The sequence below is a fragment of the Psychrosphaera haliotis genome (assembly GCF_009728465.1).
In the GTDB taxonomy this organism is placed as follows: domain Bacteria; phylum Pseudomonadota; class Gammaproteobacteria; order Enterobacterales; family Alteromonadaceae; genus Psychrosphaera; species Psychrosphaera haliotis.
The window spans coordinates 1-57,671 of sequence record NZ_WOCD01000002.1 but is presented as its reverse complement, the minus strand read 5'-3'; the positions used below and the strand labels follow the sequence as shown (position 1 = coordinate 57,671).

The following is a 57,671-nucleotide window of genomic DNA, read 5'->3' as shown; positions in this document are numbered from 1 at the left end:
CTTCTGGATCAATTCCAACCGAGCGAAGTACATTTGGGTGGACCATGCCACAACCAAGTACTTCCAACCATTTACCATTTTTACCCATTACATCAACTTCAGCTGACGGTTCAGTAAATGGAAAATAAGATGGGCGGAATCTAATTTGTAAATCTTCTTCAAAGAATTGGTGAAGGAAGTCATGCAGTATGCCTTTTAGCTCAGCAAAACTTACATTCTTGTCAACCATTAGACCTTCAACTTGGTGGAACATTGGCGTATGAGTTTGGTCATAATCGTTACGGTAAACACGGCCTGGAGATATGATTCTCAACGGTGGCTTCTCTGTTTCCATAGTACGAATTTGAACACCAGAGGTTTGCGTTCGTAAAACCGTATCTGCGGTAAAGTAGAACGTATCGTGATCGGCACGAGCTGGGTGATGTTCTGGTATATTTAGCGCATCAAAGTTATGAAAACCGTCTTCTACTTCTGGACCCTGTTTTACTTCAAAGCCTAAATCGCCAAAGAATTGCTGAATTCGTTCGATAGTTCTATTTACCGGGTGTATATTTCCAGGCTCTATACCACGACCAGACTTAGTAACGTCAATAGTTTCAGCCGCCAGCTTCGCGTTTAATGCTTCAGCTTGCAGTGCTTCACGGCGTACCGTTAATGCCTTTTGTACGTCACCTTTTGCAACATTGATAGCCTGACCGGCTTCCTTACGTTGCTCGTGGTCCATTTTTCCTAAGCCTTTAAGTAACTCAGTGATCTTACCTTTTTTGCCTAGAAATTCGACTCGAACTTCTTCTAGCGATGCAATATCGTTAGCGTTGTTGATGGCTTCTTTTGCTAAGCCAACTGTTTCTTCTAAATTCATGGAAAACTCTTTTCGGTCATTGACGATCTTGTGAGATTCGGATTTCTATTTTCAGCCGTAAATATTAACGTAAAACCAGTCGAGATTTTAGTTCTATTTGGCTAATTTTGAGGGATTTTTTTACTTTTTTTTAAATGTTTGCTTTTAGGGCAAAGAGAGCTGGTTGATTTCTGAACGTTTTTTGTTTTTTAAACGTCAAATTCCCAATACTTCTTTCACAAACGGAACCGTAACAACTCGTTTCATGGCAACGCTCTGTCTTGCCATCGTATCGAGTGCCTGCATTAAAAAAATCATATTTCTAGGTAATCTATTAATAATAAATTTCGCAACTTCTTCCGTAACTTCAAATTCCATTAAATGGGCATGTTGAATAAGCGCCTCAATTTTTAATGCTTCAGTTAACTCTGGCAGTTGGTATAACGTACACCATTGTAGTCTTGAACCTAGGTCAGGTAACGTTAAGTTTAGATTGATGGGAATGTCATGCCCAGCAAATATCACGGTTGCTTTGTTCTGCAACAAGGCATTAAATAGATTAAAGAGTGCCGTTTGCCACGCGTCGTTTTCCGACACTAAGTGTATATTGTCAATACAAACCACGTCGACTGAGTCTAACCCGTCTATTAAACCGGGTTCTGCCGCTAGCACTTGCTCTAAAGGCAATAGAATACTCGTTTTGCCAATCTCATCTGCAAAATGACATGCTGCATTTAAAAGGTGGGTACATCCAACACCATGCTGCCCTGCTAAATAATGTGCTGTGAACTCTTCACTTTCAATAGCATTTCTTAATTCTTTAACAACCAAGCCTGCAAGGCCTTCACTTTCAACGAATGAGCTAAAGGTTTGAGTGCTGTTATAAGTAACCGGTAATAATAGTTGCATCAGCGGTTTAACCATTGGTAATTCAAAACGCTAATTTGTTTTGTATCTAAATTTGTTCCGTCTGCTTCTGCATCAGAGTTGGTATATTCTTTTGTTAACAAGTCTAGTTGTTGCTCCACTGATAACTTTGGCGCTTTTGAAACAGACTGAGTTTCTAACCGTTCGAAGTTAGGTAATAGAGAAAGGGCCCTTATCACATCCAAACCTTGACCAGATAGCCATAAGGTAAAGCGAGCTTGGTCGGCATTAACTTCATGAAGATATACTTTTTTTATTGGCGGTAAGTTGGTTAAATGTTTTTCAACTAACTTTAAATCTAACATGGATTTTAGATTGCTAATGGTGAACTCTATGTTCTGTTGTTTTATTTGCTGGTTACTCACGGAGTATTGGCTAGCGAAGTAATCGCCTAATGAGTTAACTAACTCTTTTAATACGTAAAACTGGTCACCATTAGAGGTTCCTTTGGTAAGAAACCTTCTGTCCTTAAATATACTGAAATCTAACAACCAACCTGACTGGTACTCTGGTTCTTTAAAGTTATCAACCGCTCGAAGTCTTGCCATTACAAAATATTCTGCTTCATACCTTTGGCTAGCTTTACTAACAACACCATCAAACTTAGCCCATACATCAGAGGAGTATACTGTTTCGCTGTCTTGCTCATCCATCAAAGGTAACGTTAGAGGCAGCCCTCTGTTCTCACTACTTTGATTAATAACTTCTGCTATCTGCTGGAATTCCTGTTCATTGACAATAGTTCTATTAAGCCCCTCTTCTAAAACTAACCATAGAACAGCTTTAGGTCTTCTTTGCCCCCATATAGAAGCACCCACCTTTCTAACCAAAGCATCAATCTTTGTTTGATCAAATTGATCCACCAAAAAGACTCGGTTTTGACTGTCAGTATCAAAAGTGAATGACTTAATATAATTCGCGGTTTTTACTCTAATTTCATATTGAACGGTTTTATTATTTAATATTTCTCGTGAACCAGTGACTTTAGTTAAAACTTGCTCTATCGCCCATTTATGAGCTTTAACCCTAGTTTTTTGGGATTTATCAGTAACGAGTATTTTCCCTGTATATAAGCCTTTAACTTCTACTGCATAAGAGAATGAGATTGAAGCCAAAAAAAGCACAGCAATAATAAAGCGATAAATCAATGTTACTTTTGCATTCACGATATGAGGATTTCCTTTGGATTAGAGCCTAATCATACCCAATTAACTAAAACAAAAAAACACTATCACAAATAAATCTTCTTTTATTCAATACTAATCTTGCACATCATTCACTAGATCAGTAAAGTTTTTGTTTAAATTCTTCTTTTTAAGGCCCTTTGACGTGACTGAAGCCACAATTTTCGACAAGATAATTAACCGTGAGATACCCGCAACTGTCATTTATGAAGATGACGATGTTTTAGCGTTTAATGACATTAACCCCCAGGCCCCAATTCATTTTTTAGTTATTCCAAAAGTTCAAATACGGACCGCTAATGACATTAACAATGATAATGCTGAATTAGTTGGTAAGCTGTACGTTGCAGCGGCTAAAATTGCAGACGAAATGGGATTTGCTGACAATGGCTTTCGATGCGTAATGAACTGCAATCCCGATGGTGGCCAAACGGTTTATCATATCCATTTACATGTTTTAGCTGGCAAAGCGCTAGGTTGGCCTCCTTATCAAGAAACTCTTAAAAAATAATGAGTAAACGAAAAACCTGTTCACACTGTATGTACCCAGAAACACGTTGTTTGTGCAGTTTTCTTACTCCTATAAAACACAAAACAAAAATTACAATTATTCAGTGTGACAAGGAAGGGAGTAACGCTAAAAACACAGCAAAGTTACTGCCTTTTTTATCTAAAAACATTTCGATTGTCACAGAGCAAGATATTGCTGATAGTAAATTACTAAATGAACTTTCGTTACAGTCAAAAGAAACAGCAATTCTCTTCCCTTCACAAGTTGCTAAACCTATATCTACTTGCGTGAATGACAGTTTCTGTTTTGATCATTTAATTGTGATTGATGGCACCTGGAAAAAAGCTAAAAAACTGTTTTATACACACCCTTGGTTAAATGGCCTAAGTCATGTAGCTTTATCAGAAGTTTATATGAGTCAATATGCCATTCGTAAAACCATGATTAAAAATGGATTATCTACGCTAGAAGCCGTTGCTTATGCTATTAGTGAAAATGAAGGTGTCAATAATGTAGATATTTCTCCGTTTTTTAAGTTACTAGATGGAATTAACAAAACTTTCATAGAGCATATGCCAAAGGACGTTAAGTCTAGATACAAATAAATGGTACCAGTGCGCGAATACAGAAAAGGAGAATAAGTTGAAACATTTTGATTTTATTATTGTCGGCGGAGGCTCTGCAGGTTGTGTATTGGCAGCTCGCCTTTCAGAATGTGCAAACTTTTCTGTTCTTTTATTAGAAGCCGGTGGAGAAGATACTAGTCCGTTAATAAAAATGCCCGCAGGCGCTGTTTCTATGGTGCCAACCCATTACAATAATTGGGCATTTGATACCGCTCCACAACAAGCAATGGCAAATCGTATTGGGTACCAACCTCGAGGGAAAGTGTTAGGTGGTAGTAGCGCTATTAATGCGATGATCTATATTCGAGGTCATCAACAAGACTATCAAGATTGGGCACACCTAGGTTGGGGTTGGGATGACGTATTGCCCTATTTTATTAAGTCGGAAAATAACCAAAACGTTTATAACGACTCCAATAGTAAAGATCTCCACGGGCACAACGGGCCATTATATGTTTCTAACTCCTATTCAAACCACCCTATTGCCGATGCTTTTGTAGATGCAGCTGTGGCACTTGGTTACCCACATATTGACGATTTTAATGGTTTTGAACAAGAAGGCATGGGACGTTACCAAGTAACACAATATAAAGGACAACGTTTTAGTGCATCTAGGTCTTATCTAGAGCCAATTCGCTATCGTAAGAATCTTACTGTCATTACTAATACTGAAGTGGCTAAAGTTATCTTAGAAGATAAAGTCTGCAAAGGTATTGAAACTCTAGATGGCGAAACATATACCGCAGAAAAAGAGGTTTTGTTATCAGCAGGCGCTATAAAATCACCACAAATATTGCTTCTGTCGGGTGTCGGTCCTAAAGAACAGTTAGCGAAAAATAATATTAAGCTACAGCATGAATTAGATGGTGTAGGCCAGAAACCTTCAAGACCACCCAGATTATGTTAGCTGTTTTGAATCAAATCGAACTGATTTGTATGGCCTATCGGCCTCAGCAATACCTAAAATGATAAAGCAGGCCTATCAATACTTTAAAAATGGACAAGGTATATTAACGAGTAACTTTGCGGAGACCGGTGGCTTTTTAAAAACGGATAAAGCACTACAACGACCGGATATTCAATTTCACTTTGTTGTTGCCACAGTTAAAGATCATGCTCGAGATTGGCGCACTAGTTTAAAACATGGCTTTAGCAATCATACCTGTGTTTTAAGACCTAAAAGTGTTGGCAGCGTCACACTAAAAAGTAACAACCCAACTGATTGCCCTATTATTGATCCCAACTTTCTAGCTCACGAAGACGATGTGAATACTATGCTGGCGGGCGTTAAAATGGCGAATCAAATACTGCAACACGATCTAATTAAACGATATCAAGTATGCTCGATAAACCAAGACCAGAATTTAGAAGATAATGAGCTTATCGATAAAATTAAAACCTTAACCGACTCAGTTTATCACCCAATTGGTACTTGCAAAATGGGATTACTTGATGACCCATCTGCCGTTGTAAATAATCAACTTGAAGTAATTGGAATTGAAAATCTAAGAGTGGTTGATGCTTCTGTATTTCCGAATCTAATTGGGGGAAATACTAACGCCCCTACTATTATGGTAGCTGAACGATGTGCTGACATGATTAAAGAGAAATGGCTTAACAATTAACAAGCCATTATCTTAGACTAATAGCCTAGAGTCTTATCAACCACGTTTATAAGTTCTGTTCCGTCTAGAACATTGTTGTAGTTTTCAATAACCTGTTCAACCGCTGTACTAACATTTGTTACTGCTGATACATGTGGTGTAATGTGCAGATTGGGCGTTCGCCAGTACGGATGGCTTTCTGGTAATGGCTCTATATCAAACACATCTAAATATGCAGCTGCTATCTCTTTATTATAAAGGGCAGCAATTACACTATCTTCATTAACATGGCCGCCGCGCGCCACATTGATGAGCACCGCGTCGGTTTTCATTTTACTGAAAACCTCATCGTCAATAATACCTTTTGTATCGGTAGTTAGCGGCAATAAGCAAACTAGATAGTCTACGTTTTGAATCAAGGAATCAAAGCCAACAGTACCACTCATACAGTCAATTGTTGGGTGACTCTTCTCTGTTCTGCTCCAACCTTTTACACGATAGCCGTTTTTTATTAAAACCTCCCCAACATGCATTCCTAGCTTTCCTAAGCCTAAAATGCCAACATCCCTTCCCTTACGATTACTTCGAGGTTTCCATAGCGCTAAAGATTGCTGTGTTTGATATGTTGGTAGTCGAAGTCTGTATTGATTTACGATAGTTAAAACATACTGCGCCATATTCTCAGATAAGTCGGCATCCACTATTCGAGTTACCGGCACATTTGGTAATTGTGAGTCCGCGAATATCGAGTCAACACCTGCACCAAAAGAAGATACAGCTTTTAAGTTCTTAAACGGGACTAAACTGCCAGGCTCATGTTGCCATACTAAAGCGAGTTCAACGTCATCTGGCTTTGCAACATCAGGCCATACTTCAATATTTTCACTGCCAATACGTTCGGCTAATTTCGCAACTAATTTATCAGTATTTCTATCGGGGATATTAATTAACAAGCTCATTGACTATCCTTTTTATTCAAACGCTCCATTTTACTAATGTGCTTAGTTATGGCTTTTGACGCAGCAAAAAATCCAAACGTGCCCGTTACCATTGTTGCTGCACCAAATCCCATATTGCAATCTAGTCGCATACTACCTTCTGCTGATACCTTAGCCGCACAAACGGAGCCATCGGCTTGAGGGTATTGCAACTGTTCCGTACTGTATACACAGTCCACTGAGAACTTACGTTTAGGGTTTTTACTAAAGTTAAAATCTCGACGTAGCTGGTTTCTAACTCTAGACAACAATGGATCGTGTGTGGTTTTTGCCAAATCGCCAAACTGTATTTGGCTAGGATCTGTTTGTCCGCCAGCACCACCTGTCACAACTAAATTGATTTTGTTTCTATGGCAATGTGCAATTAACGCTGTTTTTGCTGCAATGCTATCAATTGCATCGATTACAACGTCAAAATTTGACGCATGGCGAGTACCAAATATCTCAATTAAATTGTCAGTGGTTACAAAATCTTCAATGCAATTAACTTCACAGTCAGGGTTTATTTTTTTAATTCGCTCAGCCATCACGTCTACTTTAGACTTACCTACAGTTGAAGACATAGCATGAATTTGACGATTAGTATTTGTAGTACAAACATCATCTAAATCTATTAGTGTGATTGTGCCAATTCCTGAACGCGCTAATGCTTCTGCCGCCCATGTACCAACGCCACCAATACCAACTACACAAAAGTGAGCTTGCTTTAACCAAAGGTGAGGCTCTACACCATAAAGTCGAGTTATTCCCCCAAATCGGTTCTCATAATCACTCATATTTTATACTCTTTATTACTAACTTTTGCTGGCCAAGGTAAATCATTGGCTTCTTCTAAAACCGCATTAATTAAATCAAGTTGTGATACAAACTCATCGCCTTCACCTGGCATTGATTGAACTGAAATCAAGTCTTCGCCATACTGAAAATCTAATTTAGCGCTATGCAGGTAAACGCGATCACTACTTTGACCACCATAAAGCTCATCGCCTAAAATAGGCGCTGACAAGCTTTTTAAGGCGACTCTTAGCTGATGAGTTTTACCACTTTCTGGTTTAAGTAAATAAAGTCTAAAGCCGGCTTTATCTGGATTTGTATAACTAAAAAAGCGAGTAACTGCAGGATTTTGTTTGGTTTTTAAAAGCTTCCATTGAGAACGACGGGCCTTTTCCATATCGCCAATAATGGCACCCTGCTTTTTTTTAGGTTTCATATTCGATAGAGCTAGATAAAACTTGGTGATTTCTCTGGCGCTAAAAGCGTCTTGAAAACGAGCCGCCGCATGGCTGTTTCTCGCTAATATCAATAAACCTGAAGTGACTTTATCAAGACGATGAACTGGAAATAACTCTTCCTTAAAGTAACTCTCACAAGTATTAAAAAACCTTGGCCAATATCGCCTTCATCATGAAAGTTTATATTGGCTGGCTTATTAACAATGTAAAAGTCATTGTGTTCTAAAACAACATTTATGCTCAACTCGGATTCCATTTATTGTTGTTTTAAACTCGCCACTAATCTTCGAACCTGCTCGAGGTCTTCTGGAGTATCTACACCTGCCGGCGGTGGCTCAATCGCTAAATCAACATGAATATTTTTGCCTTGCCATAAGACTCTTAACTGCTCTAACGATTCAATTTGCTCCAACTGTGAAGTTGGCCAACTGATATAATCTTTAATGAATCCGGCCGTATAAGCATAAATGCCGATATGTCTTTGATATGGAAAATCGAGGTTTATGTCCGCTGCTTGTTTAGTGAACTGGTCTCTGTCATACGGTAAAGCTGAACGGGAAAAAGTTAGCGCCAAACCATCTTTGTTGGTCACAACTTTAACAACATTAGGGTTTATTAATTCATTATAAGAGCAAATGCTCTCTGACAAGGTTGCCATTCCAACGTTCTGATCTTTTAAATTGATTAAATTAGCAGCAAGTTGCTGAATGTTAACCGACGGGATCATAGGCTCATCGCCTTGAACATTGACCACAATGGTATCATCTTCGAAGCCATAAATATTCAATACTTCGGCCAGGCGCTCAGTGCCTGATTCATGACTTTTTGCAGTCATACAAACTTCGCCGCCAAAGCCTTTAACTGCATCAAGAACACGTTGATCATCCGTAGCTACAATTACTTTTGAAGCGCCAGAAGCAACTCCACGTTCGTATACCCACTGCACCATAGGTTTGTCGTCTATGATTGCTAATGGTTTACCCGGTAGTCTTGTTGAGTCATAACGAGCTGGAATAACAACTATAAAGTCATGTGTTTTTTGATTTGTCATTGAATACTCTTTTTTATTTGTACTGTTCAATTTCTTCTGAAGATAACTGCCGCGCTTCGCCTTCTAACATAACTGGAATGTCTTCATTAATTGCATAAGCAATTCTGTCAACTTTACAAATTAGTTCATTTGAATCCTTCGCGTAATGCAGTTTTGATTTACATATAGGGCACGCGATTATATTTAATAATTTTGTATCAAAAGCCATGTTCTATTCCGTTATTTTTAATTTTTAATTTTTTAATTTTATCTGTGAGATTGCGCTCAAGCGAATCTGATATTACTGCGTCAACTGGCAGCGCATACCAATTAGGCTGGGCAAACTTCATACATTTAACTGCGTCTTTTTCGGTCATTACAATAATGTCGTTATCTTGCAACTCAATCGATTAAAATCTGCTTCAGTAAAGTTATGGTGATCGGGAAACCAATGTTCAGATACTACTTTAAGGCCCGACTTTGAGCGGTTGTTTTAAATCGCTCTGGATTTCCTATTCCAGATATCAAGTGCACATTTCTGGTCTCTTCTTTCAAAAGAGACACGGTTTTACCCTTAAGCTTTATTAGTGAGGTAGCACCGAGTTGATAATCTATAAACTTATTTTCATCTGACTGTAAGCTTGCCTTACTTTTACTTAAAAAGCCTGAATTGACCACGGTAAGTCTACCGATTTTAACCTACTTATAGGTTCTCTTAATGGTCCCATCGGCAACAAATAACCATTTCCAAAGTAACGAGCGCCATCTACTAGTACCACTTCTATGTCTCTGGCCATCTTATAATGCTGCAAGCCATCATCTGAAACAACAATGTTTACTCCATTTATTTGAGATGCATATTTCACAGCTTTTGTTCTGTCTGAATCAATTACCACTGGCACGCCCGTGCGCAAAGCCAATAAGTTTGGCTCATCACCCGTTAAGCTAGGGTCGCTAATCGCATTAACTAAACGTGGAAAGCTTGGGCCAATTTTAGTGTTTGCACCATAACCACGACTTACAATAGCCGGTGTATAACCAAGTCCTTGAAGCAACTTAACAAGATAGATAACAAATGGCGTTTTCCCAGTCCCGCCTACGGTTATATTACCCACAACGATTACTGGAACGTTTGCTTTTATCTGTTTTTTTACACCGAGTTTAAACAAGCCTCGTCTTAAGTTGCTAACCAACCAAAATAAAACAGTTAATGGTAACAGTAACCACACCCAACGTTTGTTGGAATACCATGCGCCTTCTAAACCGCTCATTTAATCGTCACCAAACTGTAGTTGATGCAATGCCGCATAAGCACCACTTTGTGCTATCAAATCTGAGTGCGTGCCTTGCTCTATAATTCGGCCTTTATCCATAACAACAATCTTATCTGCATTTTCGATTGTCGATAAACGGTGTGCGATAACAATACTGGTTCTGTTAGTCATTAGGTGCTGCATTGCGTCTTGAATTGCACGTTTCCGACTCAGTATCTAATGCCGATGTTGCTTCATCTAAAATTAAAATAGGTGAGTCTCTTAAAATCGCTCGAGCAATTGCAATACGTTGGCGTTGGCCGCCAGAAAGCAAAGCTCCGTTCTCACCAACCTCGGTGTCTAAGCCATTTTCTAGCTGATCTGTAAACTCAAGTACATGGGCTAGTTTAGCGGCATTCTCTACCTCCGCCCTGGTAACGCGTGACATTCCGTAAGCGATATTATTGGCAATTGAATCGTTAAATAAAACCACTTGTTGAGAAACCATCGCGATATGAGATCGTAAATTCGTTAGTTCAAATTCATTAATATCATCGCCATCAATAGTGATATTTCCTTCGTTCGGGAAATAGTAACGCGGTACGAAATTTGAAATTGTTGTCTTACCGCTACCACTTCTACCAACCAGTGCTACGGTAGTGCCAGGTTTAATATTTAAGCTGAAGTTTGTAATGACATTTTTATTAGTACCCGCATAAGCAAAATTAACATTATTGAAACTTAAATGCCCTTTTACGGTTTCTTTGGTAATCGTTCCATTGTTAACTTCTGACTCTACATCCAATACTTCAAATACACTTTTTGCAGCCGTTAAGCCTCTTTGAAATTCGCTATTAACTGTGGTTAACATTTTAAGTGGTCGTAGCAACATCATCATAGATGAAAGAACAACAGAGAAAGTACCTGGTGATAACGTGCCCAACATTTCAGGCTGTGCAGAGATGTACAACACCGCCGCTAATGCAAAGGAAGCAATAACCTGAATCGACGATACGCTCAGTGTTTTGGTTACTACCATTTTCATGCGTTGCTGACGATTGTGATTGTTCGTATCAAAAAAAGATTCAGTTTCTTTTTTCTGACCGCCAAACGCTAGAATAACTTTATGTCCCGACAACATCTGTTCTGATTGTCTGGTGACATTTCCCATTGCTGATTGAATGCGCTTAGAAATAACTCTAAATCGCTTAGTAACATAAGTCACTATTAAAGCAACAATAGGCACTAGTACTATGATGGCAACAGACAGTTTCCAACTGTGATAAAACATAACAGCGAGAAGTCCTACTACCATAGCGCCCTCACGAACGAGTGTCATTAACGCTTTGCTACATGCATTTTCAATTTGTTCAGTATCAAAAGTAATTTTTGAGATAAGGCTGCCGTTTGATTCAGCATCATGATAAGTCACAGGCAGTGTCAGCATTTTCTCGTATAATTCTTGGCGCATTTTCATTACGATATTAGAGCCGACCCAGCCTAATCCGTATGTCGCCATGTAATTAAATACACCGCGAAGAAAAAATACGGCAATAACAAACAGTGGCGCAGCCGCTAATACTTCGCTATTTTTTTCAGTTATACCATCGTCTATAAAAGTTTGGATTTCTGAGATAAAAAGCACATCGATACCGGCGTAACCTAACATGCCGATAAGTGCGATAACAAATCCTAAAAAGTACGGTTTAATATAGGCAGCGAGCCTTTTAAACGTTGTTGAGTAGTTTTCTTCCAAGAGTCTATCCAAAGCTAAACGAAACTAATAATTAGGTTAATTCTACCGTATTTGTCCATGAAAGCTAAAAGGATTTTGTTTTTTCCAAAATGGTGACCACTTATTGAGCGTTGTTCGAATTTCAATTTGCTGACCGTTTGGGTTTAAGAGTAAATCAATCTGCCCCAATTCTGCTGTATTGTATTGGCTAATTTGATAACGTTCATACCTGTTTTTAACCTCTTGGGATGGCATGCCAAATCGATTATTTACACCGCTACTAAACACCACAATACTAGGCGAAGCGGCGTAAATAAAAGGCTTAAAAGAACTATGTTTACTACCATGATGAGACGCAATCAGTACATCCGCTTTTAAGTTGATATTACTTTGGTGATGAGCATCCACTAAAATCTGCTCCACTTTATGGGTTATATCGCCTGATACTAATAGCTTTAAACCCGATGCTAAATCTTCTATTAATATGACACAGCTTTTATTATTTCGAGAATAGTTAGGCCAAAGCTCTACAAGTTCTGGCCATATAGAAATGTTTGGCCAAATAAGGGTCAAGGCGACACGTTCTGTTCCTACCAATTGTGGCAATTTGGTTAAATCATCACAATTTTGCGGAATTAGGTTTTCAAATTGGGTTCCATTTACTGCTAAAACATCACCAATATGATCAGTATCTAGATGGGTAACAATAACCTGTGTTAAGTCATGAATGCCGCGTTTCTGCAATGTTGGCTCAATGACCGCCTGAGTCGCATTAGCGCCACTTGGAAATATTGGACCTAAGTCTATCAACATTGAGAAATTGCCAGTCCTATACTGACTAGTCCTATCTTGTTGTGAAACTAGTAAACTGCTTCCTTGACCAACATCAAAAACTGAAATCAAGGTTCTTAGCTCATTGCTCTTTTTAAACAATGCCGTCCTGTTAGAAGCAGCTTCTGTTGGCACAGATGACTTTATGGGCTTAACCGTATACCAAAGTCTCCATGTATCTCTATAAATATTCGGAATCTTGTATCCAAAGAATAGGAGAATGATTAAAGAGAGCAGCCTAAAAACGGTCAAATTTAAACGGCAAAAGTATTTAGAGATAAAAGGCAAGGTGCTTATCAGAACAATAAATAGAAAAACCAAGGAAAATGCAGTAGTGCTAGACAGGTAAAACCAGCCACTTTCTAGTTTTAACCATATAAACAGATCCCAAAACCAAGTCAGTATTTCATCAGCAATGGAAAACATAAAAAGAGATAATGGCGCGTTTAGGTCTAGAGTAAGAGTGCCAATAACAATACTAGGCATGATTATAAATGAGAAGATCGGCGCTAGCATAAGATTTGTGGCTATAGAAGAAAGTGAAATGCCACCAAAAATAGTCATAGTCATTGGTGACATCCAAGCCACCATAAATACTTGAAAAGCGATAGCAACAAACACAACTTTTTTTGTGTTCTCCACTATCGACGCCCCTTCACTCCAAGTTCTATTAGCGAATAAACGAAAGAAGATTATGATGCCAACCACGGCATAAAAGCTTAGCCACCAAGATACGTTTAAATAAGACCATGGCGACCAAATGATACTGCACGTTGCGACAGCTAACAGTATGGTAAAGCTCCCTAATCTTACACGTAACATTTTGAACAACACCCAACATGATATTGCTAAAGCTGCTCTAACCGCAGATGATGGTGTTCCTATCATAAAGACATAAAACCATATAAAGCTGAGTGACAATAAATTGGGCACTAACATAGGGATTAAGCTCTGACTTAATTTAGACCCGAAACCTTTTTTATTAATAACCTTGTTTATTAAACTATTTATTCCCGTTATAAATTTGATTAATAGCTTTAGAGTCAGAGTAAGCAGTAGATAGATTAGGCCAACATGCAGTCCAGAGATTGCCAAAAAATGGCCAATCCCTAACTTATTAATCGTGTCCTTTTTTGCATAATCTATGAGCTGTTTGTCACCAGTGGTTAATGCTAAAAGAATATCTTGGTGGCGCCATTTTGAATCCGATTCTGAGACTGACAGGTTAATCATTCGCAACAATTTATCGGTAATTAACTGACGTTGAGCTGGTCGGTTTACATTTAAATGTTCAGTTGAAACAGTTGTCATGTCTTGGTTGTTCGAGTTCACAGAAAAAACAAGATCTTTTATAATGCTACCTGTTGCTTTGTAACCACCTGCTGTCAAATAGGTTTGACGGTTAAAGCCGTATTCATTCTCATAACCAACTACGGATTTTAATTTTACATGTGCCGTAACTTCGTTGCCCATTTTTAGTTCTAAATTGGAATCTGTTTTTGCCTCAAACCAATTGAGTCGAACTAAAAGCGCTGGTTGTAACCAGTCAACCTCTCTCTTTTCAACATGAGTCACTAACAGGTCAACAATCAGTGATTTAGGCGTGCAATTCGTGTTTGTTTTACTACATGATTTTGCAATGTGTACGTTATTAACCATTCCCGTTAGTGTTACGATTCTATTTGAATCTAAGTAAGCGGTTAAAGGGTTATATTGCGTTAGCCAGGAACTGACTAAATTTTGATAACTGATACCCACTAAAATGGATATAAAAATAGATAATGCTAAGCTTGTTGTTAGATGGGTGTTTGTTTTTTAACTTTTACCGCAGTCAATAAAGCAATAGTGGCGGTGAAGAGGCTTATTAATTCAACTAAAGTTAGCAAGCGTGGGCTGAACAAAAAAAGGCCACAACCGATTAAAAATCCTGCGAACCATTTGTTCAATCAAATTTCCTTAACTAATGTATTAATTCTCTAATTACAAAGACGAATTTTTAATGTAACTTAGCGTCACTTTTTGACAAGTACAGAAATCTTGATCCGAGCTCAAATTATGCCAAAAAAATTCATACAACGATTTTTGCCAGACCACCAAAAAATCAAACAAAACAAAGCCGTCAATATGTTTGGTGATGTATTACACGACGCAAACTTATGGCACCTAAATCGACGCTCAGCTCGAGGCGCATTTGCAATTGGTTTGTTTAATGCTTTTATTCCCGTTCCCTTTCAAATGTGGCTTTCAGCGTTTGGTGCCATTGTATTTAAAGTCAACTTGCCATTATCTGTAGCCCTTGTATGGGTCAGTAACCCTCTAACTATGCCACCACTATTCTATGGATGTTATTTGTTGGGCGAATGGGTTTTAGGTGGTGAGAAACAACCATTTAAATTTCAGTTGAGTTGGGATTGGTTAATGACCAGTTTATCAACCATAGGTCCTGCATTTATAACCGGCTGTTTAATTGCGGCCTCGGTTGCCGCCATTATCGGTTTTTTTGGAATAGACTTAATGTGGCGTTATTCAGTAAAAAAATCTTGGCAACAGCGCAAGCAACTTAGAATTAACCGCGAACTAGACAAGTAGTAACATTAATTCGTTAGTTATCTTTATCAGCATATGGAGCATTTATGACACAAATTACTATTCAAACGCCTGACGATTGGCACTTGCACTTCCGAGACGGTGATATGCTTAAGGAAACTGTCGCAGCAACGGCTCGTTGTTTTAATCGCGCGATTGTAATGCCGAACCTAGTGCCTCCAGTGACTAATGCTCAAATGATCAATGCTTACCGCTCGCGCATAGAACAAGCTCGACCAGATGGCAGTCAGTTTGAACCGCTAATGGTGTTGTACCTTACAAACGATACTACAGAGCAGGATATTATCGACGCAAAAGCCGCAGGTACAGTCGCAGCAAAGCTTTATCCAGCGGGCGCAACTACTAATTCAGACGCTGCTGTTAGCGCGTTAGATAGCCTTTTCCCAATATTCGAAGTCATGGCAAGAGAAAACATGTTACTTCTAGTGCACGGAGAAGTAACGGATCACCACATCGACATTTTTGATCGAGAGAAAGAGTTTATCCACCGTAACTTATCTAGAATTGTTGATGGTTTTCCAAATCTTAAAATAGTCTTCGAGCACATTACCACTAAAGATGCAGTCGACTTTGTACTTAATGCGCCAGAAAACGTAGCCGCGACAATTACGCCTCAGCATTTATTGCTAAACAGGAATGATTTACTCGTTGGTGGCATTAGACCGCATAATTACTGCTTGCCTGTATTAAAGCGTAACATCCACCAGCAAGCTCTTCGCGCCGTTGTTGCAACTGGTAACAGTAAGTTTTTCCTAGGTACTGATTCAGCTCCACATGAAAAGTCGAAAAAAGAAAACTCTTGTGGATGTGCGGGTTGTTATAGCGCTTGGTCTGCACTTGAATTATATGCTCATGTATTTGAAGAGCTTGATGCTTTAGATAAGCTAGAAGGTTTTGCTTCACATCATGGCGCTGACTTTTACGGACTACCGCGCAATAGCGGCACGGTTACATTAGTAAAAGAGGACTGGACCATTCCAGAAATGATTACACTCCCAAATGGAGATCCTATCGTTCCATTTTTTGCCGGTGAAACTTGTCATTGGAAACTGAAGGCTTAAAATTTTAAAACCTCCAGTTTATGGCTTACCTCAATAATTCTATTGGGGTAAGTTTAGCGGCTTTACGGGATGGATATAGACTAGCTAATAATGCGATAAACAAAGCAGTGCTTGTAATGATTATAACCTGCGTAAATTGGAGCTCGCTTGGTAAGTACTCTATAAAATAGACATCGCCGTCTAGCACTTTAAAATTCAACAAACTCTCTAGAACCGCAAATATATTTGGCAAAAACTTCGCTAGAACACATCCAATTAATGTTCCCCAAACTATTCCTCTTACTGCAGTCAGTAAACCCATAATGACAAATGTTAATTTAACAGTGCTAGGCGTTAGCCCTAAGGTTTTAAGTATTCCAATATCGCTATACTTCTCTTGTACCGCCATAGAAAGTGAAGAAACAATATTAAAACTGGCCACTGACATAACAAGGACCATTACTAAATACATAATATCTTTTACTAGCACGATATCGTTGTATACATGGCCTTGGCTCCTGAACCAGTCAATAATATAAACGTAGTCCGTTATTTCACTGCCAATTTCAGAAGCAACCTTGTTAGCCTCAAATGGGTCAATGAGTGATACCTTTACTCCTTGTGCTTCATACTCACTGTAACCTTGGCTTTGTTGCATAACATCCAGTGGCACATAAACCTGACCGTGATCCATTTGACCACCTATTTGATAAATACCGCTCACTACAAAGTTTAAGTATTTAGGCGATGACAAACGGCCAGTATCAGAAACAACGGGGATTAATAACTCAAGTCTATCGCCTACTGTTAATTCTAGTTTTTTTGCGAGGCCAACTCCTATAACCGCCGGTGGCAAAGTACCTGACTCTACTTTGGTTATCCAAGTACCCTCAATAATAAACTCCGACGTGACATTAACGGTGCGTTCCAACTCTTGATGTACCGCTTTTAGTAATACCGCTTCCATATTATTTTTCTTTTGAATCATCGCGTTTAATTCAATAAATGGAGCAACGGAGAGCACCTTTGGGTGTTGTTGAACTTGCTTAGCCGTTTTTGTCCAATCCGGCAATGAACCAGCCACCGATTTAAATTCTATATCCGGTATCACAGACAGAAGCGTATTGCGAAGTTCTCTTTCAAAGCCATTCATTACTGATAAGCCAATAATTAGCGCGGCGACGCCAATTGCAAAGCCTATGCGAGACGCTCTATTGATGAACCGTATATAAGGACTTTGTACGCCAGTTTTATAATACCGGCCTGCTAATTGCCAAGCTAAGGTAATATTTTGTTTTGAATTAGTGCTCATTCCACTACAAGTCCATCATCTAGCTTTATAACTCTGTCAAAGCGCTCTGCTAGTGCTTGATCATGTGTTACAACCACTAAGGTTGTCCCTAACTCTTGATTCACCTTTAAAAATAAATCAAACACCTGTTGAGCGTTTTGTTTGTCAAGGTTACCGGTAGGCTCATCAGCTAAAACCAACTTAGGTTTATTAACGAGTGCTCTTGCAATCGCTACGCGCTGGCGCTCCCCTCCTGACATTTGCGAAGGTAAGTGATCTAAACGATGTGAGAGGCCAACTAAATCAAGCAGGCTCTTAGCTTGGCTTTCTGCTTCTTGTTTATCCGTTCCGTTGATAAGTAAAGGCATAGATACATTTTCTAAGGCACTGAATTCCATCAACAAGTGATGAAATTGATAGATAAACCCTAAATTTTTATTTCTAAAGAGTGCAGCTTCACTGTCTGACAAGTCGGTATTGCGCTTGCCTAAAATCTCAATAACTCCAGACGTCGGTTGATCAAGCATTCCAATTAAATGCAACAAAGTACTTTTTCCAGAGCCTGATTGACCTAAGATAGCCACTTGCTCACCAGCTTTTATCTCTAAATTTAGTCCTTTTAAAATATCAGTATCCACAACACCGCTATATGATTTTTTCAAATCGCTACACTGAATTACATTCACAACCATTTCCTTAAATTACTCATAACGCAGCACATCGGCCGGCGCTAACTTTGCCGCTCTGATGGCAGGATAAATACTGGCCAAAAACGACAATCCAATTGCCAACATAGCAATCAAGCCGACCTTTTCCACACTAAATACAACAGGTAAACCTATGCCTGGAACGCCCAATAAGTTAATACCTGTTATTAACATAAACTTGTTTATTCCAAGGGTAATTACTGATCCTAATATGCTTCCTAAAATCGCACCAATAACGCCGTTATAACTACCTTGAATAGTAAACACTTTTGCAATGTCTATGGGCTGCATGCCAAGGGTTTTTAAAATAGCTACTTCGCCTTGTTTTTGTGTGACCATCATGACAAGCGCAGAAACTATATTAAAAGCCGCAACCGCAACAATAAGGCTCAACATTATCCACATCATGTTTTTTTCCATTTTAACGGCGTCAAATAGTTTTCCGTGGGTTTTATACCAACTTGATATGTCAAACTGCCCTTTGTCGAGCGTGTTCAATAATGATTTTTCAATTGACTTGGCTGCAAAAGGATCACTCAAAACAAGCTGTATTGCCTGCATACTGTTAGCTTTTTGCTTTAGTAACTTGTTTAAATCTTGTTTCCTAGTAAATACCAAATGTTGATCCAACTCACTATCGGTGGAATAAAGTCCAACAATTTTAAAGTTACGTTGGGCGGGCAAGCGACCTAACGGAGTATAATGAGAAGCACCACTTACAATAATACGTACCTTGTCACCTATGCTTAGCCCGTTGTCGTAGGCCATAAACCGGCTTATAACGATGCCATAGCGACTACTATTTAACGATTCCCATGTTGGGCTATTAGCTGCGGCTTTTAAACCCAAAGGAATTTCAGATTCAAGTGATAAACCTTGCACCACTATGCCTTTAAAATCTTGAGGCAATTGTAGAATCGCCGTAGAGCTAACTAGTGGTAGTTGTTGTAAGATGATTGGTTGATCATTTTCTGGAAGTTGTTTAAGCCACTCTTTGTTTTGCAACTCTTCCAACAGGCCATTATCTTTAGCAGTAACCACTACATGCGGCACACTACCTAAAATCCGTTCTTTTAATAAACCTTCAAAACCATCCATTACTGATATAACAACTATCAGAGATAATACACCTAAGGTAATACCCGCTTTTGAAAATAATGATATCAGCCCCACGAACTTACCTGCTTTGGAAGCTTTTGCGTATCGCCGAGCTATGACTAAACTTATTGGTAAATTCATGTAAGGTTTTGAATCTTTTTAATTTAAATGGTGAAGGAATGCATAAGGTTCGATAATATGTGTTTCATATACAAAGTACAAGCTATGCAGGCTCCGTAATCACATAAGGTCAGCGTTAATGAATGAACAAGATTCCGCTCAGTTTTCTGAGTATTTTCAGTTAAATCACGCCATTGAAGTCAACATAAGTAAAGGCGATGTATTGTCTAATACTCCTACCGATGATGAGTTTGACACGTTAATCCCCTTGCCTTATAAGTTAGCGTCTGAGATGAAAGGCGTTGAACAAAATATGCTTCGACCGCTTAGGCAGCTAGGCGATGTTATTGAGCCGCTTGCTGATTACTTAAAAGCACAAAGCAGAAAAATTGATTTAATGATGCACTATATTCTGCAAGCTCAAGATGAAAATGATGATCGTCATCTTACGGTTTCATTTGGTGGTGGTGGTTTTATTTTCTCGTCACCGGATAGTTATAGCAAAGAAGATTATTTAGTTTGTAAATTGTTTTTTAATGATGAGGCTTCAGCAATATATTGTTTAGGCCGAGTAATTGAACAAAGTGATAATGACAAACAAGGCGATGAAGGCGATGAAGGCGATGAAAGAGAAACGCTATATACCGTGTTATTCCATAAAATTAGAGATGAAGATCGTGAAACTGTAGTTAGAGCTTCACTACATCAACAATCGAAACAACTATTGAAGAAAACCCAAAAAAGAGACAGTGAGAATAGTTAATGTCATATACTTTGCCACCAGAGTGGGAAACACAGTCTGCCGTTTTATTAACATGGCCGCACGACAAAACAGACTGGGCACCTATCTTAACGGACATCGAGAATGTATATATACAGTTGGCCTGTCACATAGCGGAACGTCAGCTATTGGTTGTTGCTTGTCACTCTAGCGACATACAGAGCCATGTAGCGTCATTGTTAGAAAGCTATAATGTGAACATAGGTAACGTACGTTTATTTATAGCGCCTTGTAACGACACTTGGGCTAGAGATCATGGACCAATCACTTTACTGTCTGAAAAGCGAGAGCCTAAACTGCTCGACTTCACGTTTAATGCCTGGGGTGCAAAGTATCACGCAAACCTTGATAACGAGATCAATGGTCATCTTTTTAAGCAACCTTTTTTTGATGCGGCATTAACACAAAAGAATGATTTAATATTAGAGGGTGGCAGTATTGAAAGCGATGGTGCGGGTACCCTAATGACCACATCCATTTGTTTGCTGAATGAAAACCGCAATGCACACCTTTCAAAACAAGAAATAGAAGAGCAGTTATTAACATCATTGGGCATGAAACAAGTGCTGTGGATTGATCATGGACACCTAGCAGGCGATGACACTGATGCGCACGTAGACACTTTAGCTCGTTTTGCACCTGAAGGCATTGTCTATGTTCAGTGTAATGATAAAACTGAATCTCACTATGCCGAGCTAAGCAACATGGAAAAGCAATTAGAAAGCTTTGAGAATACTAGCGGTGAACGCTACCGTCTATTTCCATTGCCTATGCCTAACCCTATATCAAATGAAGATGGTGAATTGTTACCAGCCACCTACGCAAACTACCTCATTATTAATGGAGCGGTACTGGTACCTACCTACAATGATGACAAAGATGCGGCCGCGTTAAACGTAATCCAAAAGGCCCATCCAAATCATGACATTATCGGAGTTGACTGTAATGCGGTTATCCAGCAGTTCGGTAGTTTACATTGTTTAACCATGCAGATACCTGCAGGCGTGATTGTTTAACCTATAATGACGTATGCAAATTTAACAAAATTTAGAGCTTAACTATGAACAATAAAGACCTAAACGTCGCCTTAGTACAACATAGCAATACAGGTGATGTTCAACACAATCTAAATAAAACCATTCAAGGCATTAAAGAAGCCGCCTCTGAAGGTGCGAAGCTAATTGTTTTACAAGAGTTACATTGCTCTTTGTACTTCTGCCAAACGGAAGATACAGACTGTTTTGATTTAGCTGAAACTATACCGGGGCCTTCAACTAATACCTTTGGCGAATTAGCGAAAGAGTTAAAGGTTGTCATTGTATTATCGTTATTTGAAAAGCGAGCTGTTGGGATTTACCACAATACAGCAGTAGTCATGGACAGTGATGGCTCTATTGCAGGTAAATATCGTAAAATGCACATACCTGATGACCCTGGTTTTTATGAAAAGTTTTACTTTACACCGGGCGATATAGGTTTTGAGCCTATTCAAACCTCGGTAGGTAAACTTGGTGTTTTAGTCTGTTGGGATCAATGGTTTCCTGAAGCTGCCAGATTAATGGCGATGGCGGGAGCAGACGTGCTTATATACCCAACTGCAATTGGCTGGGACAAAAGAGATGACGCAGAAGAACAAAAGCGTCAACTTGATGCGTGGGTAATATCACAAAGAGCCCACGCTGTGGCGAACGGTTTACCCGTTATCTCTTGTAATAGAGTGGGGTTAGAATTAGACCCTAGTGGCCAGAGTGAAGGTATTTCGTTTTGGGGCAATAGTTTTATCGCAGGGCCACAAGGAGAAATATTAGCTCATGCAGGCGACTGTGATGATCAAATTCTCACGGCAAACGTATCGTTAAGTCGAAGTGAGTCTGTTAGACGAATTTGGCCGTTTATGCGTGACCGTCGGATAGACCATTATAGTGACTTATTAAAGATTTATCGCGATTAAAAGAGCTAATTACCGCGACTTGAAATTGAATTTAAAGGGATTGTTGTGCTTCCACAATTATTAAAACTGCCTTTGCCGAAGGTTAAATCGGCGTCAGACAAAAAAGCAGATAAGATAACTTGGTCAAGATTAGCGGGAAGCAGCAAAGCCCTAGCTATTGCAGAGGCTGCCTTCCATTCGGATCATGTAACCGTTGTGGTAACGGAAAACACGCCTGCGGCTCATAGACTTGAAACCGAATTAACCACCCTTTTGCCTGCAGACAGCCACCCTGTATTTACATTCCCTGATTGGGAAATTCTGCCATACGATACATTCTCGCCGCACCAAGACATTATTTCACAACGACTTTTAACCCTGTATCAATTACCAAGTATGCAGCGCGGTGTCGTTATCGTTCCTGTTAGTACGCTAATGCATTTTATTGCCCCTAAAAGCTATATTATGGGCAATAGCTTTGTATTTTCAGCGGGCGATGTAAAAGATATACAAGCATTAGCCTTGCAACTGCAAGAAAATGGCTACCGGAATGTAGAGCAAGTCATTGAACACGGTGAATATTCGGTACGTGGTTCCATACTCGATATTTACCCTATGGGTAGCGACCAACCTTTTAGAATTGATTTTTTTGATGACGAAATAGACTCTATTCGTGTCTTTGATACTGAATCGCAGCGCAGTAAAAACAAGGTCGATAAAATCAACTTATTGCCGGCTCACGAATTTCCTTTAGATAAAGAAGGGATAGAGGCATTTAGACAAAATTATCGTGAGCAATTTACTGTTAGAAATGAAAAAGGCAGCCTATACAAACAAGTATCTGAAGGCAGTTTCCCTGCAGGGATTGAGTATTACCTACCGCTATTTTTCGAAAAAACAGACTCGCTTTTTGATTACTTCCCGCAAAACTGTCACTTAGTTTTGGTCGGTGATATACAGGCACAAGCTGAGTTATATCTGCGCGAAACGCAAAAGCGTCACGATAATCTAAATGTTGATCCTTTAAGACCTTTATTAGAACCGGCTAAATTATTTTTGGCGCTTAATGAGCTATTTGGTGAGATGAACCAATGGCCACAAATTAGCATTCAAAATAGCGTGACAAAAGGCGCTGGTAAATTTAACGCCAATACGCAAATTATTGACGATATTTCAATAGACTCGCAGCTAAAACAACCATTTACTAAAGTACTTGCCCATATTGTTTCTCAAAAAGAACAACGCGGTAAAGTTTTGTTTAGTGTGGAGTCAGCAGGTCGACGAGAAACATTACTAGAGCTTTTAAGACAAGCTCATATAAAACCAAACCAATTTAAAACGGTAAAAGACTTTGTCGATTCAGATAGTGACATTGGTATCGTTATAACAAGTCTAGAAAACAGCTTTAGTTTAATCACTAGCCACAATAATGAATCACTCCCAATTTCGTTTGTCACTGAAACAGAATTACTGGGCGGTCGCGTTACTCAGCGAAAACGAAATAAACGTGAAAAGTCTATTTCTACTGATGCGCTAGTAAGAAACCTTGCAGAGCTAAAAGTAGATCAAGCAATTGTGCATATTGAACATGGTGTAGGTCGTTATAAAGGGTTAGAAACAATTGACGCTGGTGGACTTACTAGCGAGTTTGTAACGATTGAATACGCAAACGAAGCAAAACTTTATGTTCCAGTTGGGAACTTACATTTACTTTCGCGTTATACCGGCGGCGAAACTGAATCTGCACCGCTAAATAAATTAGGCTCTGATGCGTGGGAAAAAGCTCGCAAAAAAGCCGCTGAAAAGATTAAAGACGTGGCTGCTGAATTGCTTGATATTTATGCGCAACGTGAAGCAAAGCCTGGATATAAATACGAATTAGAACGAGATGGTTGGCGACAGTTTTCTGCGTCATTTCCCTTTGAAGAAACTGAAGATCAGCAACTAGCTATTAACGCCGTTGTTAATGACATGAAGTCTCCACAAGCTATGGACAGACTGGTATGCGGCGATGTTGGTTTTGGTAAAACCGAAGTCGCTATGCGCGCGGCTTACATCGCAGTAAACGATGGCAAGCAGGTTGCGGTTTTAGTGCCAACGACTCTTTTAGCGCAACAACACTACGAAAACTTTGTTGATAGATTTGCGGATTGGCCCGTTAAAGTAGAAGTCCTATCAAGATTTAAAACCGGAAAACAACAAACCGCCGTTCTAGAGCAACTAGAAAATGGTCAAGTTGACATTGTGGTAGGTACACACAAGCTAATCCAAGAAAACATTAAATTTAAAGACTTAGGCTTACTCATAATCGATGAGGAGCACAGGTTTGGTGTTAAACAAAAAGAAGCCATCAAAAAGCTAAGGGCTAATGTCGATATTCTAACGCTTACGGCTACGCCAATTCCAAGAACATTAAACATGGCGATGAGTGGCATGCGCGACCTTTCAATTATCGCCACGCCTCCAGCAAAACGCTTAGCTATCAAAACCTTTGTTCGCCAAATTAATGATGATCTGATCAAAGAAGCCATCATGAGGGAAACAAACCGTGGTGGCCAAGTGTATTTTTTACATAACAACGTAGAAACTATTGAGCAAAGAGCAAAGGCAATTGAGGCGCTGATGCCTGAGTGTCGAGTTGTGGTTGCACATGGCCAAATGCGTGAAAAAGAGCTTGAGCGCGTCATGGGTGATTTTTATCACCAAAGATACAATGTATTAGTATGTACCACTATTATTGAAACCGGCATAGATGTGCCTACTGCCAATACTATTATCATGGAGCGTGCTGACAAACTTGGTTTGGCGCAACTACACCAACTTAGAGGCCGTGTAGGTCGTTCTCACCACCAAGCCTATGCTTATTTGTTAACACCACCACCCAAAGCCATCAGCAAGGACGCGGTTAAGCGCTTAGAAGCCATTGAGTCGCTAGAAGATCTTGGGGCTGGTTTTGCGTTAGCTACTCATGATTTAGAAATACGTGGCGCAGGTGAACTGCTTGGTGATGATCAAACAGGTCAAATACAAACCATTGGCTTTACGCTTTACATGGAAATGCTAGACCAAGCAGTGGAAGCCTTAAAACAAGGTAAAGAGTTAAGCTTAGATTTAATCACATCTAAACAAACTGAAGTAGAACTTCGAATTCCGTCTTTATTACCTGACAGCTATATTCACGACGTTAACATGAGGTTGAGCCTTTATAAACGAATAGCAACGGCTGCCGATACGGATGACTTGGACGATATAAAGATTGAGCTTATTGATAGGTTTGGGCTATTGCCTGATGCTACTAAGAATTTATTTAAAATTAGTGAGTTTAGACAGCGCGCTCAGGCTCTTGGTATTACAAAAATAGAAGCTGGACCTAAAGGCGGTAAATTTGAGTTTTCTCAAGAAACAAAAGTAGACCCGTTATTCTTGATTAGCTTAATTCAATCAAAACCACAGCATTATAAACTTGATGGTGGGCAAACCTTAAAATTCATCATTGATAATAAAGATACCGAAGATAGGTTGAAGTTTGTTAACGCTATGCTAAATGATTTTGAGCATAAGCAAAAAACCTAGAAGATTAAATTGCCCTAACGTACACTGGGAAACTAGATTACATGTTTCCCAGATTTTCTCTGTTAAAAGGAATAGAAGTTGTTGAGTCGTCAAATCATTGCAAATTCAAACTGGCTTAAAAAGCTGAGTCCGTTGTTTCTTGTACTTACCGCGACATCTGGTTTTGCGGCCACAGATTCAAGTTCACGTAGCCTTGCTATACCCGATGAGTTGACGAGTCTATTAACAGAGCCTAAAAACCCATTTGAGCTCAGCCCTACAGCGCCTAGAAAAGAAAATGAGGAGCTGGTGGAGGGAATTAAGTCAGCTGATGGTCGTTGGTTTGATGTTGAAATTATCATTTTTGAACGCACTCTTAAAAAAACGACACGAGAAAATTTTGATCAACATATAAAAAATGTAAAACCTCGTCGATATTGGGATATACAAGCTAGTCAGTTTTCTCCCGACATAGCGCCACTGTTATCCAACTTACCTAGGTGTCATGAGCATTTAGATCCATTTTATATTAATGAACAGCGTGACAAACAAGGATTACCGCTGCTGTCAGATTCAGAGTTTTTTGAATACTACGTAAATTACCAAACAATAATTTCACAAAGCTGGAAGATTTCGGAAAACTTGTGCTTGTTACCAAGTGAGTCTCTAAACGATTATTGGCAAGTTTCTGAAGACATCAATTTCCTGAACCACAAAACAAACTCTAATGAAACTATAAACCTTTTTACAAAAGTTAAATGGGACAAAGCACCGAGGGAGATGTCTGGCTATGACTATGACGACTACAGAGGTGTTTATTTATTGGATAAACAAAACCTAGCACTGACAGAGCAAGCTGAGAAATTAGATACCCATTGGGGAACAAAAACCTTATTACATATCGGTTGGCGTCAACCAGGTTTATCGGCTTCGAGCGCTGTTTCTGTTTATTTAAAAGCGGGTACCAACTATACTGATGATTTTACCTATGACGGTCATCAAATTAAAAGAAGCTCGACTCCGCCTTTAGCAAATAATTTGCAATCGATGGACCTTCAGCAATCTAGCAATCAAGTTATGCTAAGTTTCGGTTCAAAGCAATGTAGATAAGTTTTTAAACAAACTTGAGTCTGGGGCCGCCGTTGATCCAATAACCAATCAATTAGTGATGCCCAAAAAACAGAACTTCCCAAAGGAAACGTGGCAACTTGATGGCTCCTTTAAAGTTCACTTAGATCATTACCTTTACTTAGACGCCAATTTAAACTTTCGTCAAAAAATGACAAAGATGGTGGATATAGACGAGGTTTTGGCTAAAGAATCATCATTAGATGCGTCATTACTTCAAAATGACTTGACCAATGATGTACAAAACGTATTAATATCAGCTGCAAACAAAGACAAAGCAGTCTCCGAGTTTAACGAATTTAATGAGCAGGGTCCGTCTCTTACGAACGATAGCTCATTATTGGAAATACAATACCTACAAAATTTCCCATTCAAACAACTAAGACGTACCTACTCAGGTGATCTACACTATTTAGACCACCCTAAGTATGGCGTGCTTTTCCAGATCAGAAAATATAGACATTAACGGGATAATTACGTGAAAGATTTTGAAATCAGTGCTCAATTTATAGAACAACAATTAAATGGTTTTAAACCTGAAGTGGCTATCGTATTAGGTAGCGGCTTAGCTGACCTTGCCGACCAGATAACAGACCCTATCAGTATTCCTTATGCTGATATTCCAGAGTTCCCACAAAGTACAGTTGTAGGCCATACAGGCCGATTAGTAGCCGGTACATTAGGTGGTAAAAACGTAATCTGTATGCAAGGTCGTTTTCACTATTACGAAGGCCACTCATTTGAAAAAATTGCAATTCCACTACGAAGCTTTAAAGCTTTAGGCTGTGAATCTGTTATTTTAACTAATGCCGCAGGCTCTCTTAAAGAAGACATGGGTCCTGGCAGTATTATGTTGATCACAGACCATATTAACTTCTCTGGCTTTAATCCATTGATTGGTCCTAATGATGATGAAATTGGTCCACGCTTCTTAGACTTGACTCAGACTTACGATCGTCAAATTGGCGAGCGTGTTGAAAAAGCAGCATTAAAGTCTGGCTTAACACTTTATCGTGGTACTTATATTTGGGTATCAGGCCCTACTTTTGAAACGCCAGCAGAAATTCGTGCTCAGCGCACTTTAGGTGCTGATGCGGTTGGTATGTCAACGGTTTCCTGAAGCAATCGTAGCTAGACATTGTGGTTTAAAAGTTTGTGCTATATCCACCATTACAAACTTGGCAGCTGGTCTATCGGCTACTAACCTAAGTCACGACGAAACGTTAGAGCAAGGCCAATTGGCTGCTAAACGACTGACTACACTATTAAAAGATCTATTGGCAGACGCATAATGAAAAATCATCAAGCCTATGCCCATCAAGCGTTAGGCTTGATGGACTTAACATCATTAAACGACAACGACACAGACCAAACCATTATCGACCTTTGCCAAAATGCAATTACAGATCATGGCCATGTAGCGGCGGTTTGTGTATTTCCAAAGTTTGTAGCAATAGCTAAAAAAACACTACTTGAATTAGGTTTAAATTCAGTAAAAGTAGCTACTGTCACCAACTTTCCGAATGGCACTGATAATATTGACCAGGTTATTGCGTTAACTGAGCAGGCCATAGCCGACGGTGCCGATGAAATTGATGTTGTATTGCCTTATAGGCAGTTTGTTAACGGTGAACTGCAGCACTGTGAAGAAATATTAGTACAAAGCAAACAAGCCTGTGCAGATCACAACGTACTAAAGGTAATTATTGAGTCTGGCGAACTAGGCGATTTAAATACAATAAAAGCAGCCAGTGAGTTTGCCATAGATTGCGGTGCAGATTTTATAAAAACATCTACTGGAAAAGTGACAGTCAATGCAACATTAGAAGCCGCGGATGTCATGTTAAATGTGATAAAAGAAAATGGTAGCAAAGTTGGCTTTAAAGCAGCTGGCGGTATTCGAACTACTCAAGACGCTCAGAATTATTTAATTCAAGCTGAACAAATAATGGGCGTAGAGTGGATAACGGCCTCTAACTACCGCTTTGGTGCAAGTGGCCTTTTAAATAGCCTAAAAGATACACTGTCAGGCAATGAAAGTAATAACTCAGACAGCTCGTCAGGTTATTAAATTTTAATTAAACGAAAGTTTAAATTACGTACAATAAATAGTGCAGATGAACCTTAACCAATATGGGATCTAAAATGGAAGAAAGTTTACCTATCGTAGTTAAAACATCTGCCCTGTTTGATGCGAACGATGATAAATCATCATTTTTAATAGAAAAGCTTCAGGCGTGGATAAATTTTGTTGCGCTTTCAGCTCAATGGTTTGCAGATGAATCTAAAGTGATAAACATTCATCTTACACTCATGCCAGAAAAACCATATATGGCGCTACCTCAACAGAGTTCTGATGGTTGGATAAAAATCACAGAAGCAGGATTAACCGGCTTAAAAAAGTGTGAAACAGGAAACACCTATTTTGAAGCAATTATTGCTATTAATAATCAAGACCTAAAAGAAATGATGGAAGATGGCACCACTGTAGAACCCCAACTTCAAAGCCTGCTGCTCAGTGCATGTAATTATCTTACTGCTCACCTTTCATTGCAGAAGCTTTTATAAACTTTTCACAATCCCAATGGCTACATAGGTAATTACGATTGCAATAATTGGTAACTTGGCATACCTAACAGCCCAAAAGCCAACCAACGCAGTTACAACATCCCAATGATTATGTATAGCACTAATTAAAACTGGCTTATAAAACGCTGACATTAGAAGCCCAACTACTGCGGCGTTAATTGCTACCATTGCACCTGCAACTCTTGGAAACTTAGCCAGGCCTTTCCAGCTATCCTTGAATGCAACAATCAGTAAAAACCCTGGTAAGAATACAGCCAGTGTCGCTAAAAATGCACCTATAAATACCGAATTTACAAGTAACTCGCCACCTAGGTAAGTCGCGAATGTAAACATCGGACCAGGTATAGCCTGTGCAGCAGCATAACCTAACAAAAATGTATCATTATCAATGCTCGTCGTTACTTCCTGTAACATAGGCAGAACCACGTGCCCTCCGCCAAATACTAAGCTACCAACATAATAGAAATCTGAAAATAAAGAAATCTCTTTACTAACGTTAGCTAACAAAGGCAACCCGAATAACAAAATCACAAATATAGAAAACGAAAAGACCTTCATGTTTTTAAGTTCAGTCCGAATATTCGAATGAGTAATTGCCGGCGCACTGTCTAAAAAACCTTGCTGAATTTTAGCTTGGTTAATGGCACCAAATATCAAAGCCGCAAGTAACAACAATACTTGAAGAAACAAACCAGATACTAAGATGGAGGTTACTGCACTAATAAAAGCAATAGAGATTGTTATGTTGTTTTTGCAGAAGTTTGTAAACATACTTAATACCGCATCAGCAACAACTACTACCGCTAGTATTTTTAGCATGGAAATAACGTTAACAAAAATAGGCTGACTTAATTGTTCTTCACTACCTAAGTTTGCTAGAAAATACATTATGAGGAAAGATGGTAAAGTAAAGCCAATAAAAGCAGCGATACCTCCGAAAGCCCCTGCTCTTTCATGACCAATGGCAAAACCTACTTGGCTAGATCCTGGACCTGGTAAAAATTGACTTAAACCAATAAGCCCAGCATAGGTTTGAGGCTCAACCCATTTCAATTTTTCGACAAACGTTTTTTGAAAATAGGCAATATGTGCCACAGGTCCACCAAAACTTATTAAGCCCAGATAAAAAAACTGTACAAATATTTCAGAATACTTTTTCAATGCAAAATCCTTGCACACTCAATTTTAATACTTTTGTGACCAACACCTCTTCTTCACCATTAAAAATATGAATAACGAAGAGCGAGAAAACAATTAGACATAAACAATTACAATACATGCAAATAGCTAATCGCTTGTATATTAACACCATAAAAAATCTTTTGAATAAATGCTTGCTAATTTACTTGCAGGTTCTGCAGTTTAGCGACTAAGTTTAATCTAACTCAGTAATAAAGGTAGTAAACATGATAGATAATGATGATGCCCCGCTTTTTTCTATTGAAGAATTTATCGAGAAAAAACTTGATGTGAAAGGCTGGCAAATACTCATAGTTGATGATGAACCAAGTATACATACCGTAACAAAACTTGCTTTAAATAGTTTTACCTTTGCTGACAAACCGCTTAATTTTTTTAATGCATACTCAGGCGCCGAGGCAAAAGAGCTCTTACTAAAGGAATCTAACATCGCCGTTATTCTACTCGATGTAGTTATGGAAACAGATTCCGCAGGTTTAGATTTAGTAGATTTCATCAGAAATGAAATGGTTAACCACGATGTTAGAATTATTTTACGGACTGGACAACCTGGCCAAGCACCAGAATATGAAGTAATCCAAAAATACGACATAAACGATTACAAAGAAAAAACAGAACTCACTAATCAGAAACTTAATACAGTTATCTATTCTGCATTACGTTCTTACCGTGACATAACCGCTATTAACCGAACGAGAATAGGTTTAGAAAGAATTATTGAAGCGACCTCATCCTTATTGCAGGAAAATTCATTAAGAAAATTTGCCGAAGGTGCTTTGCAACAACTAGCGGCAATGATGCATATAGATGCAGAAGTCGTTTTAGCACAAAGCACTACAGCTTTTGCTGCAAAGTCGAATGAACAAGTTAAGCTACTTGCTTGCATAGATCATGGTACTTCCAATACTAAAAATGAACTTCTAAGAATAAAAATCGCTAACTTATTAGAATCAAAAACGATACCTAGAGATAGGATGGTTTTAGAGCAAAATCAGACCTTTTATATTAGTACCGTAGGAAAACATGAATTAGTTCTATTTCTTGAAATTTCTAAAGACATTGTAGAGTTCGATTCGAATATACTAGAAGTTTTTTGTCGCAATATATCAGTCGCCATTGAGAACATTAGATTAAACGATGAGCTCAAGCAGACACAGGAGGAAATTGTTTACTCCATTTGCGAAGTAGCCGAAACAAGATCAAAGGAAACTGGTAATCACGTTCGAAGAGTGGCCCTTTATTCTAAACTAATTGCGCAAAAGGTAGGACTTAGTTCAGAAGAAGCCGAGCAGATATTTTTAGCTGCGCCCCTGCATGACGTTGGAAAAATTGGTATTCCTGATAAAATATTGAACAAACCTGGCAAGCTAGACGCAGATGAATGGGAGATTATGAAAACCCACTCTGATATTGGTGAGGCTGTTTTGTTGTCATCTAATTTGCCTATAATGAAAGCTGCGTCAACCATAGCGGCCCAACATCATGAAAACTGGGATGGAACTGGTTACCCTAGAGGACTTAAAGGTAACGATATACACGTTTATGGCCGAATTGTTGCTTTAGCTGACGTTTATGATGCACTTATGACAAGCCGATGTTACAAACCAGCTTGGGATATAGACAAGGTGAATCAACTCATTCTCGAAGAATCTGGCAAAAAGTTTGACCCCAACTTGGTTTCACTATTTATAGACAATAAAGATACGTTTTTAAAAATACATCAAAAATATACAGACTAAACTTTACCCCATGGCGAAGTCGACTGTAAGTCTTCAGTTTGCAAAAACGTAGAAATATAAAGGTTTTCAACTTCATCTCTAGCCCACTGGGTCTTTCTTAAAAACTTTAAAGAAGACTTAATGGAGGGATCTGATTTAAAACAATTAATATTAATGTTATCGGCGAGTACCGGCCAACCAAAATGATCCACCAAATCTGTGACGATGGTTTCTAGCTTAATTCCGTGTAATGGGTTATTCGGTTGATTGTTCATATTATTATTCCATAAATTAAAAAGCCCAACGCAAATAATACATTGGGCTTTATGTCTAAACTAAAAAGCTACTGATTAATAAGAAGCTGTGTAACGTACACCAAATTCGCTAGCGTCGTTGCTCTTTATAACTAACAAGTAGTCGCCAGTGTTTAGTCTCGCGTCATCATAACGTTTGTCAAATACGTTACGTCCGTACAATGAAACTTTCCAGTCTGCGCCTGCAGGTGCATATGAAACATCAAAATTTACAAGTGAACGAGAATCAACCGTTGTCATTCGACCTTCGTCTGAACTTGGTTCACCGTACATTTCATCGCGGAAAGAGTAATCAATTCGCGTTGTAATGGTTGAACCGTCTTCTAAGTCAAATGCATAGCTAGGACTTACAGAAGCCGTAAACTTAGGTGTTAAAGGAGCAACAGGTTTAACTTCATCTTTCTCATCAACATCTACGTCTATATAACCAGCACTTGTGTGTAAAGAAAGTGCATCTGTTACGTACCATGTGCTTTCCCACTCAATACCACGAGAAGTTTGAGATACAACTAAATTAGCAGTATCAAAACCAGCTTCAGAAGTCGTATTTACTTGGTATGGTAAGTCGTCATAGTTAGTGTTGAACAACGCTATACTCATGTTGAAGTCGCTATTCACTTCGCCTTTAAGGCCAATTTCATAGTTAACCGCAGTAATGTTATCAGAGGCTACAAAACAAGTTGGGTCACCAAACAAGCAATAAGGTCTTGCTGGGAACTGACCACCTTGGTAACCACTTTGAATGCTTGAGTAGATGTTTAAACCATTGTCCATTGTGTAGTTCGCTGATAAATCATAACTAACTTCACTCCAATCATCTTCCGCAAAAGTAGGTCCTGTGCCAACATTAGCTGTTGCTTCTTTCTCATCTTGTGTATAGCGAAGACCACCAGAAATACGAAGATCATCAGTTGCGTCGTAACCTAGGTTTACGAATACTGCTTTACTTGTGGTTTTTTGGTCTAATTCTAGAGTGTTACCACCACCATTAAAGCTTGAGTCTTCACCTTGGCGGTTGCTACCTTCTTCAGTAAACCAATACACACCAGAAACAAAGTCTACTTCACCAACGTAACCATTTAACTGAAGCTCAACTGAAGTTTGGTCTGCGTCGCCATGCTCTGGGTAATGGTCAAGCGCATAAATTGTAGCATCATCATCTAAGCCGGCTTTGTACTCTGACGTACGATTGCTGATAATGAACTTCGAGCCTAACGTATCTGAAATATTATAATCAGCTGTGAACGAAACGCCGCTTGCGCTGTTCGTTACTTCTGTTACTTCAATAGTACCAGTCGCATTGTCAAATGGGTCAGCGGCTACGTCAGAGTTTCTAAGTGGGCCTGATGGTAACGGAGAGCCAAAACGCTCGCCTGTGTAATAAGCGCCATTTGGAACTTCGTTGATTTTTGTTGTATATGGACGCAAGCCACCTTCGCCGTCATTGGCGTCTGCAGTTACGACGATTTTCAAGTCATCATTCACGTCGTATTTAAGTGAAAAACGACCGTGCATTTCGCGGCTTTCACCAACGTCGTATTTTGCTTCAGGAAGGTTAATGAACTCACCTAAACCATCACGGCGATTAAAACCAGCGCTGAAGTTAACGGCAACTTTGTCACTCAACTCACGGTTTACAAAAACATCACCTTTAAGGCGACCACGAGTACCCACTTCCGCAGATACTTTAGTTACCGGCTTAGAACCAGGCTGTTTTGTGATGATATTGATTGCGCCGCCAATTGAGTTACGGCCATAAAGTGTACCTTGAGGACCACGCAATACTTCAATTCGGTCAATGTTTTGTAAGTTCCAGTTTTGGCCAACTTGGCGACCTAAATAAACACCGTCTACATATACGCTAACACCTGGATCAGTTGTGATTAAGTGGTCTTGTAGACCTATACCACGAATAAATGGATTTGCTGAAGATGTATGACCTGCAGAGAAACCTGTGATGTTTAGGTTAGGAACAAATTTACCTACATCAGAAATACCTGTGATGCCTTGAGTGTCTAACGCATCACCGCTAAATGCACTCATTGCGATTGGAACTTCATATATCACTTGTGAACGCTTTGTTGCAGTTACAGTGATAGCTTCCATTTTGGACTTTTTAGCTTTTTCCTCAACTTCTTCCGCTGTTGCATTTGCAACGTATAGACCTGGAGTTACTAGCGCCAACGCCAACGCTGTAGTAATAGGATTAAATTTACGCTTACGCAAAACTGAACCATTAACTGTGTTCATTGTATGTCCTCTAAAAGAAGTTTAAAAAGCAATAACAGAACAAAAACACAGTATTGAAAGTCCAACTAATTTGCGCGCAACAAAACGCACGGCTCAATGTGAGGTGAGTCGCACAATATACGTTCAAATTTTAAGATAGCAGACTAGCAAAACGGAATATTTGCTACTGTTTGGTTGGGCGAGCATACTACCACCACTTCCCAATATAGGGAAGTGGTTTTGTAACAAAAGTGAAAGAAAATAGTCTTAAAAGCGTCTAAATTAGCTAATAAGTGCATTAAAGCTAACCATCAAAAGAAAAAGCTTCTAACAAACAAAATAAGCAAACGATTGTTTACATTATACTTTCTAGTTTCCCCGCTATATCTATTGCTTTATTATCCTCACCTCCGCTCGTCATAATCGACAAACCGATAGGTAAACCGTGTAATTTCCCAGCCGGAATTGTAATGTGAGGGTAGCCAGAAATAGCTGAAAATGTAGATACGCCGCCATTACTATGATCGCCATTAATTAAATCTATTTTCCAAGCTGGGCCCCTAGTTATTGCAATTAATGCATCAAGTTTATGTTCTTTTAAAAGTGCATCAATGCCTTCTCTGCCGGTAACTCGAAGCAACTTTTTCCTTAAATTTTTATATTTTTGAGTAACCATCCCTTCAGTTGCCTGTGACTTAACAAATATTTCCTGGCGAAAATACTTCATCTCAAGATCGGCATTGTCGTTATTAAACTTAATGACATCCTCTAGCGTCAACATATTGAGGTTATTAGGTGTATCGCTGGGTAGGTTTGCGAAGTAATGATTCAGGGATGTCTTAAACTCTCGTAATAGCTGAGTATATCCATCGCTCCAAAACCCGTTATAAGTTTCAAAGCTTAAACCGGTTACAAGAGTAACGCCGGCTTTTTTCATACCTTGTTGTAACGCTTCAGATAGCTCTTTAACTTGTTCATGTTCTTCAGCCCCGCTAACTAATACACCTAGGCGTAATGTTTCTATTTTTGGTTGACGCTTTGATTCAACTACTTCATCGATAGTTTTTGATTTAGTAATTAGGTCTTTTTCGTCAGCACCTTGCATTGCCATTAAAACTAAACGAGCGTCTTCCACACTTTTAGCCATTGGTCCTGCTGTGTCTTGGGCAGGGGAAATAGGCACTATACCAAATCTACTTACAAGCCCTACTGTAGGTTTTATACCCACAACACCGTTTACCGCAGCTGGACAGGTAATGGAACCATTTGTCTCAGTACCGATAGCAGCTATCGCAAAATTAGCAGCAATAGCAGCACCAGAACCAGAACTTGAACCACAAGTTGTTCGTGTTACATCATGTGGGTTTTTAGTTTGACCGCCTATTGCACTCCACCCACTTGAGGAGCGTTCTGAACGAAAGTTAGCCCACTCACTTAAATTTGTTTTCCCAAGTATTATTGCCCCTGATGCTCTTAAGTATTCGGTAAGTGTTGCATCTCTATTCGTTTGGTTGTCTTTTAGTACTAACGAACCTGCAGTGGTAGGCATTTCCATCGCTTCTATATTGTCTTTGAGCAGAATAGGCATACCGTATAAAATAGGTAGTTTTTTAGTATAACGACTTAAGTTGTTATCGAGTTTTTCTGCGATGGATAATGCATCGGGGTTTATAGCGATAATACTATTATACTTGTGGTCTTCTTTTTTATTTTGTCTATATAAAACTGGGTAAGTTGTTTGCTAGTGAAAACCCCCTGTTTCATGAGTTCTTGAAGTTCAACGATCGTTTTTGTAGCAGTTAGCTTTTCAAGTGCTTGATCATTGTTAGAGTGCACCGGGTGACTAAAAGAAAGGAGCGATAGCGTCGACAGTGTCGCGATTAATAGTGACTTTTTTGTAAAATTTGAAAGCAGGCTCATAAATATCCCTTGTTTTTTTCTTAACATAGCAAGGGATAAAAGAGAGTGCAATTTTCCTACAGTTGATTATTCGTTTAATAACCAACCATTTTCTGTCGCTTTATTTATTTGTTTTTCTACATAATCCCAAAGACCATCAGAAACCTCTTTTAATCCTATGTTTCTGGCTAAAACTTGAGAGCGTTTTACGTTGTTTGCAGCCCAACTTCCGCCATTATTTTGCATGTTTTGTACTAATGGCAATATTCTATCAATAGCCTTTGCAAATTTGGCGTCACTCGTAAAAGACTCTTCAAATTCAGTAAACAGTTCTAAGTAAAAATCCCTTTGCGTGTCTGGTAAAATACCAAAAATTCTTTTTGCAGCTTTTTCTTCTAGTTCAAACTGAGCATCAAGTTGCTCTTGAGGTGCGAATGCAAATGTATCACCCGCGTCTATTTCGACAATATCGTGAATCAATAACATCTGCGTGACACGCATAATGTCTACTGGGGAATTGACGTGACTTTGCAGTACTTGTGCAGCCATGCATATATGCCAGCTATGTTCTGCACTATTTTCGTATCGATTATTATCAGCTTTTATTAATGCTTTGCGCTTTACCGCTTTTAGTAAGTCCATTTCATGAATGAATAAAAACTGTCGTTCTAGATCTAGTGGCGTATTCATTGTTTTAAGGCTTCTTTGTAGTGTTTACGACATACTGAAACGTAGCGCTCGTTGCCTCCAATCTGCACTTGGTCACCATCAGCAATTGCGGTGCCGTGCTCATCGGTTCTTAAAACCATGTTAGCTTTACGTCCACAATGACATACCGTCTTTAATTCGACTAGCTTGTCTGCCCATGCTAATAAATACTGCGCGCCTTCAAACAACTCGCCCCTAAAATCCGTTCTTAAACCGTAACATAAAACCGGAATATTAAAGACGTCGACCACCTCAGTGAGCTGATGTACTTGTTCTTTCGTTAAAAACTGGCATTCATCAACCATCACGCAGTCTAATTTTTGTGACTCTTTTAATCTACTAATCACTTCAAACAAATTGCTGCTCGCTTTATAAACATGAGCTGGAGCTTCAAGTCCGATTCTAGACGTTACTTTGCCTATCTCATATCGATCATCTATTGCCGCCGTAAAAATAACAGGCTCCATGCCTCTTTCTTTATAATTAAACGATGATTGTAGTAGTGTTGTGGACTTCCTGCGTTCATTGCAGAATAGTAAAAATACAGCTGGGCCATTTTTAACTCATATCATTTTAAAAATTTGACGTGATGCTACTGAATAAACATACAAATTAAAAGTTAAAAAGTATGGATTTAATTATTGGTGGCTAAATAGTTTATTGACTTCAAAGCCAATAAATAGCGTTTTTTGCCTTTCTCTGCCTTTTTCTTCGACATCTTTAGTATGCCAATCTCCGTTGTCATCAGAAACTAAGTAAATCCATTCCTTTCCATTTGCAGTACAAGACGCCATACCTTCAAAATTATCATAAGCTAGTTCAGTTCGGTCAAATAGAGTAACACTCGAAAGTTCATTGGATGTTTTTAACGATTTCTGATCTAAAAGCGATAGCCTCAAACGAGAACCTTTTGCTCCTAACCAATCTTTTTCAAGTACTATTATCTCTCCACTTTGTAACGTGGTGATGTCCTTTGGGCTCGAAATTGCTCTATAGTTTGTACTTATAGCATCGCCCTGCTTATCAATAATTTGAACGGGAACAACGTTATCACTCAGCTTGAACTTTTCCCACATAGACAAAATACTACCATCTCCAGTAATGGTAATTGACTCTAAACCAGCATTTCCTTGCCCTAATTGTGGTTGTTTATAAGCTATCGTCGGTTTAGCCATCAAAGCATTTCTAATTTGAGTAACTGAAGGCTGTGTCTGATATTTTTCATTAACGCTATACTTTAGAAGATTACCTGTGTCGTCCAAAGACAACAGCAAACCATTATTATGCCAAACAACAGATTCAGCCGCTCCTCCTAATACGCTTCCATCAAGTGCCTTTAGTTGCCCTGAATAGGTAACGTTAATTGATTTAATGCGGCCTGTTTTATCCAAAATATTTTTAGTTTCAAACCATTTTGACTTTGAAACAGGCTGTTCTTTAAGATCATTCTCTGATACTTGGCTATAGTCAGAAATAAACCACGTCGTTTTGCAGTCTGTAGACAACCACATAGCACTAAAGCCACCGCTCTCTCTACGACTTCTATGATTTAAAACGAGTGCCTGCTCAATACCCGGAAGTGTAATAGTTTCAGAGTCAAAGGGCTTAACTTCTGTTTCTGTATAGGTTGTTAATGTAGTAAATATTGATATAGATAAAAGGCTGAACAGGATCACATTAATACTCAAGGTTTTTTGTTTTAAATTACGATAGCCAAAGTATATTAAAAATTAACTATATTAAAATTTAAATTAATTAAATTTAATTTTAAGCAACACAAACAACTTTATTAACGTGACTGTAAGAGAGTTTAGTAATAAAAAAAAGCGGCTCTCGCCGCTTTAACATACTGTATTAAAGACTATTTTCGTGTTGCTCTCAACATCCATGAGTTTTTCTCATGAACCCTCATTCTGTCTCCAACTAACGCCGCTGTTGACTCATCATCTGCGTCTTGGGCAGTTTTAAGCACTTTTCTGGCTGTTTGAACTACTTGTTCATGACCCTTCGTTAGTAAATCTACCATTACCCCCGCTTCAGGTACGCCATCAACTTCTTCTATTGAACTCAAACGTGCAAATTCTTTATACGTACCGGGCGCTACAAAATCTAACGTTCTAATACGCTCTGCAATGTCATCTACAGCAAGAGCGAGATCTTGATAGTGTTCTTCAAACATTAAATGCAACTCTCTAAATTGAGGTCCAGTTACGTTCCAATGAAAGTTATGTGTTTGAAGGTACAGTGTGTATGAATCAGCCAATAGCTTCTTTAAACCTTCTGCAATATTACTTCTGTCTTCGGCATTAATTCCTATATTAATGTCAGTCATTGTATCTCCTTTGCATAGTGTTTCGAAATAACAGTATTGTTATACTCATATTAAATACATGGGGATCAGTTTATTAACTTCAACCACGCATCTAACTTTAGTTCAATTTGACTCTTCGCTAACTAATTTATTCAAAAAGCTTTTTCCATAGGACATTTTTTCTAACGCGAATAATTCCGATATGGTTTGTCCCATGTCTGCGAACGTCGATCTTAATCCTAAAGGAGCATCACCTAACCCTTTTATATAAGCCAATATAGGAACGTACTCTCTCGTATGGTCTGTACCTGGCCAGCTAGGGTCGCAACCATGATCAGCCGTAATTAATAGAATGTCGTCCTGTTTTAAGGCACCCAAAATGTCCGGGATACGAGTATCAAAATATTCTAGTGCGCCTGCATAACCGGTAATGTCACGTCGGTGACCAAAATCTTGATCAAAGTTCACTAAGTTGGTAAAAATTATCCCTTCATTGTCCATGCCATTCATTTCAGAAATCGTTGTATCTATGAGCGCTTCTAAACCGTTTGCTTTTAGTGACTTTGAAATACCTTGATGCGCATAAATATCTGAAATTTTACCTATGCTTATCACTTCTTTGCCACTATCGAAAACTTTATCAAGTACCGTTTTTGATGGCGGCAATACCGAGTAATCTCTTCTATTGCCAGTTCTTTTAAACTCGCTTAGTGATTCGCCTAAAAATGGCCTAGCTATAACACGACCAATGTTATATTTGTCTAATAGTTCACGTGCAACTTCACAAAACTCATAAAGCTTATCTAAACCAAAATGCTTTTCATGGGCTGCAACCTGAAAAACACTATCTGCACTGGTATAACAAATTGGCTTTCCACTTTGTATGTGCTCTTCCCCATGCCAGGTCAACACATCGGTGCCCGGCGCATGACAGTTTCCTAGTATTCCTGGAACACCCGTTTTAACGACCAGCTCTTCAATAAACTCTGAAGGAAAACTATTTGTCTTATCCTTAAAATATCCCCAATCAAAAAGTACTGGTACACCTGCCATTTCCCAATGACCACTAGGTGTATCTTTACCCGTTGAGATTTCTTGCATATGTCCATATGCACCATTGATTGAATATGAAGGGAATTGGTCAAACTTTACATTCTTAGCAGTTTCACACGCCTTTATGAGACCAAGCTTAGCTAAATTTGGCATATTCATTACGTGGTTGTGCTTTTCCAGCATGTGCTGATAAATATGGAACAGTGTGTTCGAACCTTGATCGCCAAATGCATCAGCGTCCGCTGAACTGCCAATACCTAAACTATCTGCTACTAAAATTATAACTCGACTCATAGTTGGTCTGCCTTTAATTCAATTAAGGTGGGGGTTAACCGATCATTATGGACTTTAAGAGTTTGTCCTTGAAAAATCACTCTCGAATCTGAGATTTGATGACGGTTACTCGCTAATATTACATCTGACGTTTCGTGGTCAGTATCTAACACTAGATATATGGCTTCATCTGTTGCTTTCAAGACAACCCAGTCGCCTTGCTTGACTTTTCCGATGCCAACGCTAGAAGCAGGATGAAAAAGCCAACTTTTTGCTGCTAAGGGTTTTAAATATTGGCTTGCGATGGTTGCGTTTATAGCTAAAGTAAAAGCTTGCTCTTCATCAAAGGGAGTATATGAAAATTTATCTCTAAATAGACTATACAAAAATGCATCGGATGTTGAAAAAGGTTGTTCATGTAAGTCATAGCTCAACAGTTCAGAAATCTTAAAAACCGTTGAAAAATTAACTCCAGCAGCGAGTTCCAAACACACTTTTTGAGTATCAAAATTAGTAACCCACCGCCAGTGAACGCCTTTTTTATCCTTTTTATCCAAACCTACACCCTTGGTCAACCAAAAAAAACTGATAACCAGAGTATTGAGTGTACTTGTTACTGTCAACCGTTAAAGGCCTTCAACAATATCCTTAACCAATTTAGGTCCTTGATAAATAAAACTAGAATAGACTTGAACCAGGCTTGCACCTGCCTTTAGTTTTTCCTGAGCCGCTGCCGGACCATCTATACCGCCAACACCTATGATAGGTATTTCTGTATTAATAGCTCTAATTTTTCTTATGATTTCTGTACTCATGTCTTTTACCGGCATACCACTCAAACCGCCGCTTTCTTCCGCGTGATCCAAACCTTTTACAGCATCTCTTGAGAGTGTTGTATTTGTTGCGATTATACCATCCATTTTCTGGCTAACGATGCAGTTTACCACTTGCTCTACCGCTATATCATCCATATCCGGTGCTATTTTTACTAGGACAGGTACGTATTTATTAAACTTGGTTTGCAATTCTAATTGCGTTACTTTAACTGCCGACAATAAGACCGTTAGCGAGTCTCCAAATTGCAAATCTCTTAAGCCTGGTGTATTTGGTGAAGAAATATTTACCGTTATATAGTCGGCATATTCATAAACTTTGTGCATACACTTAACATAGTCTTCGTGCCCTAGTTCGTTTGGTGTGTCTTTATTTTTGCCTATATTAATGCCCAAAATACCTTTGTAATTTGAATTTTTGACATTTTTTATCAACTCGTCAACACCACCGTTGTTAAAGCCCATACGATTAATAATTGCATGTTTTTCTGGCAGTCTGAAGATGCGTGGTTTCTCATTTCCAGGTTGAGCAAGCGGTGTTATCGTTCCAATTTCTATAAACCCAAACCCCATTTGTGCAAACGCGTCAATGCATCGGCCGTTTTTATCTAAGCCGGCCGCTAATCCAACGGCATTTGGAAAAGTAAGGCCAAATAATTTTACAGGTTTATCAGGGACTGTTTGCTTCCATATCAAACTAAGTGGAGTATTTGCAAAACGTTGAAAGTTATTAAGCGCAAAATCATGTGCCCATTCTGGATCTTGAGTAAACATAAATTTTTTGGCTAATTCAAACAGCATGATTTTTCCTATATATAGTGGGAGCAGATAAAAAAACGCCCCGATTAGTCGAGGCGTATTTTAAGTTAGATTACGGTAAAGTTAAACCGCACTTTCACAGTGATGACTCAATAACATTAACTCTCTTAATGCAACTGAGAATTTAGCGAACTCATGACTTTCGGTAGTTTTAAATTCCGCAATCATATGCTGCCAACGACCTAGAATGTGCTCATACGAAGCCATCCACTCGTCATAAATAACATCAAGGTCTTTGCTTTCAGAATTAAAGTGTAAAACCGTTGCAGTTAATGCTCTTTGTTGCCAATCTAATTCTTCGCGATAACTCGCTCTAGCTAACGCTTGCCAATGATTACCAACAGGCTGATTAGTGATTTGATCTAGGAACCAATGCAAGCCAAGGTCAGAGCCTAAACGGAAGTATAATGTAGCAACTTCTTTTACATCACGTTCAGTATTAGCTGCTACGTCCGCAATATCCATTACAGAGAATATTGAAGAAAGCTGGGCTACATACGCAGCAACTTCTGTTGGTACGCCTTCTCTTTCAAAGCTTTGCTGCGCATCAGACAACTGCTTTTTCTCTTTTTCAACTAAGTATTCACCTAACGTCGTAGTTAATTGATCAAAGCTAGTTTTGTAATGTGCAATTGTTTCACTTAAATCTAATGCTTTATTTCTATGACGCAAGAACCAACGAGAAGCACGGCGAACAGTACGACGCAATTGATGAAGCATTTCTGTCTGAACAATTGCTGGTACTTTATTGTCTAATGCTTCTATTTCTTTCCATATTCTTGGCATATCGAAGATTTCACGAGCCATAACATAGCAGGTAAGTACTTCATCTATCGTTGCGCCCGTTTCTTCTTTCATTCTAACAACAAAATTAAGGCCCATATCATTAACCACTTCGTTGGCTAATTTTGTAGCAATAATTTCTTTACGTAACGGATGCAGTTGAATTTGCTCCGCATACTTTTCTTGAAGCTTCGGTGGGAAGGCCTCAATCAAAAGTGGAATGTAATATGGATTTTGGTCAATTTCTTCTATGGCAAACTGCTCTTTAAGAATCATTTTTCCATAGGCCACAAGTACAGACAACTCAGGTCTTGTAAAACCTTTACCTTTAGCTTGGCGCTCAGCTAATTCTTCATCATTTGGTAAGAACTCTAAGTCACGGTCTAATTTACCAGACTTTTCAAGTTCATGAATAAAGCGAAGTTGCTCTTTTAATAAGCTAACACCTTTAAGTTCTGTAATTGAGATTGTGTGAGTTTGTCTGTAACAGTCTTTAAGAACTATTTTAGAAACATCATCAGTCATATCATAAAGTAACTGATCGCGATGCTTTTTCGTAAGTTCGCCTTCATTTACCAATTGGTTAAGAAGGATCTTAATATTTACTTCGTTATCCGAACAATCTACACCACCAACGTTATCAACAAAGTCGGTGTTGATACGGCCACCATGTTGAGCAAACTCTATACGGCCTAACTGTGTTAAACCTAGGTTACCGCCTTCACCAAATACTTTAGCTTTAAGTTCTGAACCATTAATACGCAATGCATCATTAGCTCTATCTCCTACTTGCGCATCAGTTTCAGACTTAGCCTTCACGTAAGTACCAATGCCACCGTTCCAAATTAAGTCAACTTGCATCGTTAATAATGCTTTAAGTAGGTCGTTTGGAGCCAAACTAGCCTTTTTTGTACCTAACATCTTTTTCATTTCAGGCGTCAATGTTATTGACTTTGCACTTCTTGAGAAAATGCCACCACCTTCAGAAATAAGCGATTTATCATAATCTTCCCAAGAAGATCGAGGTAGCTCAAACAAACGTTGACGTTCAACATATGAACTTGCTGCCTCTGGATTTGGATCTATGAAAATGTGCATATGGTTAAAGGCTGCTTGCAAGCGTGTATGTTTAGATAACAACATACCATTACCAAACACGTCACCTGCCATGTCGCCAATAGCAACACATGTAAAGTCTGTTGTTTGACAATCAATGCCCATTTCTCTGAAGTGACGTTTAACCGACTCCCAAGCACCGCGGGCTGTTATACCCATTTTCTTATGGTCATAACCAACACTTCCGCCAGAAGCAAAAGCATCTCCTAACCAAAAGTTATATTCATCAGAAATTGAGTTTGCAATATCCGAGAAAGTCGCTGTGCCTTTATCGGCTGCTACAACTAAGTAAGTATCATCTTCGTCATGACGAACAACATCTATAGGCGGTACAACTTCACCATGTACAATGTTATCTGTCAGGTCTAACAAGCCACGAATGAAAATCCTGTAACACTCTTGCCCTTCTGCAAAAAATGCATCTCGGCCGCCATCTATAGGTTGCTGTTTACAAACAAACCCACCTTTAGATCCATTAGGTACAATTACTGTATTTTTAACTTGCTGTGCTTTTACAAGACCTAAAACTTCTGTACGGAAGTCTTCCATACGATCAGACCAACGCAACCCACCACGAGCGACTTTGCCACCACGAAGATGCACACCTTCAATTCTTGGGCTGTAGACAAAAATTTCAAACTTAGGTCTTGGTAGTGGAACTTCCGGTATTTGCTCTGGCAGTAATTTAAATGAAATATATGGCTTGAACGCACCATCTTCCGCTTTTGGTAGAAGTTCGTACGTAAGGTGGCATCCATTAGGGTGATGTATAAACGAATAATTCTGTCATCATCCAAGTTAGCAACATCATCAAGTGCTACAAGTACTTTTTCTTTTAGCTTGTCATATTTCTTTTCACTAGATTTTTTGGCTTAAATTTAAGCGTAAATAACTCAACTAATTGAGCAGCAATTTTTGGATAACGATCAAACGTCGATTCAATATAAGCTTGTGAAAACGTAACCCCAATCTGACGCATATACTTAGCGTAAGATCGAATGACTGATGCCTGACGTCCACTTAACTTTGCACCTAATATTAGTCGGTTAAAACCGTCGTTTTCTAAGTTGTTTTTCCAAACCGCATCAAATGCATTTTGGAATAGCTCTTGTGTAGTCTCAAAATCTGAATTATCACCGTTAGTTAAACGCATGGTGAAATCCATTATCCAGCTGGTTCCAGCTTCAGTTTTAACCTGATACGGTGTTTCACCGATTACACGAAGGCCAAAGTTCTCTAAAATAGGCAATACATCTGAAAGGTGAATCGGCTCATCTTTGTGGTACAAACTCAGGCGAACGGCATTTTTGTCAGACTCTTCTTGAGGTCTGTAGAACAACATGCTTAATTTGTTGTCGTCCGTTAAACTTTCCAAATGATGGATATCTACTGTAGCCGTTGACGGTAAAACTTGGTCTTTATAAGACGATGGGAACCCACTACCGTAACGAACTGCTAATTCTTTACCTTTAGCTCCGCCAAATGAGGTACTTAAAGCCGATGACAATTTGTCATCCCAAGTGCGTGCTGCTTCTATTAGGTTATTTTCAATATCTTTCACGTTAAGTTCTACATCCTGATCAGTGGCTCTGACAATATAATGCGTTCTCGCTAATGGTGATTCCGAAAAGAAAGTATTAAATTCTACTTCACCATCGCTTTTCATCGCTTGCTGCAATACTCGTTGCGTTTCTCTTCTAAGCGCAGTGTTGTATCGCTCTCTGCGAACAAACACCATGCAAGAGTAGAATCGTCCAAATGAGTCTTTTCTAACAAAAACTTTAGTCATGTCACGTTCTTGCATTTGCAACACGCCTAAAGCAACTTCCATTAAGTGCTGTTCTGAGGCCTGTATTAACTCATCTCTAGGGTAGGTTTCTAAAACGTTTAATAGAGCCTTATAAGCATGACTGCCTTTTGCAAAACTGCTTTTTTCTGTAACTCTAGCTAACTTTTGTTTCAACAGCGGAATATCTTTAACGCTCGAGTTATAAAAACTAGCTCCATATAAACCAATAAAGCGGTGCTCTCCTACAACTTTACCGCTGTCATCGAACATTTTTATACCAATGTAGTCCATATATGCTGGACGATGAACAGTAGATTTTGAAACCGTTTTAGTAAGAACCAATAAGTTGTTTGATAACGCTTCTTGTCTGGATGCATTAGACAGCTCTGATAGAACTCGTGTTTTAGCTTCTCTGTTTTTTGTTAAACCAAGTGCAGAATCATCCACAGGAACAATTTCCGTATCACCTTCTACTCCGGCTACCTTATATTGGCGGTAACCCATTAACGTAAAGTTATGATCAGCTATCCAGTTTAAAAAATCGATACTTGTTTTTAGGCTTGACTGGTCTGCAAATTTAGAGTCTTTTGCTTCATCAATACAGGCTTGTAATTTTTTCTGAATAGGTTTCCAGTCTTGTACTGCTATTGAAACATCTGATAAAACAGATTCTAAGTTTTGCGTTATCGCTTTAACTTGTTTTGTTTCAGCTTGTCTATCAATCTCAATTAAGAAAACCGTTTGAGTATGTGTCGTTTTATCTTTTGACTTCAAGTCAACAAAGCTATCAACGTTACCTTTTTTATCACGGTTTACTTTAATAGGTGTATGGATTAATAAATGAGACGTTATATTTAGACGATTTAATGCCATACGGACCGAGTCTACGAGAAACGGTAAGTCGTTAACCACGATTTGTACAATTGTATGTTCAGATTCCCAGCCATTCTTGCCCAATTCCGGGTTAAACACACGAATGAAGGGTTGGCCAGTGTTAGCTTCGCTAAATGCATTAAATAGGCTTAGCGCTGCGCCATAAAGTTCCACGTCAATTCTTTTTTCTAAGTCTTGTTGAGAAATGTTTTCGAATAAAATGGATGCGAATTGTTCTACGTGAGCTTGACGCTCTAAAGGCAATTTTTCTTCTATGAGCTTAGAAACATTTTTAAGGATCACAGACGAGGAATTACGTAACAAGGTCATTACAGTTTCCTTTTAAGATATTAAGTGCTGATATTTGTAATATTTTTTTGATACCAACAAGTGTAGCCCTTATTCCTACGTAATTAAAATGAAATTTTTCAATGTCTTCCTATAATACAACTGCTCTGATGAGCTGAGTAGGCAGTTATGCAAATCTAATAAATAAAAAAGCGACTTTACGTCGCTTTTTTATTTATTTATGCAGTTGTTTCATAACAACTATTTTATACTTTTATGACTCTTTATTGTTGTCACGCCATAAAATGGAAGCTAACGCCGGCAATACAATTATTGCACCCAACATGTTGACCAAAAACATGAATGTTAACAAAATTCCCATATCAACTTGGAACTTAAGCGCCGAGAATACCCAGGTACTCACACCTATTGCCAATGTAAGTCCGGTAAACAGTACTGCACTGCCTCTTTCTTTTAACGCATTAAAATAAGATGTACGCAGCGATGAACCATTTCGCAAAGACTCAACCATCGTAGATAGTATATAGATTCCATAATCGACACCGATACCAACACCTAAAGCGATAACAGGCATAGTGGAAACCGTCAGACCGATTTCCAAATAAGTCATTAGGGCTTGCGCCAATGTGGACACCACAAATAATGGTAACACTACTGCAACGGTTGCTTTAACCGATCTGAAGCTTAATAAACAAAGCACAACAACGGCACCATACACATACCAAAGCATAGGTACTTGTGCCGCCGAAACCGCTTCATTTGTTGCAGCCATTACACCAGCGGAGCCAGAGGCTAACCGAAATGTAACTTCGTCATTTTGAAGCTCATCTCTCGCCGCTTTAACTTCATTAACAATACGCTCAATTGTTTCCGCTTTGTGATCTTCAAGGAATAGAATTATAGGCATAACGCTACAGTCTCTATTCAAAAGACCTGTGCTTGTTTCAATTCTGGCAGTGGACTGAACTAAGGAATTAGTATTTCTTGGTAATGAACGCCATTTTAAATTGCCTTCATTAAAGCCTGTATTTACTACTTTTGCTACTGACGATAGGCTAACTGCAGACTGAACACCCTCTACATTTTCTAAGCGCCACTGGAACTGATCGATTTGGTTCATTACCGAGTGATAAGTACAACCACTTTCTTTCGTTTCTACAATGACTTTTAAAATATCAGTGGATATTGCATAACGGTCCGTAATTAAAAAAGTATCTTGGTTATAGCGTGAATCAGCATGCAGCGCTGGAGCACCGGCCTGCATATCACCAATCTTCATATCTTGGCTTTTTACATAACCAAATACATAAAGCAAAGCAGTAACAGCCAAAATAGAGTACGCGACTTTTGGTTTAGTAAAAGATGACATCGCTCGCCAAATGTGGTCGTGCGTGCCTTCTGGCTGAGCTTTAAATTGCTTATCAAAATCAATATATGAGGCCAATACTGGAAGTAAAAATAAGTTAGTAAGAATGATGATGGCAACACCAACACTCGCTGTAATTGCTAATTCTCTAATAATACCGATATCGATGTTAAGTAAAGTTAAAAAACCGACTGTATCCGACAGCAACGCTATCCCGCCAGGAATTAGTAATTTAACAAAACTAGCGCAACTTGCTTCTCTAGCTGTCATGCCCTCGTGAACACGTTTACCTATTGAGTTAATCATTTGCACGCCATGGCTAACACCAATAGCAAAGACTAAAAATGGCACCAAAATAGACATAGGGTCCAAACCAAACCCTAAAGTATTAAGCATACCGAGTTGCCATACTACCGCCATAAATGAGCAAACAATAGGAAGTACTGTTAATAACAATGAACGACAGAAAATCCAAACCATTAATGAAGTGATTGCAATAGCAATGGCAAAAAAGACAACTACATCTTTCGCACCAGTAGCTACATCGCCAATCATTTTAGCAAAGCCAATGATATGAATAGAGATATTCTCATCTTCAAACTTTTCTCTTATCTGCTTCTCTAATTCATTAGCTAAGGCAATACTGTCTAGACTTTCACCTGTATCAGGGTTTTTCTCTAGTAGTTGACTAGAAACCATGGCACATGAATAGTCATCAGAAACACTTCGACCAACGATACCGGCTTTTTCAACGTTTTGTTTAACCGTAGCTAAACCTTGTTTGTCAGCTTGAAAGTCAGCAGGAATTACTGGTCCGCCGGCAAATCCATCTTCAACCACTTCAATAAATCGTGTGCTTGGCGAGTACAAAGAATTTACGAGTGTTCTATTTATTCCAGGTATAAAGAATAACTGATCATGAACACCTTTAAGTGCTTCAAAGAACTCAGGGTTAAATATGTCGCCTTCTTTATCACACACAGAAATGTAGACGGTATTTGCGCCTCCAAACTCTTCACTATACTGTACATATGTCTGCATGTACTCGTGTTGAAGCGGTATGTTTTTATTAAATGACGCATCCAAATGGATGTTTGACGCTTGAAAACCTAAAACGGCGGTAAAAAACGCAAAAGCCAATATGACTAATGGTCTTTGTCTAAACAAAAATGTTTCTAGTGAATGAATTAACATTTATGAAGGTCTCTTTACTTAAGTGTTGCTAGTGGAATAAATTTAATGCCTGCTTCAGTAGCAAGTACAAGATTACTGTTTTTTACAACACCAGACATCACCGCCTTGCCGTCGTCAAATACATAGTGTTTAAAATCTTCGCCATTGGCAGAGAAATACAAATTGCCAGAGTTAGCAAATAAAAATACTGTCTCTTTATAAACTAAAATATCATTAATAGTGGCTTTCCCATCCATCGAAAAAGCCTGCCACGCATCTGAAGATTCCTCAAATACGTTGCCTCGTAAGCCTGCTACAACTAAATTTTCTTGTTCATTTTTAGTTAATGAAAAAAATGAACCGTAATAATCTACCTCCAACTTTTCCCAATCGTTACCTTGATTTGAGCTTTGTGCAACAAAACCAGCTTCACCTGCCAAATACCAATTATCCCCTGATAAATACACATCATTAAAGTGTGGTAAAAGGTATTGTTTTTCGATTTCGTATAACTCTGGATCAGAGTCTTTTATCTCTAACAAAAACTCTCTGTCTTCTTCCAACAATAACTCATCATGAAACTCTTGAGTCCAAGTATTTCCACTGTCTTTACTCTGCCAAAATAGACCATAAGCACCAACAGCAACCACTTCATTACCAAAAGACTTAACGGCTAATAATGGTCTGTCTAATTCAGGTTGATAATTTAATAGTGTCCAGGATTCGCCACCATCTGTTGTTTTTAAAATTGTTGCATCGTGTCCCACTGCAAAGCCGGTTTTTTCACTAGAAAATGAAATCGAGGTTAATAATACATTTACTGGTACTTTTGCTTGAGTCCAGTCAGTACCATTTTCTGAGTAGATAATGTGTCCACGCTCGCCTAACGAAAACAGCCTTGAGCCTACGCTAGTGATATCTGTTAATAGCTTTTTATCTGCCAGCGAACTTTTCACTGTTGGAGTAGCGGTCTGTGAAACTTTTAAAGACGCGACTGCGTCAGTCATCCCTAATAAGGTTGAGGAGAGAAGAATAAGAGAATAAAGGGAGGTTTTGGTCATAAAATTCTTAATATGTAAATGTTATTAATTAATCGGTTTAAAGTAAAAACGGCTGGACAAGCCAACCGTTTTTTTAGTCTAGCTTATTTTATCGGTTTGAGCGACGAAGCGCTGCTGCCGTATAATCACTAGAGCTTTGTTTAGTTTGGAAGTCATACATTTTTTCTTCGTTATCCAAACCAATTGCAATATAGCGTCTTGAATTCAAGTCGTAATAAGCATCCAAAGTACTCCAATGTGTAGGTACTTCGTAATAGTTAATACCATAAGCTACTGCTACACGATATAACTCATCACGGTTATCATACAAGTCAGCAATATGAATCTGCCATGAATCTTCGTCGATGTAGAAAGTACGCTTTTTATAAACGTGACTGATACCATCTTTTAGCGTTGCTTCTACAACCCAAACACGGTGCTTTTCCCAACGAACTAGCTCAGTATTAATATGACCTGGTTTGATGATGTCTTCATACTTAACTTCATCACTATGAAGTTTATAACTGTTGTATGGAATGAATACTTCTTTTTTGCCTTTTAATTCCCAGTTATAACGATCTGGTGCGCCGTTGTACATATCGAAATCATCGGTTGTACGAAGGCCATCAGACGCTGTTCCTGGTGCATCGTATGCTACGTTTGGTGCACGACGTACACGACGCTGACCAGAGTTATAAGTCCAAGCTTGACGAGGCTTTTTAACTTGGTCCATTGTTTCATGGACTAGTAAAGCAGTACCGGCTAATCGAGCTGGCTGAGTAACGTTCTGTTTAAAACGGAACAAAATGTTGCTTTCCTCTAGTGCTGCAGGTGTTGCATCTTCTCTAGAGTATTCAATTGAAATAGCTTCATCAAAACCGATATAAGTGAAATCACCATCAGCAGTCGGTGCAGCTTGTCCACCGTTACGGGTAGTTTGCTCACCACGGAAACGAAGAATGTGGTTCCAGATAGCCTCTAGGCCATTTGCTGGTACCGGGAAAGGAACACCAATAGCTGCACCTTTAATACCGTTACCACCTTCCACTAACTCTGCGCGAGTCGCGTTTTCGATAGTTGCATCGTAAACATATTTAGGAAAAGACGCTGTACGACGTGACTGATAGATATCCATTTTGTATGTATCAGGATACGTTTCAAACATTTTTGTAATACCAGGAGTTAAAAACTCCGAGTACTTATCTTTGTTTGCGTTTGTAACTGTATATAAAACTTTATCGCCTGAAAATGGGTCTGGGTGGTGCATACCTACCGTATAGCCCGCCGGCGCTGACGTTATGCCACCTGTCCAAGCTGGTATTGAACCATCTTTATTAGCTGCTCTAATTGCACCTATTGGCGTTAGCTCAGATTTAAGTTTAGCTGCATCAGCTTCAGATATTTTTGCATCGGCAGCAGCTGACGTCAATGTCAGCGCTACTACAGATGATAATAATGTAATTTTATTCATTTACAGAAATCTCCTACAACGAATATTTAATATTGAAAGACACATAGTCACGATCTGAAGTTTGGTTCACTGTGCCTACACCGTCATAGAAAGTGTTGTAAGCAAAACCAAGAGACCATCTGCTTTGATAGTCTACTTCAACTGCAAAACTTGCAGACTTCTTGTCTTCATGGAAAAGGAACAATGGATCTGGCGTTATACCGTCAACATCGTGAGAGAAAGTAATTTTAGGTTTTACGTTAAAAGAACCAAATACTCTATTAATTTCACCAGCTAGAATGATTCTATAACCCCAAGCATCTTCCGTAGGGAACGCTTGCTCTGGAGCAGTACCATTTTGAACACCATTTAATACACCAGCAGACACTTCTTCAGTAGTTTGACCACTACGTTCTGTGCCAGGCGCATTAAAACGCATTAACTCATGAGATGGCATATCAGGGATATTGATATAACCAACTTCAAACACGGCATTAAAATTATCTAAACCAAAACTAGGACCAAACGAGTGAATAGCCGTTGCTTGAGCCTGAACTGTATCTAAACGACAAAAACCGTCTGCAGTGGCACCCAAACCAGGGCTCTGGATATCACAACCCTTAACTTCAGAACGACCATACTGAGAAAGGCCATTCAATTCTGGTCGAATACCAGCATTTGCTAATTGTTGAGGCATTGCGGCAAATAGTAACTCTGCATCATCAATTTGTAGAGGCTCACCTTCACGATATGAAATTTCACCTGAAACAGCCGTTGTACCAACTGTGGTATTAAAGCTGAAACCGTAAAGCTTAATATCTTCAGGGAATACGATTACACCTTTAGTGAACGCATTTAAGTTATTAAACTGTTCAGTAGATAATCCACCGCTACCTTGTGCAATAGCCATTGTTTGAATGTCTGCACCAATAGCTGCAGAGCTAAAGTCCGACGCTACACCTGATATAAGTGGACGACGTGAATGGTAGTTAATGTAGTAAAAACCAAACTCTGTATAATTTAACTCTTCAGCAAACCAACCTAGTTTTACACCAAATTGGCCGTCATCGCTTGCTTCTCTGTCGCTAGAGCTATCACGGATTGCAAATTTAGTCGCATAACCTAGATACATTTGACCTAATTGATCTTGAGGAACAGCACCAGATGCTGCCATCATACCAAGCTCATTTAGACCCGCTATTAGGCCATCACGGTCTAAGTCAGGGTTTGATGCGAAGTTCAATTGAATATTATTGTGTTCGCCACCGGCACCAGCAAAGTCATTTGTTGAAAAGTAAGACCCTGGTACTGGTAAATGTGTTTTTTGCCATTCGTATTGGTAAAACGCTTCAATTGAAACCGCGTCATTGATACCAATATTAGCCCAAACCATACCAGTAGGAATAAATGCTTCTTTTAAATCCGCACCTGGCGCTTTCAAACGAGCGATATCCACTGGGCTTACGTTAATACCATGAGGGATTAATGTGCTTTCACCCCAAGATAATACTTGTTCACCAACACGGATTGAAACCGGGTTTTGACCGTCATTAAAATCAAAGTCAGCAAAGAAGTATGCGTCTAGGAAACGGAAGTCTTCACAGACTAACTCTTTAGCTTCATCATCACGACATACGTCAAATGACTCGCCTGTTACTGAATTTTTATATTGCGTGCCTTCAGCAGCAAAATCTTTGTAATACATAAAACTAACAACGGCGCCGTAATTATCAGCGCTTACTGTTAGTTCATGGAAGCCTTTTACAACTTCAGAAAATGATTCACCAGCGTCATAATTTAGATTACCTAAATCACCGTTGGTTGAGTATGAACCCATTTGAGCCCAAACGTCTGTATTCGCATACAAAGGTGCATAACCTTTGTAACCAGACCAGTTGAATAATTGATTATTTGACTTACCAATATTGTTTTTGAAATCTCTATCTTCAATACGATATGCAGCACCGGCTGAGAATGTCGAATCGAATGAAACATCAAACTTGCCAACATTAAAGTTAGCGGCACTTGCGCCCATTGATTGCATTGCTAAAACTGCTGAAGCAACACTTATCGCCAATGGCTTGAGCGCAATCCTGCGTTCCCCTTTAGTCATATTTTTCTCCCCTGTCCTCGTTAGGTTTATTATTTTTTAATTATTGTGAGGATTAATTTTCGCTCATCGGATGAGCAAAATTATTATTAATAATTACACCAATTACTTATGCGTGCAAGACCTAAGTTAAATTACATGCAACTAAAACTGCCGTCTGTAGCTATTTTCTACGTTATTTTCTTCAACGCGATGAATTTATTACTCTCATTAAGATAAAGTTCAAACTTACCTTTCACACCCAAGCTAGTAACAAACGGCCTAATATGGTGTGCTGGGAACTGCACACTTATGCCCACATCTGTCATGACCTTTATTGAAGTATAAAGGCCTTGATAATATTCTTGGCATTCCCTGTGCGTTAAAAATAAGTTAAATCTAAAAACTCGACTTTTCATTTATTGACCTAACTTAACGCCGCTTCCACTTTTTCAAACAAGTCATTAGAAAGCTTACGGCTTTGAAGTTCTTTTAGAGTATTTTGCATTAAGTTTGCTCGTTTCTTTTCATATCGCTTAAAGGACATCAAAGGGTCGACCAACCTTGCAGCCAATTGAGGATTAAAACTATCGATTTCTAAAAGTAAGGTTTTTAGGAATTGATAACCTTCCCCACTTTCATCATGGAATTTTTTTGGGTTTCCTCATTACAAATGAACCGTAAGTGAACGCATACGATTAGGGTTGTTTCGTTTAAATTCATTTTTTCTCGACCATTCATCCATTAAGTCATAAATGTTGTCGTCATTGCGTGAAGCCACAACTTGTAGAATTTTATCAAACACTAATACTTGCCCTTCAAATTCGTTATACAAAGAATCTAATAGATCATTACATAACGTTTTATCGGCAATGGCTGAAGCTTGTATTGCCGCAATCTTATCTGTCATATTCGTAGCGTTATCAAACAAGCTACGAATTTTATCCGCAGTAAAGTCTGAGCTGCCATAAGCTAATAATTTTAATGAAGCGGCTCTTAAGCTTCTTTTCGCAGCATTATTAGAATTGTAATCATCAGATACCATATCGATACTTTCTATGATGCTGATCAACTCTGCTTCTACAGATTTCGCTACTGCGGTAGCAATCGTTGTTCTTAAGGATAATATTTCGTCTACTTTCACCGTATCCATAGTGTCGGCAAGGGATTGAAATGTTGGAATTGATAGCATTTCAGCTTTAACCGCAGCATCTATGCTCTTAGACTTCACTACGTTACAAAGTGTATTTACAAGCTCAGTCTCCAATATACTTGTACTACCTTGTAATGTTTGTTGCCATAACGTTTGTAACATATCCCATCGACAAAATTGATCAGTCGCATTGCCAATTATTCTTTGAATCGTTTCTAGCTCTATATCTCTTACAACTTTCACTGGCGCTGAAAAGTTTTCAAACAACACAACGTCTACTGGTTCAGATATTGCAATATCAAAACTTTGTTGATGTTGATTTAATTCCATTGTGCCGCGTTGTAAAGACTGACCACTTCTAATTGATAACAGTTCATAATTAACAGGTATCGTCAGTGCTTCAAAGTGTTCAGTTCTGTTGTATATAGACTGTTCAAACTCGAGGGTTAATTTTGATGCTGCTTGCTTTTCTAAGACAGTTACTACAGGTGTACCACTTTGACTGTACCAGCGGCTAAAGCCAGTTAAGTCTCTATTATTTGCATCTGCCATGGCAGACACAAAGTCATCACATGTACGGCTTGCCCGTCGTGACGTTCAAAATAGAGATCGATTCCCTTTTTGAAGCCCTCTTCCGTCAACAATGTGTTCATCATCCTAATAACTTCCGCACCTTTGTCATAAACGGTGACCGTGTAGAAGTTGTTCATCTCTATAACCTTTCTGGTCTTATAGGATGTGACATTGGTCCTGAGTCTTCGGCAAACTGCATGGTTCGCATAACATTGGCGTGAGAAATTCTCTCAATCACAGCACTGCCCATATCAGCGCTGAATTGTTGATCCCGAAATACAGTCAACCCTTCTTTTAAACTGAGTTGAAACCAATCACGACAGGTTACACGGTTGCCCGTCCAATTATGAAAGTATTCGTGAGCAATGACAGATTCAATTCCATGATAATCAGTATCTGTTGCTGTCTTTGAGTCGGCCAAAACATATTTACTGTTAAAAACATTTAACCCTTTGTTTTCCATCGCGCCCATATTAAAAAAGTCGACGGCAACGATCATGTAGGTATCTAAATCATATTCGAGGTCGTATTTATTCTCATCCCATTCCATAGACTTCTTCAAAGACGCCATAGCATGGTGAGATAAGTGTAAATTGCCTTTATCTACGTATAACTCTAAAGCAATCTCGTTGCCACTTCTGGTGGTGAACGTATCTTGCAGTAAGTCAAATTCGCCAGCAACTAAAGCAAATAAATAGCTTGCTTTGGAAATGGGTCAAACCATGTGAAGGTTACACGCCCAGTTTGTCGTCTAGGCTTTTAGAAATTAAATACCATAGCCAATACGTGAGGATAAGACTCGTCAGCTGTTATAGAAACAGTAAAGATTGAAAGGACATCTGGCCTGTCAAGATATGGCGTAATTTTCCTAAAGCCTTCGGCTTCACACTGTGTGCAAAATACACCTGCTGATTTGTATAACCCTTCTAGCTGTAAGTTATTATTGGGTCTATTTCTGACTCGGTAGTTAACTTAAATTCGGTTT

The 57,671-nt window shown here is 38.9% G+C and carries 46 protein-coding genes and 7 pseudogenes (1 of these 53 running past the window's edge); 17 read left to right on the top strand and 36 right to left on the bottom strand.

The annotated features are described in order from the left end of the window. From pheS to GNP35_RS03870, 3 genes are all read right to left on the bottom strand, one after another. On the bottom strand, positions 1 to 862 hold the 5' portion of the coding sequence (gene pheS, locus GNP35_RS03880; protein WP_155694711.1) for a phenylalanine--tRNA ligase subunit alpha. The gene continues 119 nt to the left of window position 1, outside the view; the window shows 862 of its 981 coding nt (coding positions 1-862); the start codon lies at positions 860 to 862; its stop codon lies off the left edge, out of view. A 195-nt stretch (positions 863 to 1,057) separates the two neighbouring features. Next, complete coding sequence (hda, locus tag GNP35_RS03875) at positions 1,058 to 1,750, bottom strand: DnaA regulatory inactivator Hda (protein ID WP_196492420.1); 693 nt, start codon at positions 1,748 to 1,750, stop codon at positions 1,058 to 1,060. Then, positions 1,750 to 2,934 carry a DUF2066 domain-containing protein gene (locus GNP35_RS03870; RefSeq protein WP_155694707.1) on the bottom strand — a complete coding sequence of 395 codons (1,185 nt, stop codon included), beginning with the start codon at positions 2,932 to 2,934 and terminating at the stop codon, positions 1,750 to 1,752. The genes hda and GNP35_RS03870 overlap by 1 nt, the downstream gene beginning before the upstream one ends. A gap of 163 nt (positions 2,935 to 3,097) precedes the next feature. Between GNP35_RS03870 and GNP35_RS03865 the strand changes: the two genes are divergently transcribed. From GNP35_RS03865 to GNP35_RS15475, 4 genes are read left to right on the top strand one after another with little or no spacing between them, the layout of a single operon-like run. Continuing rightward, positions 3,098 to 3,463 (top strand): histidine triad nucleotide-binding protein, encoded by a 366-nt coding sequence (locus tag GNP35_RS03865; protein WP_330997702.1) that lies wholly within the window; start codon positions 3,098 to 3,100, stop codon positions 3,461 to 3,463. Then, on the top strand, positions 3,463 to 4,068 hold the full coding sequence (locus tag GNP35_RS03860; protein WP_155694703.1) for a tRNA-uridine aminocarboxypropyltransferase: 606 nt from the start codon (positions 3,463 to 3,465) through the stop codon (positions 4,066 to 4,068). The genes GNP35_RS03865 and GNP35_RS03860 overlap by 1 nt, the downstream gene beginning before the upstream one ends. 37 nt (positions 4,069 to 4,105) lie before the next feature. Continuing rightward, positions 4,106 to 4,996 (top strand): GMC family oxidoreductase, encoded by an 891-nt coding sequence (locus GNP35_RS15480; RefSeq protein ID WP_230961298.1) that lies wholly within the window; start codon positions 4,106 to 4,108, stop codon positions 4,994 to 4,996. 58 nt (positions 4,997 to 5,054) lie between these two features. Then, on the top strand, positions 5,055 to 5,714 hold the full coding sequence (locus GNP35_RS15475) for a GMC family oxidoreductase (protein WP_230961297.1): 660 nt from the start codon (positions 5,055 to 5,057) through the stop codon (positions 5,712 to 5,714). Between the two features lie 17 nt (positions 5,715 to 5,731). Here the strand turns inward: GNP35_RS15475 and GNP35_RS03850 are convergent, their stop codons facing one another. The 10 genes and pseudogenes from GNP35_RS03850 to GNP35_RS03805 form a co-directional block, all read right to left on the bottom strand. Beyond that, complete coding sequence (locus GNP35_RS03850) at positions 5,732 to 6,652, bottom strand: 2-hydroxyacid dehydrogenase (RefSeq protein ID WP_155694701.1); 921 nt, start codon at positions 6,650 to 6,652, stop codon at positions 5,732 to 5,734. Further along, positions 6,649 to 7,467: a tRNA cyclic N6-threonylcarbamoyladenosine(37) synthase TcdA gene (gene tcdA, locus GNP35_RS03845; protein WP_155694699.1), complete on the bottom strand. Its 819-nt coding sequence runs from the start codon at positions 7,465 to 7,467 to the stop codon at positions 6,649 to 6,651. The genes GNP35_RS03850 and tcdA overlap by 4 nt, the downstream gene beginning before the upstream one ends. Beyond that, the gene (locus GNP35_RS03840; protein ID WP_414153672.1) at positions 7,464 to 7,994 is read right to left on the bottom strand and encodes a pseudouridine synthase; all 531 of its coding nucleotides are present in this window, start codon (positions 7,992 to 7,994) and stop codon (positions 7,464 to 7,466) included. The genes tcdA and GNP35_RS03840 overlap by 4 nt, the downstream gene beginning before the upstream one ends. Further along, positions 7,991 to 8,179 (bottom strand): hypothetical protein, encoded by a 189-nt coding sequence (locus GNP35_RS16480; protein WP_414153671.1) that lies wholly within the window; start codon positions 8,177 to 8,179, stop codon positions 7,991 to 7,993. The genes GNP35_RS03840 and GNP35_RS16480 overlap by 4 nt, the downstream gene beginning before the upstream one ends. Continuing rightward, positions 8,180 to 8,974 carry a 3-deoxy-manno-octulosonate cytidylyltransferase gene (gene kdsB, locus GNP35_RS03835; protein ID WP_155694697.1) on the bottom strand — a complete coding sequence of 265 codons (795 nt, stop codon included), beginning with the start codon at positions 8,972 to 8,974 and terminating at the stop codon, positions 8,180 to 8,182. A gap of 13 nt (positions 8,975 to 8,987) precedes the next feature. Continuing rightward, complete coding sequence (locus GNP35_RS03830) at positions 8,988 to 9,182, bottom strand: Trm112 family protein (protein WP_155694695.1); 195 nt, start codon at positions 9,180 to 9,182, stop codon at positions 8,988 to 8,990. Next, positions 9,172 to 9,354 (bottom strand): tetraacyldisaccharide 4'-kinase, encoded by a 183-nt coding sequence (locus GNP35_RS16475; RefSeq protein ID WP_414153670.1) that lies wholly within the window; start codon positions 9,352 to 9,354, stop codon positions 9,172 to 9,174. Before GNP35_RS16475 ends, GNP35_RS03830 begins: the two co-directional genes overlap by 11 nt. Positions 9,355 to 9,609: 255 nt before the next feature. Beyond that, positions 9,610 to 10,224 carry a tetraacyldisaccharide 4'-kinase gene (gene lpxK / locus GNP35_RS03815; protein ID WP_155694691.1) on the bottom strand — a complete coding sequence of 205 codons (615 nt, stop codon included), beginning with the start codon at positions 10,222 to 10,224 and terminating at the stop codon, positions 9,610 to 9,612. Then, positions 10,225 to 11,962, bottom strand: a pseudogene (gene msbA, locus GNP35_RS03810) (lipid A export permease/ATP-binding protein MsbA). It lies immediately after the preceding gene. Positions 11,963 to 12,004: 42 nt separating this feature from the next. Then, positions 12,005 to 14,431, bottom strand: coding sequence for a ComEC/Rec2 family competence protein (locus GNP35_RS03805; RefSeq protein WP_155694690.1), 2,427 nt, complete (start codon positions 14,429 to 14,431; stop codon positions 12,005 to 12,007). 396 nt (positions 14,432 to 14,827) lie between these two features. Here GNP35_RS03805 and GNP35_RS03800 point away from each other — a divergent pair, with 396 nt between their 5' ends. Continuing rightward, positions 14,828 to 15,361, top strand: a complete 534-nt coding sequence (locus GNP35_RS03800) for a DUF2062 domain-containing protein (RefSeq protein ID WP_155694688.1) — start codon at positions 14,828 to 14,830, stop codon at positions 15,359 to 15,361. 44 nt (positions 15,362 to 15,405) lie between these two features. After that, on the top strand, positions 15,406 to 16,440 hold the full coding sequence (gene pyrC / locus GNP35_RS03795) for a dihydroorotase (protein WP_155694686.1): 1,035 nt from the start codon (positions 15,406 to 15,408) through the stop codon (positions 16,438 to 16,440). 25 nt (positions 16,441 to 16,465) lie between these two features. On the opposite strand, the gene GNP35_RS03790 is transcribed toward pyrC, so the two are convergent. From GNP35_RS03790 to GNP35_RS03780, 3 genes are read right to left on the bottom strand one after another with little or no spacing between them, the layout of a single operon-like run. Continuing rightward, positions 16,466 to 17,731, bottom strand: coding sequence for a lipoprotein-releasing ABC transporter permease subunit (locus GNP35_RS03790; protein WP_155694684.1), 1,266 nt, complete (start codon positions 17,729 to 17,731; stop codon positions 16,466 to 16,468). Further along, positions 17,728 to 18,396 (bottom strand): lipoprotein-releasing ABC transporter ATP-binding protein LolD, encoded by a 669-nt coding sequence (gene lolD, locus GNP35_RS03785; protein WP_414153669.1) that lies wholly within the window; start codon positions 18,394 to 18,396, stop codon positions 17,728 to 17,730. The genes GNP35_RS03790 and lolD overlap by 4 nt, the downstream gene beginning before the upstream one ends. A 15-nt stretch (positions 18,397 to 18,411) precedes the next feature. Beyond that, positions 18,412 to 19,656, bottom strand: coding sequence for a lipoprotein-releasing ABC transporter permease subunit (locus tag GNP35_RS03780; RefSeq protein ID WP_155694680.1), 1,245 nt, complete (start codon positions 19,654 to 19,656; stop codon positions 18,412 to 18,414). 118 nt (positions 19,657 to 19,774) lie between these two features. On the opposite strand from GNP35_RS03780, the gene GNP35_RS03775 reads away from it, so the two are divergent. The 10 genes from GNP35_RS03775 (at position 19,775) to GNP35_RS03735 (ending at position 29,594) form a co-directional block, all read left to right on the top strand. Then, positions 19,775 to 20,398, top strand: coding sequence for a PilZ domain-containing protein (locus tag GNP35_RS03775; RefSeq protein WP_155694678.1), 624 nt, complete (start codon positions 19,775 to 19,777; stop codon positions 20,396 to 20,398). Then, on the top strand, positions 20,398 to 21,432 hold the full coding sequence (locus GNP35_RS03770) for an agmatine deiminase family protein (protein ID WP_155694676.1): 1,035 nt from the start codon (positions 20,398 to 20,400) through the stop codon (positions 21,430 to 21,432). The genes GNP35_RS03775 and GNP35_RS03770 overlap by 1 nt, the downstream gene beginning before the upstream one ends. 44 nt (positions 21,433 to 21,476) lie before the next feature. Continuing rightward, positions 21,477 to 22,367, top strand: a complete 891-nt coding sequence (locus tag GNP35_RS03765) for a carbon-nitrogen hydrolase (RefSeq protein ID WP_155694674.1) — start codon at positions 21,477 to 21,479, stop codon at positions 22,365 to 22,367. Positions 22,368 to 22,412: 45 nt separating this feature from the next. Beyond that, complete coding sequence (gene mfd, locus GNP35_RS03760) at positions 22,413 to 25,919, top strand: transcription-repair coupling factor (RefSeq protein WP_414153668.1); 3,507 nt, start codon at positions 22,413 to 22,415, stop codon at positions 25,917 to 25,919. Positions 25,920 to 26,000: 81 nt separating this feature from the next. Continuing rightward, complete coding sequence (locus GNP35_RS03755) at positions 26,001 to 27,008, top strand: CsiV family protein (protein ID WP_196492418.1); 1,008 nt, start codon at positions 26,001 to 26,003, stop codon at positions 27,006 to 27,008. A gap of 58 nt (positions 27,009 to 27,066) precedes the next feature. After that, positions 27,067 to 27,492: a CsiV family protein gene (locus GNP35_RS03750; protein WP_155694670.1), complete on the top strand. Its 426-nt coding sequence runs from the start codon at positions 27,067 to 27,069 to the stop codon at positions 27,490 to 27,492. A 12-nt stretch (positions 27,493 to 27,504) separates the two neighbouring features. Beyond that, on the top strand, positions 27,505 to 28,146 hold the full coding sequence (locus GNP35_RS03745) for a purine-nucleoside phosphorylase (RefSeq protein ID WP_196492417.1): 642 nt from the start codon (positions 27,505 to 27,507) through the stop codon (positions 28,144 to 28,146). Next, the gene (locus GNP35_RS15260; protein WP_196492416.1) at positions 28,118 to 28,318 is read left to right on the top strand and encodes a phosphorylase family protein; all 201 of its coding nucleotides are present in this window, start codon (positions 28,118 to 28,120) and stop codon (positions 28,316 to 28,318) included. The genes GNP35_RS03745 and GNP35_RS15260 overlap by 29 nt, the downstream gene beginning before the upstream one ends. Beyond that, positions 28,318 to 29,097, top strand: a complete 780-nt coding sequence (deoC, locus tag GNP35_RS03740; protein ID WP_155694668.1) for a deoxyribose-phosphate aldolase — start codon at positions 28,318 to 28,320, stop codon at positions 29,095 to 29,097. Before GNP35_RS15260 ends, deoC begins: the two co-directional genes overlap by 1 nt. A 74-nt stretch (positions 29,098 to 29,171) precedes the next feature. Continuing rightward, entirely contained in the window at positions 29,172 to 29,594 is a 423-nt protein-coding gene (locus tag GNP35_RS03735) for a hypothetical protein (RefSeq protein WP_155694666.1), read from the top strand. On the opposite strand, the gene chrA is transcribed toward GNP35_RS03735, so the two are convergent. Beyond that, positions 29,589 to 30,776, bottom strand: coding sequence for a chromate efflux transporter (chrA, locus tag GNP35_RS03730; protein ID WP_155694664.1), 1,188 nt, complete (start codon positions 30,774 to 30,776; stop codon positions 29,589 to 29,591). The genes GNP35_RS03735 and chrA overlap by 6 nt on opposite strands. Before the next feature lie 245 nt (positions 30,777 to 31,021). Between chrA and GNP35_RS03725 the strand changes: the two genes are divergently transcribed. After that, entirely contained in the window at positions 31,022 to 32,554 is a 1,533-nt protein-coding gene (locus GNP35_RS03725; protein ID WP_155694662.1) for a DUF3369 domain-containing protein, read from the top strand. Here GNP35_RS03725 and GNP35_RS03720 read toward each other — a convergent pair. From GNP35_RS03720 to GNP35_RS16470, 19 genes and pseudogenes are all read right to left on the bottom strand, one after another. Beyond that, the gene (locus GNP35_RS03720; protein ID WP_155694660.1) at positions 32,551 to 32,808 is read right to left on the bottom strand and encodes a VF530 family protein; all 258 of its coding nucleotides are present in this window, start codon (positions 32,806 to 32,808) and stop codon (positions 32,551 to 32,553) included. The two genes, GNP35_RS03725 and GNP35_RS03720, sit on opposite strands and share 4 nt — an antisense overlap. A 75-nt stretch (positions 32,809 to 32,883) precedes the next feature. Then, positions 32,884 to 35,097 carry a TonB-dependent receptor gene (locus GNP35_RS03715; RefSeq protein WP_155694658.1) on the bottom strand — a complete coding sequence of 738 codons (2,214 nt, stop codon included), beginning with the start codon at positions 35,095 to 35,097 and terminating at the stop codon, positions 32,884 to 32,886. 334 nt (positions 35,098 to 35,431) lie between these two features. After that, a pseudogene (locus tag GNP35_RS03710) lies at positions 35,432 to 36,778 on the bottom strand (amidase family protein); the annotation flags it as partial. Between the two features lie 284 nt (positions 36,779 to 37,062). Continuing rightward, positions 37,063 to 37,665: an HD domain-containing protein gene (locus tag GNP35_RS03705; protein WP_155694654.1), complete on the bottom strand. Its 603-nt coding sequence runs from the start codon at positions 37,663 to 37,665 to the stop codon at positions 37,063 to 37,065. Beyond that, positions 37,662 to 38,239, bottom strand: a pseudogene (locus GNP35_RS03700) (thymidine kinase). Before GNP35_RS03700 ends, GNP35_RS03705 begins: the two are co-directional and overlap by 4 nt. Positions 38,240 to 38,321: 82 nt before the next feature. Beyond that, positions 38,322 to 39,359, bottom strand: coding sequence for an esterase-like activity of phytase family protein (locus GNP35_RS03695; RefSeq protein WP_155694652.1), 1,038 nt, complete (start codon positions 39,357 to 39,359; stop codon positions 38,322 to 38,324). Positions 39,360 to 39,544: 185 nt separating this feature from the next. Next, positions 39,545 to 40,015: a Dps family protein gene (locus GNP35_RS03690; RefSeq protein ID WP_155694650.1), complete on the bottom strand. Its 471-nt coding sequence runs from the start codon at positions 40,013 to 40,015 to the stop codon at positions 39,545 to 39,547. A 102-nt stretch (positions 40,016 to 40,117) separates the two neighbouring features. Beyond that, entirely contained in the window at positions 40,118 to 41,341 is a 1,224-nt protein-coding gene (locus tag GNP35_RS03685; protein ID WP_155694648.1) for a phosphopentomutase, read from the bottom strand. After that, positions 41,338 to 41,877 (bottom strand): cell division protein ZapC domain-containing protein, encoded by a 540-nt coding sequence (locus GNP35_RS03680; RefSeq protein WP_196492415.1) that lies wholly within the window; start codon positions 41,875 to 41,877, stop codon positions 41,338 to 41,340. The genes GNP35_RS03685 and GNP35_RS03680 overlap by 4 nt, the downstream gene beginning before the upstream one ends. 69 nt (positions 41,878 to 41,946) lie before the next feature. Then, the gene (gene pyrD, locus GNP35_RS03675; protein ID WP_155694644.1) at positions 41,947 to 42,954 is read right to left on the bottom strand and encodes a quinone-dependent dihydroorotate dehydrogenase; all 1,008 of its coding nucleotides are present in this window, start codon (positions 42,952 to 42,954) and stop codon (positions 41,947 to 41,949) included. 81 nt (positions 42,955 to 43,035) lie between these two features. Next, positions 43,036 to 47,863 (bottom strand): annotated as a pseudogene (locus tag GNP35_RS03670) (NAD-glutamate dehydrogenase). A gap of 232 nt (positions 47,864 to 48,095) precedes the next feature. Beyond that, a complete protein-coding gene (locus GNP35_RS03665) occupies positions 48,096 to 50,402 on the bottom strand; it encodes an efflux RND transporter permease subunit (RefSeq protein ID WP_155694642.1) in 2,307 nt (768 codons plus the stop codon). A 14-nt stretch (positions 50,403 to 50,416) separates the two neighbouring features. Further along, positions 50,417 to 51,442, bottom strand: a complete 1,026-nt coding sequence (locus GNP35_RS03660; RefSeq protein ID WP_155694639.1) for a WD40/YVTN/BNR-like repeat-containing protein — start codon at positions 51,440 to 51,442, stop codon at positions 50,417 to 50,419. An 88-nt stretch (positions 51,443 to 51,530) separates the two neighbouring features. Continuing rightward, on the bottom strand, positions 51,531 to 52,892 hold the full coding sequence (locus GNP35_RS03655; RefSeq protein ID WP_155694637.1) for a DUF1329 domain-containing protein: 1,362 nt from the start codon (positions 52,890 to 52,892) through the stop codon (positions 51,531 to 51,533). 13 nt (positions 52,893 to 52,905) lie between these two features. Continuing rightward, complete coding sequence (locus tag GNP35_RS03650; RefSeq protein ID WP_155694635.1) at positions 52,906 to 54,984, bottom strand: DUF1302 domain-containing protein; 2,079 nt, start codon at positions 54,982 to 54,984, stop codon at positions 52,906 to 52,908. Positions 54,985 to 55,151: 167 nt separating this feature from the next. Next, the gene (locus tag GNP35_RS03645; RefSeq protein ID WP_155694633.1) at positions 55,152 to 55,379 is read right to left on the bottom strand and encodes a DUF2835 family protein; all 228 of its coding nucleotides are present in this window, start codon (positions 55,377 to 55,379) and stop codon (positions 55,152 to 55,154) included. Positions 55,380 to 55,387: 8 nt separating this feature from the next. Next, positions 55,388 to 56,665 (bottom strand): annotated as a pseudogene (locus GNP35_RS03635) (DUF3458 domain-containing protein). Further along, positions 56,638 to 57,236, bottom strand: a pseudogene (locus GNP35_RS03630) (M1 family aminopeptidase). The pseudogenes GNP35_RS03635 and GNP35_RS03630 overlap by 28 nt, the downstream one beginning before the upstream one ends. Before the next feature lie 209 nt (positions 57,237 to 57,445). After that, positions 57,446 to 57,553 (bottom strand): annotated as a pseudogene (locus GNP35_RS16470) (hypothetical protein); the annotation flags it as partial. Positions 57,554 to 57,671: the final 118 nt, after the last annotated feature.

Bases quoted from the DNA above. Each gene is read 5' to 3' on its own strand.
- hda (WP_196492420.1), bottom strand. From the start codon at position 1,750: ATGCAACTATTATTACCGGTTACTTATAACAGCACTCAAACCTTTAGC.
- GNP35_RS03860 (WP_155694703.1), top strand. From the start codon at position 3,463: ATGAGTAAACGAAAAACCTGTTCACACTGTATGTACCCAGAAACACGT.
- GNP35_RS15475 (WP_230961297.1), top strand. From the start codon at position 5,055: ATGATAAAGCAGGCCTATCAATACTTTAAAAATGGACAAGGTATATTA.
- GNP35_RS03850 (WP_155694701.1), bottom strand. From the start codon at position 6,652: ATGAGCTTGTTAATTAATATCCCCGATAGAAATACTGATAAATTAGTT.
- tcdA (WP_155694699.1), bottom strand. From the start codon at position 7,467: ATGAGTGATTATGAGAACCGATTTGGGGGAATAACTCGACTTTATGGT.
- GNP35_RS16480 (WP_414153671.1), bottom strand. From the start codon at position 8,179: ATGGAATCCGAGTTGAGCATAAATGTTGTTTTAGAACACAATGACTTT.
- kdsB (WP_155694697.1), bottom strand. From the start codon at position 8,974: ATGACAAATCAAAAAACACATGACTTTATAGTTGTTATTCCAGCTCGT.
- GNP35_RS03830 (WP_155694695.1), bottom strand. From the start codon at position 9,182: ATGGCTTTTGATACAAAATTATTAAATATAATCGCGTGCCCTATATGT.
- lpxK (WP_155694691.1), bottom strand. From the start codon at position 10,224: ATGAGCGGTTTAGAAGGCGCATGGTATTCCAACAAACGTTGGGTGTGG.
- GNP35_RS03805 (WP_155694690.1), bottom strand. From the start codon at position 14,431: ATGGTTAATAACGTACACATTGCAAAATCATGTAGTAAAACAAACACG.
- GNP35_RS03800 (WP_155694688.1), top strand. From the start codon at position 14,828: ATGCCAAAAAAATTCATACAACGATTTTTGCCAGACCACCAAAAAATC.
- pyrC (WP_155694686.1), top strand. From the start codon at position 15,406: ATGACACAAATTACTATTCAAACGCCTGACGATTGGCACTTGCACTTC.
- GNP35_RS03790 (WP_155694684.1), bottom strand. From the start codon at position 17,731: ATGAGCACTAATTCAAAACAAAATATTACCTTAGCTTGGCAATTAGCA.
- GNP35_RS03780 (WP_155694680.1), bottom strand. From the start codon at position 19,656: ATGAATTTACCAATAAGTTTAGTCATAGCTCGGCGATACGCAAAAGCT.
- GNP35_RS03775 (WP_155694678.1), top strand. From the start codon at position 19,775: ATGAATGAACAAGATTCCGCTCAGTTTTCTGAGTATTTTCAGTTAAAT.
- GNP35_RS03770 (WP_155694676.1), top strand. From the start codon at position 20,398: ATGTCATATACTTTGCCACCAGAGTGGGAAACACAGTCTGCCGTTTTA.
- GNP35_RS03765 (WP_155694674.1), top strand. From the start codon at position 21,477: ATGAACAATAAAGACCTAAACGTCGCCTTAGTACAACATAGCAATACA.
- GNP35_RS03750 (WP_155694670.1), top strand. From the start codon at position 27,067: ATGCCCAAAAAACAGAACTTCCCAAAGGAAACGTGGCAACTTGATGGC.
- GNP35_RS15260 (WP_196492416.1), top strand. From the start codon at position 28,118: ATGCGGTTGGTATGTCAACGGTTTCCTGAAGCAATCGTAGCTAGACAT.
- deoC (WP_155694668.1), top strand. From the start codon at position 28,318: ATGAAAAATCATCAAGCCTATGCCCATCAAGCGTTAGGCTTGATGGAC.
- GNP35_RS03735 (WP_155694666.1), top strand. From the start codon at position 29,172: ATGGAAGAAAGTTTACCTATCGTAGTTAAAACATCTGCCCTGTTTGAT.
- GNP35_RS03725 (WP_155694662.1), top strand. From the start codon at position 31,022: ATGATAGATAATGATGATGCCCCGCTTTTTTCTATTGAAGAATTTATC.
- GNP35_RS03720 (WP_155694660.1), bottom strand. From the start codon at position 32,808: ATGAACAATCAACCGAATAACCCATTACACGGAATTAAGCTAGAAACC.
- GNP35_RS03715 (WP_155694658.1), bottom strand. From the start codon at position 35,097: ATGAACACAGTTAATGGTTCAGTTTTGCGTAAGCGTAAATTTAATCCT.
- GNP35_RS03705 (WP_155694654.1), bottom strand. From the start codon at position 37,665: ATGAATACGCCACTAGATCTAGAACGACAGTTTTTATTCATTCATGAA.
- GNP35_RS03690 (WP_155694650.1), bottom strand. From the start codon at position 40,015: ATGACTGACATTAATATAGGAATTAATGCCGAAGACAGAAGTAATATT.
- GNP35_RS03685 (WP_155694648.1), bottom strand. From the start codon at position 41,341: ATGAGTCGAGTTATAATTTTAGTAGCAGATAGTTTAGGTATTGGCAGT.
- pyrD (WP_155694644.1), bottom strand. From the start codon at position 42,954: ATGCTGTTTGAATTAGCCAAAAAATTTATGTTTACTCAAGATCCAGAA.
- GNP35_RS03665 (WP_155694642.1), bottom strand. From the start codon at position 50,402: ATGTTAATTCATTCACTAGAAACATTTTTGTTTAGACAAAGACCATTA.
- GNP35_RS03660 (WP_155694639.1), bottom strand. From the start codon at position 51,442: ATGACCAAAACCTCCCTTTATTCTCTTATTCTTCTCTCCTCAACCTTA.
- GNP35_RS03655 (WP_155694637.1), bottom strand. From the start codon at position 52,892: ATGAATAAAATTACATTATTATCATCTGTAGTAGCGCTGACATTGACG.
- GNP35_RS03650 (WP_155694635.1), bottom strand. From the start codon at position 54,984: ATGACTAAAGGGGAACGCAGGATTGCGCTCAAGCCATTGGCGATAAGT.
- GNP35_RS03645 (WP_155694633.1), bottom strand. From the start codon at position 55,379: ATGAAAAGTCGAGTTTTTAGATTTAACTTATTTTTAACGCACAGGGAA.